This is a genomic window from Actinomadura sp. CNU-125, from assembly GCF_001942465.1.
GTDB lineage: Bacteria > Actinomycetota > Actinomycetes > Streptosporangiales > Streptosporangiaceae > Spirillospora.
In genome coordinates, this window is the sequence record NZ_MKJY01000066.1 from 1 (window position 1) to 56,876 (window position 56,876).

A 56,876-nucleotide genomic window follows, 5' to 3' on the forward strand; every position below is an offset into this window, starting at 1 on the left:
CCGACCGTGCACGGCACGCCGCCGTCGCCGACACCGCCCAAGCGCAAGGACGCCTCACCGAACTGCAGGCCCGCGTCGGCCGCGCCGAGCAGGCCGCCGACCAGGCCACCGACCGCGCCGACCGTGCCACCGCGCGAGCCGACAGTGCAACAGACACCGCCTCCCAGCTGCGCGCCGCCCTCGTCTTGCCGGTGGTCACCGACATCGGCGACTCGACCGGGGTGCCGCTCACCGACGGCGCAGGCGCGGTCCTTGCCGACGACGGGATGCTCATCCTGCAACGCGTCGGCGACCGCCACAGCCCCGAGGCCGGCCTCGAACTGGCCCGCGCGATCACCGCCGTCGCACACACCCTGCGGTAGCCGTCCGAGCGGGAAGGACTCCGCCGAGGAGGGCATCCTTCGCGGTGACGATCCGCTCTCGGCGCTGTGTGCGGGCGCTGCTTGACCTTGTCGCGACGTCAGCGTTTCTACCGGTCCCGACGTCGCCAGACGAGAAGGTTTGTGATGCTCGCGTTGCCGTTCGACCGGTCCGATCCGCTCATGCCGCCCGCGGCGTACACCGGGCTGCCGCCGGTCGCGGAGGTGTCGGCACCGGACGGACGGCGGGCATGGCTGGTCACGTCGTTCGACGCGGTCACCCGGGTGCTGACGGACGCGCGGTTCGGAATCACGCCGCCGGGCGCCCAGGCGGCGCGGCGCACGCGCGGCTGCGGCCGCGGATCGAGCGGATCGCCGACGAGCGGGCAGCGGCGTTCGCCGAGAGGCCCGCGCCAGCCGGGTGCCCTTGGTGGCGCCGCGCAGTACCTTGCCGAAGTATCTGTCGGCACCGGCGGGCGGAGCCGGTCGGGCGCGCATAGTCGGGGATACCTGTTGGGCGGCCGGTTCGAGTCCTGGAACACCGTGGCCGACCGTCCAGGTCGTGAACTCGGGGGCGGTGCCCCGACTGCCGGGGGTGCTGGGTGACTCTCGGCAGTCGGGGTGAGGCGTACGACGGAGCCCGGTTCAGGAGGCGGTGGGAGGGGGCGGCTCTTCCTTGGGAGCGTCGGCGTTGGTGTAGACGAGGTGCACGACGCCGGTGGCCTCGAAGGTCGTTGAGGACAGCAGCTTCAGGGGCACGGTCTGGCCGTCGGTGAACAGTTTCGCCCCGTGTCCGACGACGATCGGGTGCACCAGCAGGTGCAGCTCGTCGATCATGCCCTGCTCCAGCATCCAGCGCACCAGCGTGGCGCTACCGGTGGTGCCGAGCCGGGTGTCCGCCTTGAGCGAGGTCAGCTTCGCCGCGACGTCGCCGGTGATGAGCGAGGAGTTCTGCCATGTCGCTTCGGTCAGGGTGTCGGACACCACGAACTTGCGCGCGCTGTTCATGGCCTCGGTCATCGGGTCAGCGGGGTCGGCGTCCGGCCAGTAGGAGGCGAACCCCTCGTAGGTGTGCCGACCGAGGAGGGTGGCCTCGGCCTCGTTCATCAGCCCGCCGACGACGGCGCCCATCTGGTCGTCGAAGTAGGGGAAGTGCCAGGTCTCCGGCGATTCGATCACGCCGTCGAGCGAGATGAAGAGGCTGGACTTGATGAACCCCATGGCGATGCTCCTTCTGATGGCGCGTCCGCGGCAGGCGCCCTGGACGGGTATGTCGGCCAAAGGTCGAACGGGGGCTCGACGGATCGACACACCCACGACGTTTTTCCTAACCGGCTACGGGTCTCCGGACGATCGCCGCGGCGAGCCGCGTTCGAGGTGCGCGATGGCGACGGGGAGGCCGGGATCGGCGCCCCGACGGCTGAAGGATTCGAGGGTCGCGCGAATTCCGGAGACTTCCCCGGAAACTCAAGCATCGCCCGCTGCCGCAGCGACAGCACTGCGTACAGGCTCTGGTGCAGCCGATCGATCGCCTGATTACGGGGTTGATGAGGTGTCGCTCGCCGACTTGGCGGGCGAGTACGGCGTCGGCCGCTCCACCGTCCACCGCATCATCCACGGACCAGACGCCTGACTGCGGCTCAGCGTTTAGCGCTGATACTCGGCCGGATCATCCCGCTACCCAAAGTAGGGCAGTCGACTTTGAAACAGGCCTTAGGCGACCTTCTCGTCGGCGGTGGGCAGGTCGCGGACGAAGGCGCCCATCTCCTCGATGGAGCGCAGGCCCTCGCGGCAGAAGTCGGCGAAGATCTGGAAGACATGGGGCTGGCGGTCCCAGACGACGAGGTTGACGGGCACCCCGGCGTCCGACAGGCGCCGGGCCATCAACTCGGCGTCCACCAGCAGCACCTCGGTCGACCCCACGTGGATCAGGGTCGGCGGCATCGCGGCGAGGGCCCCGTTGACGGGCGAGTGCAGCGGTTCCAGCACGAGGCCGCCGAGCAGCATCGGGGTGAGCTCCGGCAGCAGTGCGCCTGGGATGTAAGGGTCCAGCAGCAGGTTGGCGTGCGCGAGCTTGTCGGTGTGGTCGAGGTTGGTCACCGGCGACATCGCCACCAGGCCGCCGGGCGCGGGCAGCCCGTCCAGGACGGCCTGGAGCGCGGTCGCGAACGTCAGAAACCCGCCCGCCGAGTCCCCGGCGATCACGATCTCCTCCGCCCGGTACCCCTCGTCCAACAGGAACTCGTACGCCGCCGCGCAGTCGGCGATCGACTCGAGCAGCGTCGTGCCGGGCAGCTGCCGGTAGGCCACCGACAACGCGGGTGCCCCCGACGCCGCCGACAACCGCGCCACCATCCGCCGGTGCGTCCGCAGACCGCCGACCACGAACCCGCCCCCGTGCAGATAGAGGATCACCCGCCCCTGCCCGTGGGCCGCGCTCACCCCGGGCCCCAGCACCCACTCCGCGCCGAACCCGTCGAATCGCACCGCAGCCCGCCGTGTCCCCGGCGGCGTCACCATCACCGCGCACAGCGGGTCGAGCGCCTTCCACAACCGCATCCCGAACGGAGTGAACAGCACATACCGCATCAGCGGCCGCAACCAGAACCGCAAGAAGAAGGTGAACACCCGGGTGGGCACCCCCACCCCGAGCCGCTCCTCCACGACCTGTCCCATGTCCACCTCCCGAGCAAGCGTTAGGCCGCTACGCTACCGGAGCCCCCGTCCGAAGCTCGAGCCGCCCAGGCCCTATCTGGTAAGAGGCGCCTAAGGTCTGTTCGCAGTTCGGATCATGGGAGAGGCACCGCCAAGCCGAGACCGACCAGACCGCAGAGGCTGCGGAAGGCATGGCGGCCGACTGCCGCCTGAGCTGCCCGGGCCTACCTCCCCTCCTCACTCGCTCGGTCGCTGGAATCGGGGAAGCGGAGATGTCGCCAAGCTCGCGCAGGAGCTGCGGTTATTTCGGTTCTCTGGGCGGTTGTGGATTTTCAGCAGGCCGCCCTGCTGGCCAGCGGATCGCTCGACGGTTCGCTGCAGCCCTCCGGCACGGCTGGCTGGGTGCGGCGCGCGTAGGCGAGAGCGGCGGCGGCCAGTCCCGCCCCCCAGTAGGCGGGGACGGCCACCCAGAAGAACGTCTCCGGCAGCGCCATGTCGCCGTCGGGTGGGAAGGGGTTGCGGCCGTGCAGCGTCTCCCAGAACATCTGGAGCAGCATCAACCCGAAGTAGACGGTGATCCCCGCCGCGACGCACGCGGCGGCATAAGCCCACAAGGACGGCCGCGTGTAGACGACCGGCGCGCGCGGCCCTGCCGCCGCTGGTAGGCCAGCGTCAACAAGCCGAGGAGCACTCCGCCGCCCGCGCACGCCGCGCGGCTCAGCGCGCCCAGCGGATAGAACTCGATCCCGAGTCCCGGGAACACCGCGCCGATCACGTCGAGCAGCAGCAGCGCCGACGAAGCGACCAGCGCGAGGCTCGCCGCCCAGGCCGTGCCGAGCAGCAGCCGCCGCGGCACTCCGTCCAGGTCGGTGCGGAGCAGAACGAACCCGGCGTCGGCCGCGACGGCGCAGAGCACGGCCGCACCCCAGCCGGTGAAGGCCACCAGGTCGCTTTCCACGGGAGACAGCCCGCCGGGCGTCCCGGCCGCGGCCCAGTACACGCGCAGCACCAAGTAGGCCGAGATCCACAAGGGCGCCACCAACGGCATCCGTCTCGTGAGCGTCATGCCACGAGCTTCACCCCACGGACGTTCCCCGCGCCTCCCCCGGTCGGTTCACCCGCTTCCCTCTCAGGAATGAGTAGCGTCGGCTCCGAGGCCGTCGCCATACGTGTTCGGAACCGACAACGCTCGGGTACAGCGGGGCACCTCATATGTCCGGGTGTGGGCGGTCGGCTGAGGACGAAGCGGAGCGGGCGTCCGGTGCGTAGCTTTCCTCTCCGGTCTCGGCAACCGCACGCTGTCGCCTGCGCCCGCCTGTGGAGTGGCCGGCCCACAGCGGGCGGGCGCCTCTGCGGACCAGGGCGAGAGCCCCCAGGGTGAGGAGCGCGGTGAGGATCCACTCGCGGCTGCCCACCATGAGGTAGACGTGACCGGCGCGGCCGACGTCCCTGGCCTCTGCCCGCATGCCCGTCCGCAGTCCGGGGCCGCTTCCGTAAAGGTAGACGTCCTGCCGGTCGATCGTTCCGTCCGCGGACTGGAAGCGGCCCTGCCAGGTGCAGGCGGTGTGCCCGGGGTGGCTGATGCAGTTCCGGCTTTGGGGGCGGAACGTTCCGTGGACGCCCGCGTCCGCTCGCGCTGCACGGATTACCTGGGGAACGCCCGGAAGCACAAGTGCCAGGAGCAGGCGCCCGCGATGATCAGCATGATGTCGAAGGCGGACGGGCGCGCCCTCATGCGCGGACCGGCTGCTGTCTCGGCTTGTCCGCGACGGCGCAGGCGCAGGCCATGTCGGCGCGTTCGTCCGGGCGTGGCGCCGGTGGAGCAGCATGGCAACGACCATCGGCACCGTGACGATCGCGTTGTAGAAGAGATGGAGTTCGACCCGGGGGATGAGCAGCTGGATGATGCTGGTCGGGACCGGACGCCCGCCCAGGTAGGAGTCGGTCGTGGCCTGGATCAGCAAGATCAGGTGTTCGATGTGGTGCCAGGCCTGGATGAGCAACGCGAGCGTCCACCAGGTTCGAGATCGGCCGGTGAAACCCGGCGTCAAAATGATCAGGCCGATCAGCATCACCAAGGCGTATCCGTAATGGAGCCATTCCGACTCGATCAGCCAGGGGAACGGAATTCCCAGGATCCCTCGTGCTTCGGGCGTCGGCCAGCCCATCACCCAGATCTGGACCGCTTGGACCACATGCTCGCCCCAATGCGCCACCACAATCACCATGAAGGTCGCGACGGCGACTTTATGGCCCCGGGTGTTGAGCGGAGTGAGCAGTCCGGCTTTCCCGCTGCCACCTTCCATGACGAGCCCCTCTCAGGCTGTGGCGGTGGCCCGTCGGCGATGATCTTGGACACACCGGGACTCCTCAACTTAAGCCGGGTCGTCCTGAAGAGGCTTCTTCGAACGTGCGGAAGTCCACCTCTTGCAGAGTGTTGAAAAGCGTGCTTATCCGCTGTTCCTCGACTTCATGGCGGGGAACTCCTGTAGCCACCGCTCCCCCAAGCCTGGGCGAGTAGCCGCACACGGTGCCGGGAGACATCAGCATGAGTGCAGTGCGCACGTGTTGTCCGTGATCAGATGTCGGCTGCGCCCCTGCGGCTGCCGTATTTCGGCCGCGCGCATCGATGGGAATAGGGCTTTCCGACCGAACGGCGATGGTGCTCTGATGCGCCGTTCGGCGGCGCTGACACGCCCCCGGTTTCCTGTCCGGCGAAGGAATGAACCTCACCGTGCCGTGGCCTGCAACCCGACTCGCGTCGGTGGCAGTGGAGGGCTCGGGCGCTGTCCCGCGCTCGGCGCCCGGAATTTTTTCGTTCCGCTGCTCGTGAGGGCCCTGCGGTGTGGGAGTGCCGCGGTCATCGTGGTCGGCCCGTTGGGGGCGGGAGTGTTTTGCGTCGTCCGAAAAATTTCCGGGCGCCGAGACGTCGGGTTGCAGGCCCCGTCCCGGCGAGGTGTGGGGGATTCGCCGGACAGGAACCGGGGGCGCTGCCCCCAGAGATTTTTGGAGGCGCTCACGATATGAGCACCACAGCATCGGAACGTGCCCGCGTCGTGATCGCGGTCGAACGGTTGAAGCCGCATCCCGAGCATGTTCGGGCGGAGGTGGACCTGAACCGCCAGTTCCTGGCGTCGATCGCGGCTACCGGGGTCATCGAGGCCCTGCACGTTACGCCGGATCCCGAAGGGCGCGGCGGCTTCCTCATTCTGGAGGGGCACCGTCGTTGGGCGGCTGCGTGCAAGGTCGGGGTCGGTGAGGTTCCGTGTGATGTGGACGCCGGGCCCAGCGGTGATGCGGGGCGCCAGCATCTGGTGCAGTACATCGCCAACGACCCGGCGCTGCGCACCAACCACAGCCCGTACGAGCAGACGCAGGCTCTGACGCTGGCCGCCGAGGCCGGTGCGAGCCGGACCGAGATCCGCAAGGCGACCGGGCTCACCGCCGTGGAGGTCAAGCAGGTGCTCAAGGCCGGACGGCTCGGTCCGGACGGGTGGAAGCGGGTTCGGGAGACGGTCGCGGAGGACTACGAGCTGACGGTCCCCGAGCTGGCGATCCTGGCCGAGTTCCAGGACGACGAGGAGGCGACGGGACGGCTGCTGGCGGCCGCGCGGTACGGCGAGCCGCTCGAAGCGGTCGCCGGGCTCGTCCGCCGCACCCGCGCCGAGGAAGCCGAGCACCGGCGGCTGGTGGAACAGCTCACCGGTGACGGCGTGGCCGTGAGCGAGGAGCTCCCCGACGGCGCGGTCGAGCTGGGCGCGCTGCGCGCGGGTGAGGACGTCCTGGAGGCCGGGGCGCACGGGGGCTGCCCCGGGCGCGGGGCGTGGTTCCCCGCATCGCTGACCGAGCCGGTGCACTACTGCACCGACCCGATCCGGTACGGGCACGCGTTCGCCGACCCGGCGTTGGGTGAGCGGGTTCGCGTCCGCGGCGAGCTGGCGGCGGCGGGCGAGAACGTCACCGAGGGGCTCCCGATGGGTGCGTGGCGGCTGGACTCGCTGCGGCACGACGGGCGGGAGCTGACCGGCGAGGAGCATCGCGGGTGTCCGGGCGCCGGGGTGTACGTGCGGCGGGGCGAAGTGCCCGAGCCGGTGTACTACTGCCGGTCCGCGGCGGCGCACGGGCACACCGTCCGCAGCAACGGGGTCGCCGCGGCCGCGCCGGGCGTGAAGAAGCCGGAGGAGACGCCGCGCCGGGACGTCGTGCGGTTCAACCGGGAGTGGGCGACCGCCGCCGAACACCGCCGCAAGTTCCTGTCGCAGCTGCTGCGGCGCCGGTCCGCGCCCAAAGGCACGGCGGCCTTCGTGACCGGGCGGCTGCTGGAGATGCCCACCCCCGTGCCGGGCGGGCTGGGGTCCTGGCGCAACGAGTTCCTGTTCACCGAGTTCACCGGCAAATCGTTCGACGAGGCGCGCCGGGAGGCCGAACGGGCGGCGACGGGACGGCTGCACACGCTGCTGCTCGCCCAGCTCGCCGCGGCGTTCGAGTACGACATCGCCGACGTCGGCGGCAAGGTCAAGACCGACCGCAGCAACACCTGGCGCACCGACGACCGGACGAACCCGTACTGCAGCCGCACCGAGGCCGCCGTCTACCTGGAGTTCCTGGTCGCGTGCGGGTACGAGGCGACCGCGATCGAGAAGGCCGTCATCGCCGGGGCCCGCTACACCGGCATCGACCCGGCCCAGACCGACGTGGAGAAGACCGCGCAGGAAGCCGCCTGACCCCGACAACACCACGGCGCCGCCGCGTCCGCGAGAACGGACGCGGCGGCGCCGTTTCGCGTTCATCGAAAGGAGGAAGACGATGGCTCTCGCTCTGGCCACCACATCGGTGACTCCGGCCGCCGAGCCGGTACTGCCCGCGGACGCGCCGCGCCGGCGGTGGCTGCAGGCACGACGGTCCGGCATCGGCGGTTCGGACGTGCTCGCGGTCCTCGGTCTCGATCCGTGGTCGTCGCGTCTGGCGGTCTACCTCGCCAAGACCGGCGCCGAGGTCGAACGTCCCGAGACCGACGACATGGTCTGGGGACGGTTCGTCGAGCCCGCGATCGCCGAGTACTTCACCCACCGGACCGGGATCGGCGCCGTCCGGTGCGGCCTGCTGCGCAACGTCGAGCGTCCGTGGCAGCTCGCGTCGGTCGACCGGCTCACCGCCGACGGGGGCCTGCTGGAGATCAAGAACACCGGGCACTGGCGCCGCGCGGAGTGGGACGGCGGGCAGATCGCCGACGGCGCCGAGGCGCAGACCCAGCACTACCTGGACGTGACCGGGCTGCCGCACGCGTGGGTGGCCGCGCAGGTCGGCGGCGCGCCGCCGCTGATCCGGCGGGTCGAGCGCGACGAGCGGCTGATCGCCGACATGCGCGAGATCGAGCGGGAGTTCTGGGCGCTGGTCCAAGCCCGCACTCCCCCGCCGCTGGAAGGTGGCAAGGCCGAGGAACAGCTGGTCAACCGCATGTTTCCGCGCGCGCAGCCCGGCCGGACGGTCGAGGTCGGCGAGCGCGGCCTGCGGCTGGCGCGCGACTACGACCGGGCCCACCAAGAGGAGGGCATCGCCACGGCCGCCAAGAAGCGCGCCAAGACCGGCCTGACCCACCTGATGGGCGACGCCGAGGTCGCGACCTACCGCGGACGGACGATCGCGGCGTGGGCGAACGCGTCCAAGACCGGCTACGACGGCGACGTCCTCGAGGCGAGGTTCCCCGCCGCGGCGGACGCCGCCCGCCGCACCACCGAGTACCGCAAGTTCTCCAACAAGCTGCCGAAGGAGCTGACGTAGATGGGACGCGACCTGGGCAAACGCGTCGCCGACCGGCGCGCGGCGCATTCTCCCGACGGCACCGCGTTCGGCGAGAACGCCAAGGCGGCGACGCTGGACGAGCAGATCCAGGCGATGCACGACGCCTTCCAGGCGGCCATGCCCCGCGGCGGTGAGGCCCGTCGGCTCGTCCGGGACGCACTGACGTGCCTGCGCATCACGCCCCGCCTCGCACAGTGCGAGCCCGACAGCGTGCTGGGCGCGCTTATGACCTGCGCGCAGCTGGGGCTGCGGCCCGCCGTCCTCGGGCACGCGTGGCCGCTGCCGTGCTGGGACCCAGACGCGGACGGCTACCGTGCCCGGCTCGTCATCGGCTACCAGGGGTACCTCGACCTGGCCTACCGCTCCGGTCACATCGCCTCGATCTGCGCGCGGACCCGGTTCTCCGGCGACGGTTGGCTGCTGGAGTTCCGCGAGAACGGCGACCGGCTGCGGCACGTCCCCACCGGCGACGGCGCGCGGGGCGAACCGGTGTCCTACTACGCCCGCGCGCTGCTGCGAGGCGGCGGGTACGCGCTCACCGACCCGATGAGCCACGCCGACATGCGGGCCCACCGCGACCGGTACGGCGCCGCCGGGACGCGCGAGCCCGCCGCCTTCGACGCCTGGGAGGACGCCTTCGAGGCGATGGCCCACAAGACGATGATCCGGCGGCTGGCCAAGGTCCTGCCCAAGGCGTCCGGGCTGGCGACGGCGCTGGCCGCCGACGAGGGGGTCCGCGTCGACCTGGACCCGGGCTCCGACCCGGCCGCGGTCACCGGCCGCCTCTCCAAGGCGAGCAGGACGACCGAGTCCGCTGCTGTCGACGCCCAGAGGGCGGCCCCCTCCCGGCCAGCACGCGGGCACCCGACTGACCGACACGTTCCGACCGCATCGCGAAGGCCCGGCTCCGGCCGGGCCTTCGGCGTTCCCGCATCAACTTCGGAGGTTCGCATGCACGACGCCCGTCCCGAACTCGGCGGCGAGTTCGACGATCAGGGGCCGCTGAAGGTCACCGACTTCGGCGAGCTCCTCGGCCTGGTCCCGTACATGATCGGGTTCCCGCCGGAGCACAGCCTGGTCGTCCTGGGGCTCAGCCCCACAGAAGGCGTCGAGGGCGTGAGGCCCAATCCCATGATCCGGATCGACCTGGCCCCGGACGAGGACCCCGTGCACGAGCGCGACGCCCGGGCGTCCGGGATCGGGAAGCAGATCGCGTCCGTGCTCGGCCGCAACGGGATCCCCGCCGTGGTGCTGGCGGGGTACGGGACGTCCGAGGCGGTCGCCCCGTTCGGCACCATCGTCGAGACCCGGCTCAAGACGGCCGGTGTGCAGGTCCTCGACTTCGTCCGGGTGCAGGACGACCGCTACTGGTCTTACATCTGCACCGACTCCGAATGCTGCCCGCCCGAGGGCAAGGCCGTACGCACGGACTCCAGCGCCGCCGCCCTGGCCGTCTTCCGCGGGCAAGCCATCGCCAGCAGCCGTGAACAACTGCGGGCCAGGCTGACCCCGCCGGACGGCCGGGCCGGCGAGCGGATCGCGGCGGCGCTCGCCGAGGCCGCCGCCCTGCTCGCCAAGGAGACCGAGCGACTCGGCCACGCGGCCAGTCGGCTGCACGCGTTCGAGGAAGCGGAGCGGCTGATCCCCGACGTCCTGAGCAGGGTGAGCGACGGCGCGCCCGCCGACTCCTTCGACGACGCGGAACTCGCACGGTTCCTGGTCCTGATCGGCACTCATAACTACGCCCGCGACCTGGCATGGGGCCACGCCGAAGACGCCGACAAGCAACGGTCCATGGAGTTCTGGTCCGAGATGGTGCGCCGCGCCGGTGCCGGGGACGACAAGGACCTCGTGCCCGCACCGGCGTGCATCCTCGCCCACATCGCGATTCGGCAGGGCGACGGCGCCATGGTGAACCTGGCGCTCGACCGCGCCGACGAAGCCGACCCGCGCTACGTGGCGGCGAGCCTCCTGCGGAACGTCTCCATGAGCGGAATCCACCCCGCCGACATCCCCGACTTCCACCCCGGCGACGTCACCGCCGCCTACCGCAAGGAGAAGGACGAACTGCGCCGGGAAGCCGCCGTGGCGGAACCGCCCACGGACTGAGCCGCCGTCCCGGCCATCGGCCCGGCCCCACCTGCGCATGCCGCAGCGGGGGCCGGGCCCTTCATTTGGAGCCGTCCCATGTCCACCGGTTCCGAGCCCGCGGACGCGGCGGCGGTCCGGCTGTCGAACCGGCGGCTGGACCGCCTCCCCGGCCGCCCGGGCAAGATCGCCCGCCTCCTGCGCGCGCCGGGTCCGCGGCGTCCGCGACGACGCCGACGACTGCCCGCTCGCCCGCTACCTGTCCGCCGGCCTGCCGCCCGGCTACCGGGTGCAGGTCGGACGGCGCCGGGTGCGGCTGCGGCGCCCCGGCCGCGGCACCCCGGTGCTCGACCGCCGGCTCCCGTCCGCCGCGGCGGAGTTCGTCATGGCGTTCGACGCCGGTCACCACCCCGCGCTGGAACGCGCGGCCGCACGCCCGATCGATCCATCGACCCAAAAGGAGCACGAATTGAGCACGGTCACCGTCATGGCCGGCCTCGCCGTCGGCATCGAAGGTTTCCCGGTCACCGTCGAGGCGAACATCGTTCCCGGCACGCCCGGTTTGCACCTGATCGGCCTGCAGGGCCGCGAGCGTGAAGTCCGCGACCGCGTCCGGGCCGCCGTTATCAACAGCGGGTTCGACTGGCCGCGGCGGCGCATCACCGTCACCCTGTATCCGGCCTCGCTCACCAAGAGTTGGCAGGGCTTGGACCTCGCCATCGCAGCGAGCATCCTGACGGCCGCCGGGGCCCTCCCGCCGGACGGCATGGACGGCACCGTGTTCGCGGCCGGGCTCGGTCTCGACCGGCTCCCTGCACCCGGCGCGGGCGCCTGCCCGTGGCGCTGGCCGCCGCCGAACGGGGAGCGTCCACGCTCGTCGTCGCGCCGGGCAACGCCGCCGAAGCCGCCGCCGTCCCAGGTCTTCGGATCCTCGCGCCCCGGACGCTGGACGAGCTGGGCGAACGCCAGCGCACGTCCCTCTGGCTGCGGTCGCCCGACGGCCGCCCGGACATCACGCCGGAGGACGGCGGGACGTCGCAGCCGATGCCCGGCATCCGGCCCCGGGTCCGGGCGGCGGATCTCGCCGACATGCCGCTGCCCGCCGAGATCAGGCGCGCGATGGAGGTCGCCGCCGTCGGCGGACACCACATGCTGATCGCCGCCACGCGCGGTGCGCCCACGCGTGCGTCCCTGGTCGCCGAGGCGCTCGCCGCCGTCCTGCCGAAGCTGGACGAGACCGAAGCGCTGACGAACGCCAGGATCCGCTCGGTCGCCGAGACCCTCGACCCTGCCGCGCCGCTGAGCCACGAACCCCCGTTCGAGGACGTCCACCACACCGCGGCCGTCCCGACGAGGCTGACCGGAACGTTCACCGAGTCGGGAGCCTGCGGCCGGGATACATGCCGCTGGCCCACCGGGGCGTGCTGCTCGTCGACGACGCACCCGAAATGCCCCAGTCCGCCGTCCGCACCCTGCACCGCGCCCTGGAGGACGGCGAGGCCCGGCTCACCACCCGGACCGGCGGGTTCGTCAAGCTCCCGGCCCGGTTCCAGCTGCTGCTGGGCGCGGCCACCTGCGGCTGCAGAGCCGCCTACGACGACCACAAGTGCGTGTGCCCGGCGGCCGTCCGCCGCCAGTACCCGCTGGGCTACCTCGCCGCCTCATCCGGCACATCACCGTACGGACGCTGATCCGCCCGCAACCGCATCAGGGCGGCGACGACGCCGGGGAGAGCACCGCGACGGTGGCCGAACGGGTCGCGGCCGCCCGCGCGCGGACCCGTGACCGCCTCGCGGGCACCCCGTGGAAGACCAACGAGGACGTGCCCCGCGCCGTGCTGCTGCGCCGGTTCCTCCCCGGGAAGCCGGCCACGCGTGCCCTGGTCCAACACGGAGAGCACCTCGCTCCCCTCCGCGACCACGTCCACGTGCTGCGGCTGTCGTGGACCCTGGCCGACCTCGCCGGCCTCCCCGAACCCGGACCGGCCCAGGTCAAGGAGGCGATCGAGCTTTACCGCATGCCCGACGAACTCACCTGCCGCGAAGACAGCTGACCCGCTCGTCCCGAAGAAAGGAAACGGCCGTGACCGCACTGCTCACCACCGCCCGCAACGCCGGCTTGGAAGATTTGACCGCGCTGCTGGAACGGCAGCAGGCCCACAAGGTCGACGTCGTCGTCGGCCCCCGCAACCTCGCCTTCGAACAGGGCCGCCTCCTCGTGGACGGCATCGAACCCATGCTGACCACTGAGGGCGTTACCGTCGCCAACGGCTCCTACCTGCCGACCGCGACCTGCGACGAGGGCCTGGCCGCCAAGCTGGACGTCCCCCGCGGCTACCTCGGCAAGATGCGCGCCGAGGCCGTCGACCTGTACGACACCAACCTCAACGGCTGGCTGCACCGCGCGCCGTCCGACAAGCGCTACCTGGTACGGGCGCTGCGCGGCGACGGCGGCGGAGGCGTCGCCCGCGCGTTCCTGTCCGACGGCTACAAGCGCGTCGACAACCTCGACGTGCTGATGGCCACCCTGGACGGCGTCCGCCGCGCGGGCGTCCCGGTCGTCATCGACGGCTGCGACCTGAGCGAACGCCGCATGTACGTGCGGATCGTGTCCGAGCACGTCCGGGTCATGGCCCCGCGGCTGCTGCACGACTACCGCTCCCCCTTCACCGGGGAATCGGGCGCCGAGAACCCGACCGTCTTCGCCGGGTTCGTCATCAGCAACAGCGAGGTCGGCGGCGGCGCGTTCACCCTCACCCCGCGCCTGGTCGTCCAGGTCTGCCGCAACGGCATGACCATCACCCGCGACGCGATGCGCTGCGTCCACCTCGGCAGCCGCCTGGAGGAAGGGGTGGTGACCTGGAGCGCCGAGACCCAGCAGCGGAACCTCGACCTGATCGTCTCCAAGACCCGCGACGCCGTCGCCGAGTTCCTCCGCGCCGAGTACGTCGAGGCCAAGGTCGACGAGATCGAGCGGGCGGCGCGCACGGCCGTCCGCGACCCGCAGGAGACGATCACGCGCTCGGCGAACGGCTCGCCTTCACGCCCGAGCAGCGCACCGAGATCCTCAACCACTTCATCAAGGGCGGCGATCCCACGGCGGGCGGCGTCATGCACGCCGTCACCAGCGTCGCCCGCACCACCGACGACGCCGACACGGCCCACGAGATGGAGACCAAGGCCATGCGCGCGCTGACGCTGGCCGCCGCCCGCACCTGACCCCGAACACCGGACGCCCGGGCCGCCGCGTCGAACGCTCGCCCGACGAGCACCGACGCGGCGGCCCCGGCGGCCCCGTCCCGTACCCGGAGAGGAACATGAACGACGCCTTGCAGCAGCCGGACGACATCCGGCTCTGGCCACCGGGAGAGGCTCCCACCACGTTCTCGTTCGGCGGCGGCTGGCAGTCGACGGCCGCGCTCGTGCTCGCCGCCCGCGGCGAACTGCCGATCGACACCTTCGTCTTCGCCAACGTCGGCGACGACTCGGAGAACCCGGCCACCCTCGCCTACCTGCGAGAACACGCCGCACCGTTCGCCCGGCGCAACGGGCTGCGGCTGATCGAGCTGCACCGCACCCGCCGCGACGGCACCATCGAGACCCTCTACGGCCGCCTCACACGCGAGGGATCGCGCTCCATCCCCATCCCGGTCCGGATGTCGTCAGGAGCCCCAGGCACTCGTAGCTGTACAGCCGATTTCAAAATCCGCGTCATCGGCCGCTGGCTCAAACGGCAGGGCGCAGGGCCGGGCAACCCGGCCACCGTCGCGATCGGCATCACCGTCGACGAGATCCACCGCGCGAACAACCGCCGCGGCGACCCGCACGAACGGCTCGTCTATCCGCTGCTCGACATGGGGCTCCGCCGCGCGGACTGCCCGCGCATCATCACGTCCGCGGGCCTGCCGGTTCCGCCCCGTTCGGCGTGCTGGTTCTGCCCGTTCCGCAGCGTCTCCGCCTGGCAGAACACGCGCCGGGACGACCCGGAACTGTTCGAGCGGGCGTGCCGGCTGGAGGAGACCCTCAACCACCGGCGGCGGCTGCTCGACCGCGACCCGGTCTGGTTCACCCGGTTCAACGCGCCACTGAGCGAGGTCATCCCCACCGACGCACCCCTGCCGCTGGACGGCGGTGACGGCTCATGCGACGGCGGATGGTGCTTCACCTAGTCGAAGTACTCGCGCTCGCACAACCGAAACGCACAAACCGAGCCCGCGTTCGTCCGGACGCGGGCCTCACCGATTCAGGAGGAAACCCATGATCAACGAAACCAAGATCACCATCGTCGGGAACCTTGTCGAGGACCCCAAGATGCGGTTCACCGCCACCGGCCAGCCCGTCGTCAACCTCCGGATCGCCTCCAACGCCCGCAAGTACAACGCCGACTCCGGCCGCTGGGAGGACGCCGACGTGCTGTTCCTCAGCTGCAGCGCCTGGCGGCAGCTCGCCGAGAACATCGCCGAGAGCCTCGAGCGCGGCATGAAGGTCATCGTCACCGGCCGGCTCAAGCAGAGCTCCTACGACACCGCCGAGGGCGAGAAGCGCACCGTCTACGAGATCGACGCCGAAGAGGTCGGCCCGTCGCTGCGCACCGCCACCGCCAAGGTCGTCCGGGCCGCCCGGCAGACCGGTGGAGCCGAACGGAGCGGCGGGTTCGGCCGGGCCGCCGAGCCCGCCCCGACCGGCGGCGGCGGCTTCGCCGCCGACCAGAACTGGGGCGCCGGGACCGCCGCCGCAGACCCCGCCGACGCGCCTCCCTTCTGACCCGCTGCCCTCGTCTCCCAGCACCTGTAAGGAGGTCATCGAGATGGTCGACCTGACCGAGCTCGCCCAGAACATCGCAGAGCACCTCGGCGAGGACTGGACCGCGCTCGCCCCCGACCCCGCGGAGAGCGGACGCGTCCTGCTGCACGTCGACGGGGCGTGGCTGCGCATCCGGTTCATCGACCACCGGAGCACGGCCGGGATGCGGATCCTCGGGGGCTTTCCCGGGGCGTCCGCGACCACGGCCACGAGCCCCGCCGCTGGATCACCGCGGCGACCGCCCGGGGATCCCGGGCCATCGCCGCCGCCATCCGCCGCCGCCTGCTTCCCGAGTACCTGCCCGCGTGGGAGCGCGTGCAGCGGTTCCAGGCAGGGCAGGCGGCGGCGGCTTCGGCGCGCCGCGCCCTGGCCGACCGCGTACAGCGGTTCCTCCCCACGGCCCGGGTGAACTTCTCGCCCCCCGACTCCCATATCCGGGCCGACACCGTGGAGTGGAGCCGCATGGGAGGTCCACGGCTGACGATCCACATGCGCGACGTCCCCGACACGGTCGATGTCCGCATCGATGAGCTCGACGCCGACATCGCAACGAACATCTGCGGGCTGCTGCCCCGCGCCGACGCGCCGGTGAGGCCCGCCGAAGAGCAGTCGGGCGAGCCCCGTCCGCTCGCTCTTGACGAAGTCCGCGTCCACCTGGGGCGGCGCGTCCTGGCCGTGACGAAGGACGGAGACCGATCCCGCGGCGTCCTCGCACGCGCGACAGCGGAACGTCTCGTCCTCGATCCGCCCGAGGACGGCGCCGACGTCATCCCTTTCCCGCGGCTGGCCAAGGTCGTGCCGCTCGGTCCACGTGCCGACGGGGGCATCTGGACGCTCACCGCGAACGGCCTGCGCCCGGTCTACCCCGCCCTCGGGAGAAAGGAGGAAGACCGTGGCTGACCCGCGCATCGCGGCGTCCGGCGGCCACGACGCGGACGAGACGCGACTGCGGCGCCTGGTCGAGCGGGCCGAGCGGCTCGCCGCCGACATCGTCGGCCGAGCGGAACTCGAAGGACGCATCGACCGCTGCGCGTTCGCCGAGGGCTACCGGCTCGGATTCCTGAGCGGACGCGACGTCGGCTACCAGCAAGCCGAGGAGGAAGCGGCACGCGACTGGGCTCGCATCGCGTTGCGCGTCCGCAACATGGCGCGCGTCCCGACGTTCGCCGAACTGCAGGCCCGCAGGAACGCTCCGCCCAGCACGGAGCCGAACTCGCCAAAACGTCCGTTTAAGCACCCGGCGTCTGAGGAGGCGAAGAGATGAGCAGCCCGATCCTGGACTGGCCCCGGCTGGGCCGGATGGTCGCCGACCACCTGCCAGGTCCCTGGGACGCCGCCCCCGGGACGTTCGACGAGACCGTCGCGCTCGTGCACCCCGATGGCCGCCGCATCCTGCTGCAGACCGACCGGACCGGCCACCGGATCGTCGCCACGGGCACGCTCCCGCCCGAAGCCGAACGCGGCGTCAGACTCCAGCGTCACGAGATCAGCGTCAGCACCGATCGTGGCCCGGCGGTGTTCGCCAGAGAGATCGCCCGCCGCCTCCTGCCCGCCTACACCACCGACCTGACGACCGCTCAGAACCACCTCCGAGAAAGGAACCGCCGAGCCGAACAGCGCGCCGACCGAGTGGAGCTTCTGCTCGCCGCGTTGCCCGGCGACCCGGTCGTCCCCGGCCACGAGAACAACGACGACCGCACCGGCGTGAGCTGGTACGGGGAACGAGGACGATCCTCAAGGATCGTCCTGTACGGCGACGGATCCACCGGCGACCTTGAGCTGGGCGGGCTTGCCTTCCGGACCGTCCAGGAGATCTGCGCGCTGCTCGTGCGGTACGAGGGGCTCGCCGCCCCTTCGTCGTCCGAGAAGCCAGCATGAGCCGGACGGCGCCCCCACCGGTCTGCGACATCGACGAGCTGCGAGGCCAGCGGGTGCGGGTCCACTTCAACCTGCACACCCGCCGCTGGTCGGTGACCGCCTTGGCCGGACAGTACAAGGGCAGGGTGATCGTCCAGGTGGACGACATCACGCTGCACGGAGGACCGGACGGCGCCGTCGAGTTCAAGGTGTCCCGCGCCGGATGGGAACGGTGCCGGCGCACCGGCCACCGCAACGTCCACGCCTGGTGCATCGGACTGGTGCACGACGTCGACACCGGACCGGACCTCCACGATCGAATCCGCGTCACCTACAACCCGCAGCGGGCGCCCCGCTTCGAGATCGCGGCCACCGGCGAACCGGTGCGGACGGCCGCCCGCGTCACGTTCGCCAAGACCTCACCGCAGGCGCCGCACGGCTACGCATGGATCTGAGAACACCGGCTCGGCGCGACGGCACCACGGCCCCGAAGTCCTAGCCCAGACACAGGGGAGCAAATAACCCATCGGTAGTTCCTGGAAGTCCGCACCTTCCGCCTGGACATGGACAGCGCCTCGACCTGGCATCCACGGTGCCCCGCCCCGCACCTCGTCGGCCTCGGCCCCATCGGCCACCCTCGCCGATCGCGCCCGCCTGCGGGAGGTCAGGAACCTGGCCGGGATGGAGAAGACCGGGCCGAGAGCACCGACGATGGAGATGTCCGTTAGAGATCGTCAACCCGCTCGGGTGCCCAGACTCCGCGTCAGGGTCGGGATCATCACTGCTGCGGGGACGAGGTGCAGCCCGAGGAGGGCGGTTGTGGTGGCCGTGGTCGCCCCGGAGAGAAGAGGCGGGATCAGCGAGATGGCGGTCAGCGACATGGCCGTCCACACGAATCGCTCGGCGGGGCGAGCGCTCAGGCGCAGCAGGGCGACGGCAATGACGATGCCCACGGCCGAGAAGAAGCCGGTCACGACGGCGATGCCGGACAGCGGAATGGTCTCGCCACCATGGACCTCGAAGTCGGCCCCGGCGGCCCGGGCGAGCGCGGCGGCGCCAGTGGTGGCCGCCGCCGCTGCGAGCGTGGCGATGAAGCCGGTGCGGACGAGGCGGCGGAGTCGGTGGGGGTGGCTGCTGCGGCCGACGCCCGGGTCGGTTACGACGGTGGTTTCCTGCATGCTGTTCGTGTCGTTCCTCTTGTCATTCGGTAGGGCCTGGCTTCCGGGCCGAGTGATGATGCGCACCCTGGCCGTGCGACGGTAGGGGTTGTGCAGGGCGCGGACGCCGGTGCCGCGGAGCCAGAACGCGGCGTCGTGTCCGAGGACCGGCCCCGGCTCGCCGTCACGTAGCTCCAACTGCACCCGGCCACGGGTGACGACGCAGAATGCGTTGTGCCATTCCTCCGCGATCACGGCGATGCGTGCGCCGGCGCGCAGCGCGAGCGTTTGCACCGGGTCACTCGGTGCCGTCGGCCGGCAGGCGTTCCGGCAGTCCGAGCTGCGGGAACCGGTCGTCGTGGAACGTGGTGATCTCGGTGATCGCCCCGCCGGTAATGCGCAGGACGTCGATCGTCAGCGGCAGGTACGCGCCCTCGGACTGCTGCCAGAGGTAGAAGGCCAGGGCGGGCTGCCGGTTCACCGAGGTGGGAACGGCGCGCAGGCCGGTCATGCCCTCGAAGCCGCTCTCGATCCAGAAGTTCACCACTGCGTCGCGGCCGACGTACAGGCCGGGCGTGGGCGGCATCGAGAAGCGGACGTCGTCGCGCAGCATCGAGGCGAGCGCCTTGACGTCCGTTGCCACGCTGGCCTCGGTGTAGCGGTGCACCAGTTCGCGCATGGTGGCGTCCTCCTCTCCGCCGGTCCAGTCCTGCCGCTCCGCGGGCAGGTGCTCCCGCATGCCGCGCGGGCGCGCTGCAGGGCGCTGTTCACGGAGTTGACGGAGTCGCCGAGGAGTTCCGCGACGTCCTTCGCCGGCCAGCCGAGCACGTCCCGCAGGATCAGGACGGCCCGCGGGCGCGGCGCGAGGTGCTGGACCGCGACCAGGTACGCCAGCTCGATCGTCTCCCGCGCGACGGCGACGGTCTCCGGCTCGTCCGCGTCACCCGCGGGCAGTTCGTCGAGCAGTCGGTCCGGGTAGGGCTGCAGCCACCGCGCCTCGCCGCCGGTCGCGGGCTCGGGGCGGCGCTTGGCGAGCAGGTCCAGGCAGGCGTTGGTGGCGATCCGGTACAACCAGGCCCGGAACGTCGACCGCCCCTGGAAGGTCTCCCGCCGCCGCCAGGCACGCAGGAACGTCTCCTGCACGGTGTCCTCGGCGTCCTCGAACGACCCGAGCATCCGGTAGCAGTGCACGTGCAGCTCCCGCCGGTGCCGCTCGGCCAGCCCCGAAAACCGCGACTCGTCAGCCTCACCCAGACCGCGCGTACCCAGCCCGCTCATACCCGACTCCTCCTGCATGGTGTCCGCGCTCATCGCGTCATCCTTCCGTCTCACCCTGTCCGGTCATACATGTGACGGGTGCGGTCGCGAAAACTCATCACCAGGGTCGGTCGGCATGGCTGAGCAGCCGGCATGCCGTGCCATCCAGGCCGACGACGTCTGCCCGCTACCCGACTTCGGAGTGTCGGCGGACGGTCGTCTGTCGACACTCATCGGCGTTGTCGATTTCCGAAGTCGTGTGCACGACGGTAAGGGCGCGGCGATGGACGGTGAGCGGGTGCAGGTCGTTGAACAGGGCGTGCTGACGGCTTCGGACGAGGTTTGGACGGTTTGCGTGCGGCGTGCGGGGGTGATCGGGCCGTCGGCTGCCGGGGCGCCGATGGGGGCGGAGGCCGTGGACATCCGGGCTGGCGTCGACCGCGACAACATTCACAGCCCGAAGGCATCCCGGCCGGAGCTCGATCTCGCCCTACAGTTGCTGCGCGAGAGCGACACGCTGAAAGTCACCCGGCTCGACCGGCTCTCCCGCTCTGTGCTGCACCTGGTGACCCTCGGTGCCGACCTGCGCGGGCGCGGCATCGAGCTGCACGTCATCGAGCAGGGCATCGACACCTCCACGATAGAGGGACGGGCGATGCGGAATGCTGTCCGTACTGCAGCGCGAGGATCGTGGCGAACACCAACGACGGGCTCGCCGCCGCGCGGGCCGCGGCCGGATCGGCGGGCGTCGGCCGAGGCTGACCGCGGACCAGGCTGCGCTCGCCCAGCGGCTCTACGACGAGTGGGAGAAAGACCGTCCAGCAGATCGCCGACATGTTCGGCGTCCCCCGGTCGACGGTGTACGGACACCTCGACCGGGAGAAGAGCCTGCCCGCCAGCCGGAGAAGACCACTGCCACCGAGCCCAGAGAGCTACCAGCGGGTTACTTGTATCCCTGGTGTCTGAGCTAGGACTTCGAGGCCACCACCGGAGAACCGGCGAACGACCGCCGTAACGTCCGACGGCCCCCGTTCCGGCACGCCGACTATGCCGCACGCCGTTCGTGCCGGAAACCGCGCTGAGCGCGAGGCGGCCACGAGCCCCTTCCTGCGGATTCCAAGATCTTTTCGCAAGCGAAAACATCTTGGAATCCGCAGGGACGCGCGGTTGCCGTCCCGCCCGTCGCACGGCCGGGGTCGACTCAGCCGGAACGGGACACCTAGGCCGCCAGCGGAGGCGGCCGCCCTCCGGCCGACTCCAGGAGGTACCGCCATGTTCGAGCTGACGTTCCCCTTCGCCATCCGCGGCCAGGTCGCCGCAGCGCCCAAGTTCCACCCCGTCCCGAACAACCCGTGGCGACGGGCCGGTTTCTCCTTCGCGATCGAGATTCCCCAGGCCACCCTCGGAGTCGCGCTCGTCCCGCAGCGCTCCCGCAGGATCTACCTCAGCACGGAGGGCAAGCTCGCCGAGAGCATCGCCGACTGCGAACTCATGGTGAACGAACGCCTGCTCGCCATCGTCGCCGACATCGACTCACTCGGATACCGGCCGAAGAACTACCGGCCCAACCCGCAGAACGAGGGCAAGGAACCGATCCACTCGATGCCCAAGTTCATCATCATCGCCTTCAAGTCCCTGACCCGGCCAGAACTGTGGGGCGCCGCCCCGGGCAACGAGGACCTGACTCCCTACCTCGTCCCCGACCTGAACCGGGTGGCCGCCGCCTGACCGCCTCGTGGGGGACGGCGCCCGGCCGTCCCCCACCGCTCCGTCCCACCGGCCCACCCATGTCAGGAGCTTCGATGCCGATCTACCAGCAGGACCCGACCTGCCTTCCCAGCACGATGGGCGACATCCGCCCCGCCCAGATCTTCTGGTCCGGCCAGAGCTGGGACTACGCGGTGGCCGTGGACGCCGACGACGCGGCCCCCGACATCGTGAACATCCGGCGCCGCACGCCCGTCGGCCTGCAGTTCACTACGTCCTACCTGCGAGGCAGGACCACCGCGGTGAAGACCACGGCCGCCTGAACCAGCCGTCCGTCCAGCCCGCCGGGAACCGGCCCGGCGGGCTTCCGTCTGCCCAGAAAGGTTGCCGATGCTTCCGCCTTCATCTCCGCCACCCTCGGCCGACGGGTTCTCGTCGGTCGAACAGGTTGCGCGCGCCGTCCTGTCTCGGGCGAAAGGCGGGGCACATCGGGAGCCTCCACCGAACCCGGTGCGGTTCATTCTCCACCGGGCGGGCCGGTGCGGCACCTAGAACGAGACTGGCGCCCCGTTCCATGAGGAGCGGGGCGCCGGTGCATCGCGGTCTCACCGTATCGTGGCGCCTCGACTCACACCCCGGAATCCATACATTCACCACCGCTGGTCGGCCTACGCTCCGAGCGTGACGATTCTGGTGCTCTGGGACATCGACCACACTCTCTTGTCGATCGGTCCCCTCAGCGGCGAGTTGTACCGCGACACGTTCATGAAGGTGACCACCCGGCCGTTCGAGCGGCTCGCGGACATGACCGGCCGCACCGACCTGGCCATCACCAGCGAAACCCTTCGCCTGCACGACATCATCCCCACCGAACCACTGCTCGCCTCGTTCGCCGCCGCGCTCGCCGCCGCCTTCGACACCAGCCGGGACCGCCTGGCCACCGAAGGCCACGCTCTGCTCGGTGCCCGCGACGCCCTCCAAGCTCTGGCCGGACGAGACGACGTCATCCAGTCCGTGCTGACCGGCAACGCCGAACCGATCGCCCGCTGCAAACTAACCGCCTTCGACCTCGACCGGTTCGTCGACCTCGACATCGGCGCCTACGGGATGGACGGTGCCGAACGGCCCCCGCTGGTCGCGCTCGCGCGGCGCCGTGCACAACGCAAACACGGGCTGACGTTCGACGCGACCACCACCGTGCTGATCGGAGACACTCCCAAGGACGTCGAGGCCGGCCACCAGGGCGGCGCGCGCGTCGTTGCCGTCGCCACCGGGTCCAGCAGCATCGAGGACCTGAAGGCCGCCGGTGCCGAACTCGTCCTGCCCGACCTGAGCGACACCAAGGCCGTGGTGACCGCGGTCCTGGACGTCACCGGCCCTTGACCAGCTCCACCAGGTCACGCACCTGCGGGACGTCGAACGGCTCCAACTCGGTGACGAGGTCGTCGAACCGCTCGTTCACCCGTGCGGAGCCGATCTGCAGGGCCAGCCCGTGTGCCTGCCCGGCAACTTCCGCCGCCTGCCCGGGTTCACCTTGCCGCAGGTGCGCGGACGCGAGCCGCGTCTTGTAGTGCGCCAGGTCGCGGAGGTGATCGGGGGCCGCCGTCTCCAGTAGCGCGATGGTGCGCTGGATCTCTTCCACCGCCTCCTCGTACAGCCCGAGGTCCAGCAGGCACGCTCCTCGCTGGGCCGCGATCTCGACCTCGGTCACGTACGCGGTCCACGGCGGTTCAGGATCGGCGGCGCCCGCGGCGTAGGCGCCCCGGGCCCGGTCGAGGCTTCGGCGGCAGGCGTCTGCCTCTCCGAGGGCGGCGTGTGCACGGGCGACCCGTTGGTGCAGGATCGCCCGCGTCCGATGACTGCCCTCTGCCTGGGCGAGCGCGCTCGCCGTGCCGGCCATGGCCAATGCCTTGCGAGGGTTGTCCTGGTAGAGGTGGTGCAGGCTCATATAGCCCATCGCGTGCGCGGCCAACCCGAGATCGCTGATCTCATGAGCGGCGTACACCGCCGCGGACAGATGCCGGGTGGCGACACCTGGCCGGGCGGCGTCGATCGCCAGCCACCCGGCGATCTGGGTCAGTCCGGCCAGCGCCAGGTAGAGGCGCCGCTCGCCGCGCAAGTCCAGCATCGAGGTCGAGAAGACGCGCGAGGCGACCGTGACCTGCTCGGCGACCACGGCGACCAGCTCGTCACCGCCGAACTCCGCCTCCAGCCGGTATAGGCGCCGCAGCATCCCCTCGACCCTCTCCACCGCCGGGAGCCGCACCGGTCCGCTCCCCACGTCGGGCTCGGCCAGCAGCATGGCGAGCGGATCCGACGGGCCCGGGTCCGCTTCGTCCTGGAACAGCTCTTCCTCGGACTTGCCGGTCACCTTCGCGTACAGCGGCCGATAGTGCTTCCTGGGGGCGTGCTTGCCGTTTTCCCAGTGCTTGATCATCTCTGCAAGGGATTTGACGTGCGGCATCCCTGCCCGGTCCCGCGGGTCGGCCGCTGCGCGCAGCAGCCGCGCCAGGTCCGGGCGGGACCATCGGGGCGGCGCCTCCCTCACCTGCCGGAGTCGCGCCCCAATTGCCTTATTCGTGGCGATCTTCTCTTCGGAAGACATTGCGATGCACCTTCCGACGGGGAGGGGATAAGGCTCCCTCGTCCCCGGTCATCCCCTGTCATCCCCCATCATCCCCCTCCCCGTGTGGCGCCCGCCACAGAAACATGGGCATTGACCACAGCACACCCGTGCATCGCAGCAGGAGGCGGTTTTGCCTTCCTCAAACGTTGGCGCACCCGTCCGTTTCTTCGCGGACCTGTTCGCGCCGTCCATTCCCCCCGCCGACGGGGACAGCGCTCACCTGTTCCAGGTGCGGCGCTTGCCCGGCGACCGCTGGGAAGCCCACGCGGCCTACCCGATCACGCCGTTCATGGCGGAGATGGGGTGCAGCCAGGTGCTGTGCGCGGCGTCCCTCGCCGATCTGACGTTGTGGGCCACGGCCGAGCAGGTCCGAATCGGCTTGGTCCGCGCTGCGGAAAATCCGCCCACCGGCCGAACCCGCGCCCGGCGAGACGGCGGCACACCGTGACAGCCGCGCCGTCGCAGCCCGACGTACCTGTCGTCTCGGGATCGGTCGCCCCGAAGTCGGGCGAGGTGGAACCGGCGTTGGTCGAGGCGGCCCTGTCCGGCCTGGTGGACGTCCTCGAGCCGTGCGCCCCCCAAACGCCGGAGCCCCCCGACGCCGAACACCCCGTTCCGCCCGAACGGTGGTCCGGCCCCACACAGCAATGAGACCCGACGCGACGGCGTGGGACATCCCGCCGGTCACCACCGGCACCCGGCCCCGAAGTCGCTTCACCACCGTGAAGACCTGGTACGGCCACGCGACCCGCAGCTACTGGGCAATGGTCCCCTGGCCCGCCGGCGAACACGGCGCCGTCCTGCTGGAAGCCGCCACCGAGAAAGCCCTCGCCGCCCAGATCATCCGCATCAGAAAGCAGACCCGATGACCGACACCGACAAGCCCATGCGTCCCCGCGCCGACGCTCGGCTGCGCGCCCTGGCCGCTCAGCTCGCCGCCCGCCGCTTCGAGGCGCACGAGCGCGACGACACCACGCTCATCGTCCTGGAACCGGACGAGGGCGACGGGCCCCGGCGCGGCAACACGATCACCTGCCGAGCCCGTCCCGACCACGACCACCGGCTCTGGTACTTCACCAACCGAGACGAGCCGATCGCCGAGGTCGACGACGTCGACGCCGTCCTGCGGGTCGCCGCGCACATCACCACCGGGACCGGCGTCCCCCGTGGGTAGGGCCCTGCCCGTCGTGGACGGCTTAGGCGGCGTCTACTTCCTCACCACTCCCGACCCCGTGCTGCGCGCCGTCCGCGCCGCCACCGGCGGCCGGATCGTCCGCCCGTAGACCCCGTGGCCTCGGGGGATGCATCCCCCGGCGCATCCGCCCCGAGGCCACGGCTTCCCCGTCCCCTCCCCGCCTCGGCAACGAAAGCGAATCATGCTGGACAAGGTCAGCGGTTTCTCCCCCACGGACCCGGCATTCGAGGTGCCGCACGCGGCACGCCTGTGGAACTACTGGCTGGGCGGCAAGGACAACTACCAGGCCGACTGGCACGCCGGTGCACTGGTCACCCAGCTCATCCCCGAGATCATCGACGCCGCACGCCACTCCCGCGCGTTCCTCGACCGCGCCGTCCACCACCTCGCCGCTCGGGAGGGGATCGGGCAGTTCCTCGACATCGGCGTCGGCCTGCCGACCGTCGACAACACCCACGAGGTCGCCCAGCGCATCACCCCGGATGCGCGCGTGGTGTACGTCGACAACGACCCGCTCGTCCTGGCCCACGCCCGCGCCATGCTCACCGGCAGGAGCTGCGGCGCCGTCGACGTCGTGGCCGCCGACGCCCGCGACACCGGCACCGTCCTCGCCGAGGCGGCCCGCACCCTGGACCTCACCAAGCCGGTCGGGTTGCTGATGCTGGGGGTGCTGAGCCACCTCGTCCACGACGGCCGGGTACGCGCCACCGTCGCCGGTCTGGTCGCCGGGCTCGCACCCGGCAGCCACCTGGTCATCGCCCATCCCACGGCCGAACTGCACGGCGAGTTGCTGCGCGACGCGATGCGGCTGCTGACCGAGCTGGGCAGCACCCCTACCGTCACCCGGACTTCTGCGCAGATCGCCGGATTCTTCACCGGCCTGCACTTGCTACATCCCGGTGTCGTGCCCTGCTCGCAGTGCGCCCCGGCCCGTCACCGTGGGAAGCGCCGCCGGTGCTTCAGTACTGCGGCGTCGCCCGTATCCCCGGCCCCTCCGGCCAGGACGACACCGGGCCCCGCTCCCGTGTCATCTACCAGCCCGCCCACCGTTGAGGACACCAATGCCAGCCGACCACAACCTGACGTTCCGGGCCGCCGCCCACGGGGGATCCCTCACCCACGCCTTCGTGGACTACGGACGTACGCTCACCGACCCGGCCGACCCGGTCGATCTCGACCTGTGCATGCGGCCGGTAACCCCCGCCGCCCGCACCAGCATGCGAGCGGCCGCCGACGCGGGCGTGACCCTGGCCCTGCTGTCCAACACCGGCCCCGGTCAGGACCGCCGCCGAGCACTCCAAGCCGCTGGCATCGCGGACCTGTTCGGCGACCGGGTCTATCTCAGCCACGAGCTAGGTATCTCCAAGCCGGACCGTGTCGTCTTCGAGTACGTCCTCACCGATCTGGGCGTCGACCCGGAGCAGGCCCTGTCGGTCGGCAACAACATCGACAACGACATCAGCCCCGCGGTGCAGCTCGGTATGCGCGCGGTGTTCATCAGCCGCTGGCAGCTCGGGAAGTGTTTTCCCGGCATGACCTGGATCAGCAGCATCGCCGCCCTCCCGGTCCTGCTCACGGGCAAGCCCGCCGAGCCCCCGTCCACGCCGCACCCGGGAGGAGGCGCCGCATGAACACCCCGGTCACCCTGCGGGGCTGCACGTACAACCTCCGCAACGGCGGACTGGACGGCCACTTCGGAGACGACACACGCCTGCTGCTTCAGGTCGAACTGCTGCGGAGCCTGCACCTGGACCTGATCGGGCTGCAGGAGGCCAAATGGGGTGAGCACGGCCGGTCCCGGCTGGAGGACGTCGCCGATCGTCTCGGCATGACGTGGGCGGACCTGGTCCCCTCGAATTTCCACGGCTGCGACATCGCCGTCCTCGTCCGCGAAACCGACCGGGTGAAGGTGACGCGCACGCGGCACCTGACCGGGCCGCCGTTCGTCCACGCCCATGCCGACGTTGAGCTCACGGTCGCCGGCCGGGGCCGATCCGCTTCATGGTCGGCCATGCCGCGCCGTCGTCGCCGACCAGTCGCTTGACCGAGGCCGAGCTCGTCGGTGTGTACCGAAACCTGAACGTCATCTACGTCGCCGACTTCAACGCCGCCGCGGCGGGCGAGAAGCCCGACACCAACGGCCTCGACCCGCACCGCGCCGCCCGCAAGAGCGACGACCGTCCCGCCCGGGAACTCGACCTGTCCGGATTCACCGACGTTGGCGCCCACATGACCGACCCCACCCCGACCGTCGGCCACACTCGCGACGACCCGCTCAAGGTCCGCTGCGACCGTCAGCACACCACCCTGCCGCACGAGGCGATCACCGGCTACGGCGTCGTCGTCGCGGCAGACGACCTCTCCGATCACCGCCCCGTCTGGGCCGAATACACCCTCGAATAATCCCTGGCCAGACGAGTAGAGCCGAGCTATGCGGCGCCCTCCCGTCTGCCGCACGGCCCATGAACCCGCGATCCCAGCGCCGACGGCGCGCGTCCTGGGACCGCGGCCCACACCGATGGAGCGCGCCGGAGGTTCACATGACCATCACGACCCACAACCCCCAGACGACGGCCACCCCCCGACTGCTGTGGCTCGACCTCACCCGAAAGTGCCAGCTGAACTGCACCCACTGCTACAACGGCTCCGGCCCCGACGGCGGCCACGGGCCCCTGACCGGCGACGACTGGACCGCCGTCCTCGATCAGGCCGCCGCCAGCGGCTTCCGGCGCGTCCAGCTCATCGGCGGGGAGCCCACCCTGCACCCGTTCGCCGCCGACCTGGTCGAGCACTCTCTCACCCTCGGGTTGCACGTCGAGGTGTACACCAACCTCGTCCACGTCCCCGACCGCTGGTGGAGCCTGTTCCGGCGGGACGGCGTCAGCATCGCCACCTCCTACTATTCCGACCGGGCCGACGAGCACGACGCCGTCACCGGCCGCCGCACCCACGCCCGTACCCGCGCCAACATCGCCAAGGCGGTCCTGCTGGCGTCCCCCTGCGGGCCGGGATCATCACGTTCCCCGGTGAGGCGGGCGGGGCCGCCGCGCGGGCGGCGCGCCGCGACCTGGAGGACCTCGGCGTCACCAGCATCCGGGCCGACGCTGTCCGGCCCTTCGGCCGCGCCGCCGACGCCCCGCCCGACCGGTCCGGGCTGTGCGGCCGATGCGGCGACGGGCGCGCCTCCATCGGCCCGGACGGCACCGTCTCCCCGTGCGTGTTCTCCACCTGGATGGGTGTAGGCGACGTCCACGAGGCGTCCCTGGCCGATATCCTCGGCGGCGCCGCGATGGCCGACGCCGCCGCTTCCATCCGGGCCGTGGCGCAGGACGGAGGCTGCGACCCCGACCAGGAATGCAGCCCGGGAGTACCGGGCAGCGGATGCAACCCGAGGACCTGATCCGATGACCTCTCCCCTTCCCGGGGCCAGCTTCACCGAGCTGATCCGCCCGCACACCGGTGCCATCACCGCCGTCCGGGCCACCGGGGCCGGGCACACCTCCGACGTCACCGCCGTGGTCGACGGCACGGCCGGGCGGTTCTTCGTCAAGGCGGTCCGCCACCGGCCGGGCGGACGCTTGGAGTCGCTGACCCGGGAAGGGATGATCAACCCGTTCGTCCAGCCGATCTCACCCCGCGTGCTGTGGCGCGCCGACAACGACGACTGGGCCGTGCTGGGATTCGAGTACGTGCAAGGCCGTCACGCCGACATCGCGCCCGGCTCCCGCGACCTGCCGCACTTGGTCGACGTCCTGAACCGGATCGCCGTGCTGGCGCTCCCCGAGATCGCCGCCGACTGGCCGGAAACACGGTGGGACCGCTACACCGACGGGCCTGGCCTGCTGCGCGGCGACGCGCTGCTGTACACCGACGTCCACCCCGGCAACATCCTCATCGGCGATCACGCCACCTGGGCGGTCGACTGGGCATGGCCTACCCGCGGCGCGGCCTGGATCGACCCGGCCCTGCTCGTCCTGCAGCTCGTCGCCGCCGGCCACACCGCCGCCGCAGCGGAGAGCCTGGCGGCGGGCTGCACCGCCTGGCGCGACGCCGACCCCGAAGCGGTGGACGCGTTCGCGGTCGCCACCATACGGATGTACGCGGGGGCCGCCGGGCGCAACCCGGACGCTTCATGGCTCGCCGCGATGGCGTCCGCAGCCCGCGTATGGGGTGACCACCGAAACGCCACTCGGCGCCCTCGCCGTTGAGCCGCGCCCGGCGCCCGCCGGGCCTCACCGAGGTCGGAAGGGTGAGCGTTAGACCGCTGGTGAAGTGGCCCCGGCGAGAATCCGGTCCGCTTTTCCGATGAGCGGGTCGGATCGATGCGGGGCCCACCCACTGCGGATCTGGGTCAGGGTTCGCCTGGCCCGCTGAGACGACACCCCCGCGAGGTCGTCCGAGATATCGAGTACCGTCCGGGCGGCGTCGTCGGGTCGACGTTGACGGAGCTGGACGTGGGCGAGACGTGCGCCGATCAGCACCCGGGCGCGCCGCTCGACGGGACGGCGCGTCCTCACCGAGTCGGCGTAGTGAGTCTCGGCGCCGGACAGGTCCCCGAGTTGAGTCAGCGTGAGCCCGACCTGGTGGGCGAACGACTCGCGGCGGTAATTGCCGACCCATTCGCATTGGGGGCGTGAGTCGGCGTGTTCGAGTTCGGTTTCGGCAGTGCGCAGGAGTGCGTGGGCCCGGTGGCGGTCCTGGTCGGCCGCGGCGAGCGTTTCGGCGCACATCCCGGTGATCCAGGCACGGGTCCTCGCGGGCGACCCGTTCTTCACCCCCGCCGCGGCGGCGTCGGCGAGGTCGCGCGCTTGACGGTTGTGGCCCAGTTCCACGGCCTGGACGGCCAGGCTTCGCAGGGCGGTCGCGCGCATCACCTGGTCCCCGGCCTCGTCCGCGAGACGGACGGCCTGGATGTAGTACCGCTGGGCCAGGCCGGTGCGCAGGGTGTCGGCCGCCATCCAGCCCGCCAGATACGACAGTTCGGCCGCGGCGACGAACAGGCCGGGGCGCGCGGTCCCGGTGGTGCCGCGCAGCAGCGGCGCTACGTCTGCGGTCAGGTAGGCGGCTACGACGGTACGGGCGTGGCCTCCGCCGTACAGGTCGTCGAGGTCGCTGAAGGCGCGGGTGGTCTGGCGGATCCGGTCGATGTCGCTGTTTCCGCCACGGCGCGCGCCTGCGGTCCGGGCGTGGGCGTCCCGGGGATGTCCGGGCAGTGCTGCGGCTGCCAGTGAGTACAGGCCGGCCGTGAGAGCGGTGCGGCGGTTGAGCATGTCGTCCCGTCCTAGGTGGGTGATCCAGACGACGGGGTCGCCGCGCCAGGGATCCTCGGAGACCGTGAACGCAGTCTCGGGCCAGCCGAGGTCGGCTGCGGTCACCGGACGGTCCAGCAGCCGTGAGAACGCCTCGCAGGACGCTGCCATCGTCTCCTGTTGCGGTGTCGCCCCATTGAGCCATTTACCCAGCGAGGCGGCGGTGCAGCGCAGTTCGGCGCCGCTCTCTTCCGCCACCCGGTTGATCACGCGGGCGATGGAGGCGTAGGTGTGGCCGGTTCGCCCGATGGCAGTTTCCAGGGCGGTGTTGCGGACAGGGCGTGTGCGTGGCCGTGTCATCACGCGCCTCCTCGCGCACCCGGGAGCTTCCTTCTCAACACCCAGAATCCCCTCTGCCCGAGCGCTGAGCAATACAAAGAAAAATGAGGAAAACGAAGCAAAACCCGTTCCTCTGTCGATCTTGAAGAGCTTGTTCTTTCCTGGTGGGCATCCCGTCGAAAGGCGGGCGCCGATATCCGCCTTCATCTGGAAAGACCGCCATGAAACCCACCTCAATGGACCTGTGTCACCAGATCGCTGTACACCTGTCCCGGACCCGGGCCGCGGCCGACGACGAACTGCTGCCCCCGCTCCTGCTGCTGGGCACCAGCGAACGCGTCGGCTCCAACTGGCTGTCGGACACGCTGCGCCCGCTCATGGATCAGCACAATGAACCGCTCCGCCAGCAGCTCGCCCCCACCAACCCCCTGTCGGCGCTCACCACGCCCCCTGTACCACTCAGCCACGCCACGCGGCGGCTCGCGCCGCTGGGCCGGTACTGGCTGACGGCGTTCACCATCGGCAAGCACACACCGACCCGGCAGGTCATCAAGGAGACCAACCTGCTGTTCGCGCTGCCGAACCTGCTCGGCCTGTTCCCCGACTCCCCCGTGGCGGTCCTGACCCGCAGCCCGCTCGGGGTCGCCGACTCGTTCCACCGCGGCGACCTGTTCCGCCGCTGGAACTACCCGGCCCGTTACCGGCAGATTACCGGCGCCGCCCGCAGCGGCCCCTACCGCGCATTAGTTCCCGACGACGACCCGCCCGACCTGGTGGCCCTGGTGCGGCTGCAGGTCCTCAATACGCTGCTGCTGGCCACCGCACTCGCCGGCGACCGGCACGCGGTCCAGATCAGGTACGAGACGTCGGTGCTCGACCGCACCACCACGTGGAGGACCCTGACGGACCTCGTCCCCGAACTCCCCGCCACGGCGCCGTCCGGCGGCACCGAGCAGACCGACACCGCCGCCGGCGCGCCCGAGCAGGACTTCGCCACCACCGGCACCAAAACCCGGCTGATGGCGCACCTCACCGCCCGCGACGCCAACCTGATCCAGGCCACCACCGCCGACTGCCTGACCGCCGCCCGCAACATCGCCGACGCCTCGATCGTGGCGACGGTGGCGGGCTGGCTCACCGGCGCCCACCTCTACACTCTCGCGGCCCTGCCCCGGGCCACCGCACGCCGCCGCCGTGACCAGGCAGCCCCACGTCCCGACGGGACGGTCCCATTGCGTTTCGTCGAGCGGGCCGGGACCAGGTGGCGCAACCTGCTGGTGGCCAACGCCGAATACGCCGCGTTCCTCAACGAGCTTCACGCCGCCGGACTCCCCAACCTCCACCACGGCGCCTACCTGCTGGCTTGCCCGATGCCGCACGAACGCGGCGGGCGCCTGCACCACGACCCGGCCACGTGCCACTGGACGGTCAGCCCCGGCTATGAGCAGTACCCCGCTTACTGGGTGACCTGGATCGGCGCCGCCGCGTTCGCCGCCCGTCACGGCGCCGCGCTCCCCACCCGCGTCGAGCTGCTCACCGCGGCGGCCCACTGCGGGCGGCTCGACCTGCTCCCCGGCACGACGCAGCCGCGCAACACCGGCTACCGGTGCGGGGACGTCACGCCGGTCGCCGAACCTGGCCGCCGCGCCGACTCCGTCCACCACCTGATCGGCAACCTGCAGGTGTGGTGTGCCGACGGCCCCAACGTCGCGCCCGGCCCTGCCGTGCGGTGGCTGCACGGCGCCGCCTGGAACACCCCTGGCACCCCGCGGGAGGTCCACCGGCCCCGGCACCGGCACCTCACCGGGGCTTCCCGCGGCGTAGGGATCCGGCTGGTCGCCCGCCCCGGCCTGACCGCCGTTCCACCCGAGCGGATCGCCGCGGCACTCTCGGCATGGATCGCCGACCTGGACACCGACGAGCCGTTGCACTTGGCCGACGAGCGGCTCATCGCCGCCCTCACCGGTCTGCCCGCACAACGGCCCGCCCACGTCTCACAGGCCGATGGCCGCCTTGGGGCCCATGTAAGACCCGGCACCGGGCCAACCGTCCCGCGCCAGCTCGACGAACCGGTCACTGAACCCCAGCTCAGCAAGCTTGGCCAACGCGACGAACTCGACGCCGCGGATCGGGCGGGTGTCGGCACCGGCCTCGACGTCCCCGACGACGCCGCCGACCCGGCGCGCCTCGAACGTCATGTGCACGACATGGGTGCCGCCGCCGGGCAGGTGGTCACAGACGTACAGCAGCCGGCCCGGTTCGACGTCCAGGCCAGTCTCCTCCCGCACCTCCCGGACGAGCGCGTCGGCGAGCGGCTCCCCATGCTCGACCTTCCCACCCGGAAGCGACCAGGCCCGCCCGGTGTCGGTGTCCTGATCCAGCAACAGGATCCGGCCGTCCTCGATGACGACGGCAGTAACTCTGACAGCGATGCGTGCGCCCATCCGCGCACCGTATCCCGTAGGAAGGGCCGGTGACCGGGGAACAGCCCGCGCACGTGGTGATCGCTGCGGGCGGCCTGGGCACCCGCGTCGCCCACTGGTCCCGCTACCTGCCCAAGGAGTACCTCCCGGTCGACGGGCGTCCAGGAATCGTCCACGTCCTGGAGGAGGCCGCCGACCTCGGTCCCGCCCACGCGGTGGTCGTCTACCACCCGTACTACGAGAACTTCGCGGCCTGGGCCCGCCAGACCCTCACCGCCGACGGACATGCCCGCTACATGAACGCCGCTCACCGGCCGCCAATGGGCGCCCGTCACCAGCCAGGAGCCGACCGACTCCGCGTCGACCTCGTGCCGCAGCGCGGCCCCTACGGCGACCTCACCTCCGTGTTCAACGCCGCCGACCACCTCGGCGACCCCGACGAGTTGTACGTCGCCTTCAGCGACAATCTCTACCCCGGTGCTCACGCCCTGCGCCAGCTCCGCGACCGGCGCCCGGCCCCCTGCGTCCTGGTGCGTCCCTACCGGCCCGATCTCGCCAAGTCCAGAGGCGTGATCATCACCGACGGCCACCGCATGATCGGCCTCGAGGAGAAACCCGACGCCAAGACCGCCAGTCGCCTGGAACAGCAGTACGGCGCCCGAAATTTGCTGCTGCTCGAAGGGCGGATCCGCATCACCCGTGATTTCGTCCACTACGCACGACACCATCACGCCACCGCGAACTCGGAACCCAAGCTCGCCCTCACCCTCGCCGACTACGCCAAGAGCCATTCAGTCGGCGTGGTCGTCACGAACCATCCCGTGATCGACCTCGGTGCACCTACCGCGCCATCGCTTCTCACCACCCAATGACGGAGCGGTCGCGTCCATCGTCAGCGGTTGGGGTGACCGCCTTCGGTGTGCTCCGGGATGTACCGGATCGTGGTGCGTTTCTCGTCCGCGCATCCAAGACACTGCACAGTGCGGTGACCCTGCAAAACCGCCCACGCCGAGGGACATGCGCAGGGCGACCAGCCGACCAGAACCCTCCCGGGGGCGAGATGATGCCCGAACGGGCAGGTCAGAGCACGGTCCATGCAGCCAGGGTAGAGGCGCGTCCCGCCGCAGGTCAGCAACGGTCCAGCAGCTCGCCCATTCTGGCGGCATCAGTCAACCGGCCTCACATCAACCAGGTATAGTTATAGTGTTCGTCCTAAGCGAGAGGGGTTCCGAGCATGGCATCATCCGCCCGTTCCGGTAACGGAGCCGACCCGGCGCTGCTGAGGACGGAACGCGCGCTGGCCGCGTTCGACCCGGACGACGGAGCAGATCGTCTCCACCGGCTGATGACGGGGCTCCTGAACTACGCGGGTGCCGTCGACCACCCGGCGATGCTGCTCGCCCGAGCCGTCCAGAGCTACGCGTTCGACTCCGCTGACTCGGACCCCGAGATTCCTGCGGAGGCAATGGCCGAGCAGAGGTATACGGAGTTGGCCGGGCAGTTGATCGGAGCCCTGTGGTACCTGGCGACCCACATGCCGGACGGTGATCCAATGGAGCTGCAGGCACAGGCGCACAAGGCCCTGTCCCGCTATCTCGAGGAGGAAAACGGCTGATCGGACGACGGCCGACGGACTCCCCGCAAGCAGGGTCCACAACGTCCGCCGACCGTCTGGGCCCGGTTGGCCCAGGGCACGAAGGGTGACCCGGAACCGGAGCCGTCCCGCACATTCTAAGACCGAGAAGCGGCCCTGCGCTGAACGGATCCACGCAGAGCGAGGACCCATGGCCACACTCAACATCGACGGCCGCCAAGCACTGAACAGGACAGGCATTGGCGAGCGCGCCGGCGTCGCGCTGCCCACGGTCGACCGGTGGAACGCGCGCCGTGCAATCACCGGATTCCCCGCTCCGATCCCCGACGAGGTCACAGGCCAGCCCACCCGTCGTTGGTGGTGGACCGACGAGATCGACGAATTCCTCGCCGCCCGTGCGAAGAGCCGTCGCCGGCGTCTCACCACAGTCGACCGAAGCGGTGATCCCGACGACCTCCTCATCGCCGTGCAGGCAGCACGCGTGCTCGGGTATCGCAGCGGTAACAATCTTCCCGACGACTTCCTCGCGTGCGCCGACGAGGTCGAACTGAAGGGCAACAGCCGTCCTCGCCGCAAGTGGCGACGGGCGACGATCTGGGCCTGGGCCGACAGGCGTGGATCCCGGCACGGCGGCGGCCCGCGCCAAGGCAGCCGTAACCGCCTCAGCAACCGCACCATCGACACCAGCGGCGACCCGGACGAACTGGTGGGCAGCGCCGAGGCCACTCGGGTGCTCGGCTACTCGGCCAACACGAGCCTTCCCGCCGACCTCTACGAACGCGCCGACGAGACCGAAGTAAAGCCCTCCGGCCGCACCTGGCACCGCTGGTCCCGCCGCACACTGTGGGCGTACGCCGCCGAGGACGCCTCGCCCTAACAGGACTCGTCACCAGCACAGGCCCACACACTGGCCAGCGGAAGAAGCCCAGCACAGCTCATCATGCATTTCCGAAGTCCACCCACGTGGACTCGTGGCATTCCGTCGCTTCTGAGCCAAGCAGATCCGGTCCCGGGAAGCGACGCGTCCCAGTGTCCCAACGCCTGACGACCCGTCTGCAAGCTGTCCGTCGCAACCGGGCCGCCAAGATCTTTCCGGCTTCAGTCCCACATGACGTCCGCAACAACCCCGGAAACATCTTGGCGGCCCTCAGGTGAGTCGCCCCCCGTGCCCGGACCCGCTTTCGGCTTTCGCGTCGGAAACACCACGCGAGGCCCACGCGGGCCCGCCACCGGAAGGGCACACGATGAACCTGCAGCTGGACTACATTCCCCAGACCACTGACCTCATCGCCTGCGCCGTCTGCGGGGAGACCTACCCCTTCGGCATCATGGTCAAGATCCCCGGGCTCGGCCACGTCGACGACTTCTGCATCGACCGCGAGATCAAGACCCTGGTGGGCGCCACCTGCCAGCCCAGCACCCCGGGCGCCAAGGCTGCCTAACGCCGAGGCCGGCCGGGCGCCCCGCCCGGCCGGCCCTTTCTTCCGAACTCCCACTGAACAGGTACATAGCCAGGCAAGCAGCCGTCCCTCCAAACGATGAAATCATCCCCGCGTGCGGCGGGAGCACTACGCGGCGGTGATGGCGCGCTTCTACGCGGAGAGACCATCCCCGCATGCGTGGGGAGCGCACTGCCCGGCCTGCGGCTTTGTAGGCGCAGGAGGCCGAAATGCATGACTTCTTGAGAGGCGGACATTTCGGGCGTCTCCTTGATGTCCCTCATCCATCATGGGTTGAGATGGTCAAAGAGGCTGGAGGGGGTAGCTGACCTGGGTATATACGACAGGGGAGAAACGGGCCACAGAAATCTCGATTGCGCATGCTGAATTTTGCCCCTGGTCGCTGGAGCGGCGGTGATTGTCGGATTCTTGGTTGGACAGCGTCCTCCTATGCCTAACCTCCGAGGCCACAATACTTCGAGGCCGATTGATCGGCTCTGTTGCCACGACGGTCACCCTGCGGCGTGCTGACTCTCGCTCTCTGCGAGTTCGACACCGTTCCCGTCGACTGTCCTGGAAACCGGCGGCTCAGATGCTTCCTGGCCCACGACATCGTGGCCAGAAGCTCCCTGCGCCGGTACCAGCGGACGGGAGGAGTCGGCTTCCTCATCGTTCCCCGTCGGCCCAACCGAGGTCCTCAGCGAAGCGCGCGCCGCCTTCACCTGCGTACGGGAGACGTCGCACAGCAACTCCACGTCGCTCGGACGGTGTCCCATGTCCAGCAGAGCGGCAAGGTGCGGCAGGATCTCCTCACGCTTGTTCGCAGCCTGACGCCGGATACGGGCGGCGGCCTCCTCCGCCTGACGGTCGAGCTCGGCGGCCTCCGCCTGCAACTCGGCCACGGTGGTCACATGCCGGTTAAGCAGCCTTGTGTGCTCGGCGACCCGCGCCAACGCCTTCTCACGGGCTTCGCGGCGAGCCAGGTCAACTGGGTTGGTCCGTTTCCGCGCCATGGCTCGGGATCGTAGTGACGCACGGCACGGCATGCCCGTGACCCGCCGAACGCTCCTCCTCCTGCACCTCCAACTCGGCACCCGCCGCGATCGGTGAGTCCGTCCTGGCCGCCCCTCTACCCTCAGCCGGGCGTCCGACCAGGCCTGCTGGAGGGCATGGCTTCGCGCACCGCGCGAAGCCACAACGGGCACCGAGTGAAGGAGACAGCATGGAACTGCGGATCACCGCCGTCCCGCGTCCTGAGGAGACCCTCGTTTACCGAGTCGAATGCGATGGACGGCACGTTCCGAACGGAGAGCAGCCCCACTTCGCGTCGTTGGATCTCCACCCGATGCTCCGCGAGCGGTACCGCGTCCGGTCGGAAATCGTCTTCCACATCCTGAGCCTTGCCCGGGAGGTCGGCGGCGTCCAGATTCCGGTCGGTCCCTCTGTGCACACGGGGTGAGTCCAGCAGCGACCCAAGTCTTCGCCGGGTGCGAGCAGTACCCGGCGGAGACTGCGTGACAGCGGCCGACTTCTCCTCGGCAAGAGGATCGACACCGCCCCCTGGAGACGCCTCTCAGCTGCGCGGCGGACCAGGAAACGCGGACGCGGCAACCGCAAGTAAGAACCTATTCGGGAAGGCTGGGCGCAAGCTGGGTAGCCAAAGCTGGGGCTCCCCCCGACCCCGACCTTTGATTGTCCGCTCCGGCCGGAACCTGTCAAGCTGCGCGCGCAAGATCTTTTGCAAAAGCGGCAAAACATCTTACGTGCTCACTTGACAGAACCCGTCCTCCGCTAGTGCAGGTCTTACGGGGTCGGGGGGAGGAAAGTGGGGGAAGACGGCTTCGCCGTCTCCGCCTAAGGCGGTCACGGGGCGAGGGCGCCTCGCGGCCTCAAGTCGGAGCTCCGGCGCCTAAGCGGTCACGGGGCGAAGGAAGCACGCGGTTGCAGGTCCGTCCGAAGAGTCGACCGGACGTCCCGCAATTGGCGGCCCATGTGGGCTGAGCTGGGAAAACGTAGCGATGAAAGTGTCAGAGGTCGTTGATTTAGACGAAGAACACGGTAGACTTATAGCTATCAGGGAGGGGACCACAACCCCCTCCACCGGCCCGAACGAAGGGACCAGCAACATGAGCACGCGAATCACGATCGAGGGAATTCTGGTCGAGACGCCGGAGCTCCGTTTCACTCCGAGCGGCGTCGCCGTCACCACCCTCCGCATCCTGGACAACCCCGCGCGACGGGTGAACGGGCGATGGGAGAAGATCGCCACGACCGTCTACGAGGTCGAGGTCTGGACCCGTCTCGCGGAGATGGCCGTCCGGGAGTTCGAGAACGGGGACCTTGTCACCGTCCAGGCATACAACGTGATCGCCCGTTCCTGGCAGAGCAAGAAGAACCCCGGCGAGACCGGCGCCGCGATCCGCGCCACCGCCGACAGCGTTGCCAAGCGGTTCCGTCCCCGCCAGGACGCCGCCGAGGAGGTGCCCGCGACGGAGCCGGAGGCCACCGAGCCCGCCAACGAGCCCACCGCGAAGGGCGCGGCCAAGAAGACCGGGACCCGGGGCGGCGCCACCGCCAAGGCCCGAGCGTAAGCCGCGCCGGTGACCGCCCCGCCCGCCGGGGCGGTCACCGCCGGGCGGGATCGGTGGGGCCGGGCATCGAGCCCGGCCCCACCGGCGGCCCCTCCGCCCCCGCGTCCCAACCCGACAGCGGCGCGGCCTGGCGGCCGCCCGTCTTTCCTGGCGCCTTCGGCGCCGGCGCCGCAAGCGGCGCAACACGGAGCCCGGCTGACGCCGGGCACGCCCCTCAAGCCCGGCTTCGCCGGGCGGACCGCTCCCGCACGTTGCAGCGCCGACTTCGGTCCCAGCGCCCGACCGGACCACCGTCCCTCCCGGACCGCCAGTCCTCTCCCCGAAGCCCCCGCCGACTGCACAACACGCCGCTTTAGGTAGTCGAGCAACGTCCCCATCGCCACTTTGGGCTCAGGTATCGTCACTTTGTGTACTCGAACGATGGCGCGAACCGATGAACGGAGGGAGCGGGCTTGGCGCACGTCACGACGATCGGCGCCTCCACCCAACAGGTCGAGTACCGGCTCACGAACCAAGCCGGATGCGCGACGGCGAACGTCACCACGAACGCGTCCCTCGCCGCCCCGGAACGTCCGCTCATCTGGGTAGGCTCCGGACTCCCGGACCTCGGTCTCACCCCGGGCGCGGTACTGGACGAGCCCCAATACCCCGCCGCTCGCGCCCTCATGCAGGGCCGTCACCCGCACTCGCTCGTCCAACTCGTTCCGCTCAAGCAGCAAGTCCCCGACCACGCGAAGGTTCCCGGGCTCCCCCTCGTCACCGCCATCGAACGGACCGCACGCGCACGCGGGATCAACACCGACGACCTGTGGACCAGCACCCGGCAACGCGCCATCTGGGGACGCCTATACCGCCAGGTGCGCGCGAAGCCCGAGCAAGCCCGTATCCCCGCCGACAAGGCCGCCATCCTCCTCAAGCGCGCCGACCTTAACCCCAACGAGGTGTACGGCCCGGCGTTCGTCGAAGCGCTCTCGCACGCCGACGAACGCGTCCCCGTCGGCAACAGCGGCTACGACGTCACCATCACCTTCCCCAAGTCCTTCAGCGCGCTCGCCGCACTCGCCCCCGAAGACATCGCCGACGGCATCGAAGACTGCCTCCGCCAAGCCGCTCTGGACGCCCTCACCCTCCTCGAGCACTACACCGCCTACGCCATGCGCGGACACCACGGCGACGGCAAACAAGCCACCACCATCCCCACCACCGGCTTCGCCGGATGGATGACCACCCACCGCGCCTCCCGCGCCGCAGACCCCCACTGGCACGTCCACTTCACCCTCACCAACATGGCCCGCGGACACGACGGCAAATGGAGCACCATCGCCGCCGGCGGCCGCGACCTGATGAACCACGTCCACCTCGCCGGTGCCTACGCCGAAGCTCGCGCCCGCCACCTGCTCACCCAACGCCATGGACTCCGCTTCACCCGCAGCGACAGAACCGGACGCTGGGAAATCACCGGCGTCCCCGACCGCCTCCTCGCCCTCTGGTCCAAACGCGACACCGAGATCCGCGACCTCCTCAACCACCAAGGCACGACTGGGACGACGCCACCCCCACCGCCAAACGGCGAGCCGCCGATCGCACCCGCGAAAGCAAAGACCCCGAACTCACCGCCGCCACCGACGCCGACCTCCGCCACGCATGGACGACCGAGGCCACCACCGCCGGACTCGACCCCGCAGCCATCGTCCACGACGCCCTCAACCCCCCGCCCGACACCACCACCGACCCCTCCGACGGCCCCCAACCCGGACCCCAACCCCACCCCCAAACCGCGGCCGGCGACCCGGAAACCGCCCCACCCGAAACCGCAGACCTGGCGACCGTCCTCCTCGACCCCGACCAAGGACTGACCGCGCACAGCACCACGTTCCGCAAGCGCGACATGATGGCCCGCATCTGCGAAGAACTCCCCCATGGCCTCGCCGACATCACCGAACTCGAAGCCCTCACCGACCGGCTCCTCGAACGCGACGACGTCGCCGACATGCCCCGCACAGGCCCGGCGCACATGGCCAACAACGACCGTTACACCACCCAAGACGTCCTCGACGCCGAACACGCCATCGTCGCCGCCACCACCACCGGCCTGCACGCCGGACTCGCCACGGTCGCCCCCGCCGTCGCCGCGCTCGCACTCGAGGTCTTCGAGACCAGCGCCGGGTACCCCCTCGACCCCGAACAACGCGACGCCTACACCCGCCTGGTCACCGCCGGACACGCCATCGACACCATCATCGGCGTCCCCGGCTCCGGAAAAACCACCACCATGGCCACCGCCCGCATCGCCTGGGAAGCCGCCGGACTCACCGTCGCCGGCTCCTCCACCGCCGCCTTGGCCGCCCACCACCTCGGCACCGAAGCAGGACTCGACCAATCCCGCTCCGTCGCCTACTGGCTCACCCTCATCGAACACGGCGACGGCCTGCACGGCATCGACGTCCTCATCCTCGACGAAGCCGCCATGACCGACACCCGCGACCTCGCCGCACTCCTGCACCACGCCACCCAAACCGGCACCAAGATCGTCGAGATCGGCGACCCCCACCAACTCGCCTCACCCGGCGTCGGCGGCGCCTTCACCATCCAGCACGACCTCACAGGCGGCCCCAACCTCACCATCAACCGCCGCCAGACCAACCACCTCGAACGCCAAGCCCTCGAACACTTCCGCAACCGCGAACACGAACAAGCTCTCGCCCTCTGGGCCGACAGCGGACGCCTGGTCGTCACCGTCACCCCCCAGGAAGCCAAGCTCGCCACGCTCAACGACTGGTGGACGAACTGGCACGACCACACCGACCCCTACCACCGCCTGACCCGCACCCTCATGCTCGCCCACCACAACAACGACGTCGACGACCTCAACCTCATCGCCCGGGCCCTCGCCCGCCAAGCCGGCCACCTCACCGGCCCCGACACCGCCTTCCCCACCCACCACGGCCACGACATCCCCCTCGCCGCCGGCGACGTCGTCCTCCTACGCACCAACGCCTACCGCCACGGCGACGGACCCGACCTCCTCAACGGCACCCGCGGCATCATCACCCACGTCGACCCCCACGCCCGCCACATCACCCTCACCTGGCACGACGCCCAAAACCAACCCCACACCGGCAACATCGACGCCGACTACATCGCCGCAGGCGGCCTCGAACACGGCTACGCCACCACCGTCCACAAAGCCCAAGGCCAAACCGCCGACCACGTCAGCCTCTACTCCCTCGACGCCAACCGCGCCACCCTCTACACCGGCATGAGCCGCGACCGCATCACCGCCCGCACCTTCCAACCCGCCACCACCCTCACCACCGACATCACCCTCGAACAATGGCAAGCCATGACCCCCGAACACCGCCGCACCAAAGTCATCGAACTCATGCGTAACAAACTCAAACACCAGCAACCCGCCACCATGGCCAGCCACGAACTCGACCGCATCAACACCTACACCCAAACACCACCACCCACGCCGCCCGAACAACCCGCACGCCAACACCGCCAAACCCGCCATCGCACCAAACGCAACAGCACCGCCCGCCGCATCACCCGCACCCACCCCTGGATCAGCCACCTCGGCCCACGCCCCACCACCAACCACGACGAACAAGCCTGGACCGGCCTCGTCGCCTCCATCGCTGCCTACCGCCACGACCACGATGTCCAAACCGCCGACCCACTCGGCCCCCAGCCGACCTCACCGGCCCAACGCACCGATTGGTACGAACTCAACGAGTTCACAACCCGCTATACCCGCTCCCAAACAGAGAAACAGACTGCAACCGCCCTCAACAATCTCCACACCACCCTTCGAAGTCTTATCGTTAGCCGTTCATGCCCGGCCGATACATCAGAAGGACTAAACGGTGCAGATCACTACATGGAGAACAGTAGTGGACCCGCCCCAAGCCCGGGGCAGACACTCTAAGGGTCCTCAGCAACGTCATCCAATAACGATCCCGAGCGGGTCTACCGGCCAGTGATGAGCTTCCGGATCTGTTTAGTCCGTAGACGACACGAGCGTCAGCCGCAGGTATCCCGTCGATGTGTACGCATGCCAGAACTGAAAACCGTTGCCACCCGAAGCGACTTCCAAGTGGATGGTCTGACCCGGTTCCGCGGCGAAGTCGATCGGAGAGCTGCCGCTGTTATCGATGCGAGCGATCGCCTTGTGGCGCCCTGGAATGATGTCGACAGTGATTTGCTGCCCTCGTTTGATCTTGCCGCAGTCGTTTCCGTCAATGAGCACCCGGTAAGCGCGCAGCAAGTCTCGGGCACCCCATCGAGGGCGAGCGATAACGACTCGGGATGTTTCGTTCATTTCGAGATCATCGCGAATCGGCTTGGTATAAGCTGTGTCACAGAGAGATTTCGGAGAGGGTTTCTAGTTCCAGCCAGGTTTTTGAGATTCCGTTTTATTTGGTCATTAAAGTTAATGACAACTCATGCCCGAGCATGCGCAACCAAGCGTAACCGACACCGTCTCGACGGTCTTCCCCATGTCGGTCTCAGCCTGCAAGCCACCTCTTCTCATATCCGACTCTACCGCATCATCGGCTCCGGGGATCCGGGGCTGACCCCCTCATCAATGCTGCATATTAGTCAGTGACTCAATGGCTTCTCGCATTGTGATTTTTAGTGCCATATCCTGATTTTCATACGTTCCCACCTTCCCCCCTGAAGCGCGAAATGCAGTAGCATACTCGAGCCATGATTTGTAAATTTTCTCCACTGTCTCGCTCGCTGAATGTGCGAGCAGCGTCTTCTCCTTGAAGTCTTTGGGTGGATTACTTTGAGTGGCCCACATTGTGACCCTCGAGTATGCGACAATATATTCACCCACCAAGATGGCAGTCTCATTTCCTATGATGCCACTGCCGAGTATGGCTATTGTCAAATTGATGTGCGGGTGCCTGGTAGGGCGACGCATCTCTTCGGGAGGAATCCAAGATGGCGGAACATTGTTCACCCAGCTCCACTCCTCTGGCATACTGGGCATTAGAGCTTCCGTTGCGGGTAGGGCGAGTTCAGCAAGTTTCCAACAATGTTGGGCGATCCCATATTCGGGTCTATGTCAAGCCCGCCAGCTTGTAGAATTCTGGCGCAATAGGTGACGCAATTATTGGCAATGTCGTCATGCATGCCGAGATTGTAATCCTCCATACCTTTTTGTGCAAGTTGCGCGTTCCTTGCATTTGGAAGTTTGATTTTCACCACAGTGGTACCTGGAGAGTGGGGTTTAGTTCGAATGGTGGCGATGGATGCTTCTCCTGTCCTGGAGCCAGCTTCAGTGTGGATTGTCCTGCCACCGTGGGTCACTGCAACAGATACATGCCCTTCGGCATCATCGAAGAACACTTCGGCGAACCCTTCTTTTTCGCCGCAATTGTGAACAAGAACAGGGGCTCCACCAGCCACTGCGTAGTACGTGTGGTCGGTGTTGACAGTGAGGTTGTGGACGCGTTGGTACTTGGTCCAGGTCTTGATTGCGGTGATCTGGACGTGGGTGCCGGCGCTGGTGCGGAGCCACATGCCGGGTTTGAGGTCGCCGGCGTTCTTCCACTGTTTCTGGGTGGGGAGCCAGAAGGGGTGGTTGTCGGTTGCGGTGAGGGTGCCGGTCTTGGTGCCGTGCTTGCCGTCGGTGTCGACGGTGATCTTGACGAGGTTCTTGGTGCCTGCGTTGCTGTGGGTGGTGAGGACGGTCTGAGGGGTGATCTTGCCGGTTTCGGGGTCGGTGGCCAAGACCTTGTCCCCGACTTGGAGCTGGTCGATCGGCTTGTGGGTTCCGTCGGCCATCAGGACGGTAGTGCCTGGAACGAAGCTGCACTTGGCGCCGGACGATGTGGCGGCCTTGCCCCCGCTGTTGGCCTTGGGTTTGGTGAGGGAGACGGGGGGTGTCTTGGCGGCGGCGTTGCCCTTGCCCACGCTGCCTCCCTTGCCGAGACCTCCGGCGGCTCCGCTCATTCTGGCGGCGAGATTGGGAGCGACCCCCTTGAAGGCGAACACGGCGCCCTTGGCGACTCCACCCACTACTCCATGAGTGATTGCGCCGACGGCTGCGCCTGCGGCGCCCGCTTTGAGAAACCCTCCTGCGGACCATTGGTCTCGTGGGGTATTTTGCGCGTAGCTGACGGCGCCGTAGACGGCTCCGGCAGCTGCGGCGCAGGCGACGCCGCCGACGCCGGTCCATCCGATGGCGACTCCACAGCCGACGCCAACCACGGCGGAGGCGATGGTGGCTCGGTGTTTGCTGACGAAGTTGCCGGTTGCGCTGGCGGCCTTGGCCAGTCCTCCCTTTGCTCTGCAAGCCCAGTTGCAGGGCGGAGGTGCGGGCGCGGCGGGCGTAGAAGGGATGTACTGATAGGTCCCGGGTCCGGTGGTTCCGCGGCCATTCCAGCCACTGGCTTGAATCCGGCGGGCATGCCGGAGGGACGATTGGTAATACTCAACCTCCGTCTTGTCTGGCTTGCCCTGGTAGGGGCTTCCGATAGCGCCCCCATAGCATTCTGTACGACCATTGATGTGGTGGCACATGGTGCCGCCAGGGTCACTGTTGGTGACGGGACTGTTGCCCGCGTAGCCGAATCCGTTCCAGGTGAGGGGGTCGCCGCCAGCGAAGATGGGGTCGGCGCTGATGAATCGGCCGATGGTTGGGTCGTATTCGCGGGCGCCGAGGTGGGTGAGGCCGGTGCTGGTGTCCTTGGTGCCGCCGACGAAGCCCTTGTCCATGGCGGAGGGCCAGATGCCGATGGGGCTGGAGCGTTCGTCACCGAACGGTGCGAAGCGGCGCAGGCTCCAGGTGTCTTGGCTGACGGCGTTGACGGTGACGTCGGCGCTGCCCTGGTAGTTGGGCATCAGGAACTGGAGGCTGGAGGTGGAGGTGCCGGTGCGGTAGGCGACGGTTTCGCCGCCGTGGGCGTAGTAGCGGATCGGCTGGACGGCGCCGGTGGGTGTGACCTTCAGTTCCTGGCCGGGCAGGTAGAGGGTGGTTCCGGTGGTGTCTTTGCGGATGAGGCGGTTGCCGCCGGCGTCGTAGATGAAGCTGGCGAGTTCGTTACCGGAGGTGTCAGCGACTTTGGCGAGGTTGCCTTCGGCGTCCCAGGTGAGTTTCTGGCCGGGGCGGGTGGTGGTATTGCCGGTTTCGTCGTAGGCGTACAGGTCGGTGCGGGTGTTGGCGCCTTGGGTTTCGGTGACGCTCTGCAGGCCGTGCGGGGATGTGACGCCGGAGTCGCCGAGGGCGGCGGGGTAGTCGTAGGTGCGGACGGTGTCGGTGGCTGGCCCGCCAGCGAAGGCGTGCTGGATCTCCTTGGTGCGGTTTCCGGTCTTCTCACCCTCGGAGTCGTACTCGTAACTGGTCCAGTACGGGGCGGGGCCGCCGATGGTGGACGTGGACGGGGTACCGCAGGCGTTTTGGTTGGTGGTGTGGGCCTGGGTAAGGCGCTGGGCGTAGTCGTAGGTGAAGCATTGGCGGTCGGTGGGCTTGCCGACCGTGTCGGTGACGATCGAGGTGATCGCGCCGGTGTTGGTGTAGTTGTAAGTGCTTTCGACGTCGTAGGTGGCCGATGAGCTTTGGCGTTTGATGGTGGCGCGGGTCAGTTGCTGGGTGGCGGGGTCGCGGTCGAAGGTCTGCCAGATGAACTTGTCGTTGATGGCGGCCAGGGAGAGCTGGGTGACGTCGCCGAAGCTGTTGTAGGTGGTGTCGGTGACGTAAGTCGATATGCCAGCCGATCGTTTGGGCAGGCCGTCGGCGTTGTAGACAGTGTTGACCTTTTCCTCGGGCAGGCCGCTCCCGGCTTGGCCGATGGCGGGGTAGGTCGTACTGGACGGGCTGCCGTCGAAGTTGTAGATCTGGCTGGTGTTGTAGGTCCCGGCCAGTTGCCCTTGGGAGGCGGGGATGGTGATGGTCGAGCCGCTCGTGCGGTACAGCCAGTCGTAGCCGGTGACGGCGGTGACGTAGTCGTCGTCGCCGATGTGGCGGGTGGCGGTGGCGGGAAGGCCCTTGGCGGAGGCGACGGTGTCGTAGGTGTAGGTGGTCAGCGGTGTGCCGCCGTTGCTGACCTGCAGGAGGCGCCCGAGCGTGTCGTAGCTTCGGGTGAGGATGGTGCCGCGGGCGTCGGTGGTGGTCTTGACCTGGTCGAAGTGGTCGTAGGTGACGGTGGCGGTGCCCTTGTCCGGGTCGGTGCTGTTCTTCGGGCGCCCCTGGACGTCGTAGGTGGTGCGCCAGACGTTGCCGGCGGCGTCGCGTTTCTCGTGGGGGCGGCCGGCGCCGTCGTAGCTGGTGGTGGTGGCGAGGTAGGGGCCGGTCAGGTCGGTGGTCTTGTACTGGCGGGACTCGACCACGCGGCCGCGGGCGTCGGTGATGCTCATGGATGGCATCGCGCCGGATGGCGGGATCGTGATGGCTTGCTCACCGTTGTACTGGTGCTGTGTCGTCCACTTTTTCGTGGAGTAGCTGTACAGGGTGGTGGTGAGCAGGCGGCCGGCTCCGTCGTAGGTGCTGACGGTCTGGGCGGGGACCTGGTTGTCGTCAGCGCTGGTCAGTACCCCGGACGGGTCGCCGTCCATGATGTAGGGGGCGTTGGACTTGAACTGCAGGCCGCGGCTGTCGTATTTGGTGTCGGCGACGATGCGGCCGCCGCCGGGTGCTTCGGTTTGGGTCTGCCGGGGGCGTAGCAGCCCGTCCATCAGTTCGACGGAGGTGTCGTAGGCGGCGGGGCTATAGGTGCGGAGTGTCTTGGTGATGACCGAGGCGGGGTTGCCATCAGCCGGGAAGTTGTACTCGTAGGTCGTCGACGGGTTGTCGGGGTTGTAGCTGCGTGGGTTGTTGGGCAGCCAAGCCTTGACGAGCCGGCCGAGCCCGTCGTAGACGGCTTCAGCGACGCGCTGGTTGGTGTCGGTGACCTTGGTGGGGGTACCGCGGGCGGGGTTGTACTCGGTGGTGGTGGTGAACCCTGCGGGTGTCCCCCCGTTGATGCTGATCGGTGGGGTGGTGACCGTGGAGGACTTGGTCCAGCCTTCGGGGGCCTGGGTGTAGGTAGAGGTGGTGGTGCGATCGTCGCTGGTGGTCGCGGGGTCACCGGCGGCGGTTTGGGTGAGGACGCGGCCGTGGCCGTCGAAGGTCTTGGTGGCCGCCAGCACCGTCGTCGAGGTGCCGTTGGAGACGCCGGTGGTGGTCTCGGTGCGGGTGTCGTTGCCCTTGGTGGGGTGGTCTCCGTACTGTCCTCCGTCGTAGAGGATCTTGGTGTCGGAGATCATGTCGGCGGCCACGAGGTTGGGCTCGTGGCTGTTCTGGTTGTCGCAGTCGACGGCGACGCTCAGCATCCGGATCGGCAGGGACTTGATCACCAGGCCGGCGGCGGCCGTGTCGGCGTACACGGTGCGTGAGCAGGTGTCGTCGGAGGCCGTGGCGGGGTCGCCCTCGTCGTCGACCGCGATTTCCCGCCCGAGGGAGTCGTAGTCGATGTAGGACTCGGTGTACTGGTCCGTACCGTCGGCCTGGCGGGTGCGGGTCTTGGACCAGGCGGGCTGGACCCAGCCGCCGCGCACCGTGATGTCGTCACCGGAGTTGGTGTCGTTGAAGGTGCGGACGGCGGTCTGATGCCAGCGGGGCATGGTGACCGTGGCGCCGATTTCGTCGGCGTCGTCGAAGGACCCGTTGAACGTGCGGGTTTCGATCACCATGCCGGCGAAGGTGTCGCGGTCCTCGATGCCGCCGAGCAGGTTCTTGGAGTCGGTGACGGTGACGTTGGACGGTGTCGCGCCCTTGCCTTGGTAGTTGCCGTCCATGCCGCGGGCGTAGGTCGTTTCCGTCCGCGACTGTTTCTCGCCGTTCTGCCCGTCTCCGGAGATGGTGCGGACCTTGCTGTAGCCGCGCCACTGTGACCATGTGCGCCACTTGTCCTTGGTGAGTCCGTCGTCCTCGCTGTACCGCCACGCGGCCCCGCCCAGGTATTGGTAGGTGGTCAGCTGCGAGCGTGAGCCGCCGGTGGCGTCGGACTCGATGATCGAGGTGGCGACGTACTTGTGGTACCAGTCGTTGATGATGTCGCCGTCGAGGTCCTGCCATTTGACGGGGAAGCATCGTTTGGTGTTCGACTTCGGCGTGGGCATGGCGTCCGGCGCGTACACGCACTCGCCCGCAGGTGTCGGGGTGGCGTACGGGTCGGAGTAGGTGACGGTGGTGGTGGAGCCGGTGCCGTTGCTGACGCCGACCAGGCGGGGCCGGTCGTAGCCGGGCAGAGCGTTGATGCCGGTTCCGCCGCGGGTGCTCACGACCCGGTTGGGCATGAGCTGCCCGGTGAGCGTGATGGTCGGCGCCGCCGCGTCCGTGCCGTCCTTGCCGGTCTGGTCGATGGTGTGCAGCCAGAGCACGCCGTTCTGAGCGGTCTGGCCGAAGTCGTAGACGTCGACCGGGCTGTAGGTACCGGCGGCCTTGTCGGTGAGCAGCTCGGTGGTGACCTTGGTCAGGCGCTTGCGGTCGAAGAAGGTGGGTGAGACCTTCTGCAGCCCGCAGGTCTCACCGTCGTCGCAGATCCGGTCGTCGGGCAGGTCGGTACGGTCGGCGGTGGTGAACCGGACTCGAGCGGTCGCGGGGGCCGCGTGGGTCGAGCCTTGGCGCTGCCCGTAGTCGATGCGGGTGAGACGCCCGCCGGAGACGTACTTGGTGCCGCCCTCGGTCTGCAGGTAGGTGGTGTAGTTGTTGGTCTCTTGGGCGTAGTAGTAGGTGATGGTGTTGCTGCGCGGGTCGATGACGTGGTCGAGATTCCACCGCCACGCCTGCTTGCAATGGGCGTCCTTGAAGGTGGAGTCGTAGCAGGGTTCGCCGGAGTCGTCGCCGAAGACCGGGGCCGTCCAGGTGGAGTTGGTTTCGGTGTCGCCGCTGGACCAGTCGTCGATGCGGTTCTTGCCGAAGATGTACTGGACGCCCTCGAGCGAGGTGACGCGCCACCATTCGCCGTTGTCGTCGCCGTTGGTCGCGCCGGTGAGCCGCTCGATCTTCCAGCCGTTGTCGTTCTTCGGGCGCCAGGTCTGTGAGCCGGAGTCGTACAGCAGTTCGGTGGACTGTCCGTTCAGCGACAGGATGGCGTTGTCGCGTCCCCAGCACAGGTCGCCGGATTGGTGGCCGTCGTCCAAACAGGGCTTGTACTTGCGTGAGATCGAGCCGGGCCAGTAGGAGAACCCGTCGCCGATCCAGGAGGCTTGGGAGTTGTCGGCGGCGGTCTTGCCGTCGACCGCACCGGAGTTGTAGCCGATGGTCAGCGGCGGGATCAGGTCACCGGGGACCGGCGGCACCCGCATCGGGTACTGCCAGGAGAACTCGCCGGTGTTGGTGCCCGCGCTCCACGACGACGACGCCGACAGAGCGGTTGCGCCCCAGTCACCGCCTGGCCCGGACGAGCCAGCCTCCGCGGCCAGAACGGTCGTCGACCCTGCTCCCGCCAGCTCCACGTCGGTGCTCAGGAGGGAGTTGTCGGTGTCGTTGTCGGTGGCCAGCGGCGTCCGCTTCTGGCATTCGGCCTTGGCCGGGGTGGTCAAGGCGCAGGCGGGCAGCTTCACCAGCCGTAGGCGGGACGCCCAGTCGCCGCCGTGCGCGGAGGCGAACCTGGAGTAGTCGATACCGACCCTGGATCGGCCCTGTTCCTTGGCCGACAGGGTGAGCAGGAGTCCGTCTGACCGGATCGCCTTGGCCGCCTTACGGTCGGCGATCTGAACCTGCACCTGCGACGGCACGGCGGTGGCAGCGCGAGCATTCGCGGCCGACGCGGGCGCGCCGAGCAGGACGGGCGAGTCCCCGGCCCGCGCCCACGACGCCGCGCTCCTGGCGTTCGCCTTCGCTTTGGTCAGGTCGGCGGTGGCCCGGCCGGCCTTCGGCCAGATCGGCTCGGGCCTCTTGGCACCGATGGGCGTGCCCGCCTGGCCGGGCAGTTTCTCTTCACGGGCCTTGACCGGCTTCCCATCGACCCGTTTGACCTCCTGCGTGCCGGGGCGACGGTCCCGACCGTCCTCCGACAGCCGGGGCCACTCGGCCGCGACGGCGTCCCCCATCAGGCTGGACGCCAGCACCAGCGACATCGTCATCGCCACCAGCGCGAGCAGACTCCGCTTCCGGCCGATCAGCCGCAGCACACCGGTCACCGATGCCTCACATCCGTTCGGGGGGTGGTCACAGTCGTGATCGAGGGCACCGCTACTGCGGGCATCGCCAGGTCTGGCCGGGCAGGCAGCCGAGCTTCCACACCTGTTGTGCCTCGAGGGGCTCAGCCGGTTTGTTCTGGATGACGTTGGCGCCGTCGTCCAGCGATGCCCCAGCGACCTCGAGAACCAGGCCGCTGTGCTGAGCGATCAGCCGGTACCCCTCCGCACCGTTATCGGAGACGTTGGCGACCTTCCACGCCTGCCGTGGCGCACCCGGATCGCACTGTCCCTGCTGGACGTTGGCCCCGGCCTCGGTCGCGCTGCCGACCACTTCCAGGCACATGGCGTTCTTGGGGTCGCTGAGGGTATTGGAGTTGGTCAGCGTGTAGTAGCCGTTGCCCTGGTGGGTGAACTTCCAGTCCTGCCACAGCCCGCCGTTGCACTCCCATTGGATGACGTTCGCGCCGTCGGTGATGGCGCGCTCGCGGTTTCGAGGCATTTCTCATCAGAGGCTGCCATGGTGGGGGCATTACGCAACCGGTAGGTTACCCCGTGCAGTTCGTGGAGCTTTTGCGCGGTGATATTCCACATCTGGTTGTTGACCAGCGGGTCCTGGCAGGCCCACTGGACAACGTTGGCCTCGGCGGCTTCGGAGGCGCCATCGACGGTCAGGCATTTGCCGCTGCGCTTGGAGGTCAGCCAGTAGCCTCTGGCCTTTTTCTCGGCCGTCCACTTCTGCCCGTCGCTGCCGTTGCAGTCGTACTGCCACACGTTGCGGCCATCCGCGGTTCCAGAGCCGTCGGTCCCGTCCACGTCGAGGCACTTACCGCTGTGGGGGTTGGTGAGGGTGTAGTAGCCGTTTCCGACCTCGGTGAACTGCCAGTCCTGCGCCACTGAGGCGTTGCAGGTCCCCTGGATGACGTTGGCTTGGTTCTCCAGCCCGCTGTTCGCGACGTCCAGGCAGTGCCCGGAATTGACGTTGACCAGCCGCAGCGTGCGGCCCGCGAATTCCCGGTCCTGAACCGATTCGTTGTAGATGACGAACAGTACTGAGTCGTCCGGGGCGGCCAGTGGCCACAACTGGGAGTCGTCGATCCACCCGTTCCAATACGAGGTTTTGGCTCCGGACGCTGTGACGCTCGCGCCGTACAGCAGCGATCCCTTGCCGGTCATCGGCGTCCACGAGGGCGACGAAGCCTCGTCGATCTTCTCTGGCATGACGTCTTGCGGCCAGCAGTTCGGGGTGCCCGGCGGCACGCACACCATGGTGTGCCCCGGCGTTTGTGTGCGGAGCCAGATCTTTTTGTTGATGTGGTCGTAGCCGCCCATGAGCGAGACCCAGTAGTTGGACCAGCCTTCGCTGGGCTGCGCTATGTCCCGGGACGCCGCCGCGATGACGGTTCCGTCGGCCTTGCGGTGCCGGAAGGTCCACTTGCCGCCGATCCAGCCCAGTTCGAACACGCTGTCGTCGGCCGCCTGCTGGCTGATGGCGATCTGGTCGCCGGTGGTTGAGGCGAGTTTGACCCAGGTGGAGAACATGAACCGCTGGCTCGTGTTCACCAGCGAGACCGGCTCCCCAGCGGGGTCGGAGTCCAAGACAGGGACGACCTCGCCGTACTGGCTCGATCCGTTCAGCTGAAACGCCAGGTCGGAGGGTACAGCCGTGCCCTGGTTTCCCGACTGCCCCATCGTCACTCCAGCGGGGAAGGCGATATCGGCATTGGGACGAGCCTGGCCGCTGTCCCCCACCGCATGCGCCACTGTCCCGCCGGCCTCTTCGTCCATCGACCAGGCTGCGTCACGCGGGGGCTGCTCGACGCCGAACTCGTACTTGACGGTCGGGCTCGTGTTCCCTGCCCGGTCGAACGAGGTCACCTCGACCCACTGCCACCCGAACTGCTGCGGCGTCCAGCCGAAACTCGCCTGTGCGCCAGCTGCCACCGTCTTGGTGCCTTCGGCGCCGTCCTTGAACCGGTAGTGGAATTTCACCACGTCGTTTGAGGAGCCCGGAGCGAGGGTGAACGTTCCCGTCTCGTACTTGCGATTCGCGGCGTCGTACCCTGACGTCTGCCCGGACGGGTACTGCGGCGAGGACACCATGGGCTGGACCGGCCGTTTGCCGTCGACGGTGAACTCGCACCAGGCCGACCACGGGCCCGATAGTCCGGTGTCGTCTTGGCCACGGACCCGCCACATCACATTCGTGCCGCCGTCCGGGCCCGATGCATTGTCGACATGCAGAGTGGTGAAGGATGCGTGCAGGTAACCGTCTGGCTCGGATTGCTGGTAGCCGCCGTTACTCGGGGAGTACTGGTACCAGCTCGCCCCCGGCTGCCCCAGCGGCGCGAGTTCGTACTGCGCCCGCAGCGGCTGACCGTCGTAACCACCGGAGGCGTCACCGTCGTAGTCGGTGATCTTCGCACGCAAAGTCCGGTCCTTCGCCGGCGAGGTCCCGACCCAGGGGCGTCCCTCGCCCTGTGTGCAGGCGTACTTGGTCGTGCCGCCGTTGCGCATGTGGACGTCCTTGACCGGCATCGGCACGCGCGAGAACTTCACGACCATGCGCGGGTCGACATCCATCACCTTCCAGGTGTGGGTGTCGTCGTAGTCCTTGTCCGGGAACAAGCCGAGGGTGAAGAAGTCCCACCGGTTGTCGGTGGCCCACTGCATCAGCCGCGTCAGGTGACCATCGACGAACCGCACGTCATTGGAGGAGCCGCCATCGCCGCATTCGGGTCGGCCGACGTTCACCGGCGCGGTGCTGAGCCAGTTGTTGGCCCAGCCCGACCCGGCCGGGATGTACGCGCCAGGGCGCGTGTTCCAGGTCGTGGAGGAGTAGATGTGGTCGACGTTGAACAGCCGCACGTCCCGCTTGGTGCACGACCAGGCGTGCAAGGTGTCGAACGTGATCGACACCGAATCCACCTTGACCTTCACGTTCCCGGACCACTGGTGCAGCGGGGAGGTGTCCATCCGGATATAGGAGCGCTTGTCGGTGTAGTCCTCGACCTCTCGCCCAGTAGGGAGACGGTCGGGCTTCCAGTAGTTGGAATCCGGCCACGTCCGGTCCACATACGCCCAGCCGGGACCCCAGCCGGTGTGCCCGTCGTCGCCTTCACGGCCGCCGTTCCACGTCTGCCAGGACGGGTCGATCACGATCGGGAAGCGGGTGTCGGGGGCGGTGAGCAAGTTCTGATCGGGAATCAACGCAAGAGAACCCGAGGTGACCTCGGCCTCCATCGGCTGGGACGCCGACTGGGGAGCCGGCCCGGCGGCGATCTCCTCAGGCGACGTCTGTGTCACCGCCTCGGTTTCGGTGCCCTCCCACATCAGCGGCTCCGGTGCGGTGAACACCTCGGTGCCTTCGGAGTCCACGGCGACCACGCGGTCATCGGACCGTTCCTGCAGAGTGAGGCCGTTGCCTCGAACCCCGAACACGATCCTTGCGAGCCCGGGATCTTGTGCAGCCTCTGGGGTTCGGACCACTACGTAGTGACTCCACCCCGTCGGAGTCGACCTCACTACTACGTCGATACCGGTCCCGCCGGCGTCCACGTAGGTGGCACTCGACCCATCGATGACCGGTTCGGGGAGGCTGCCGCGGCCCCACGTCAACGTCAGCGATTTGCCGTCCCGCGTCATCGTCGCCAGCACGTCGCTACCGTCGGCACCGAAGGTCACGCCGTTGACCGACATGCGCGACGCGATCGAACCGCCGGAGTTCTCCAGCGTCAGGTCCGCGTCGTGGAATGCGCCGTCCCGCTTCACTCGCACCGGGACCGGAGATGTCTCATACTCGAACGTCCCATCAGGCATAGCGGTGAGCTTGATGGTCTCCGACGTCCGCTCGGTCACCTCGACCAGGCTGCCGCTCTCCTCGGCCTCCTGTGACGCCAGTTCCTCGGCCGTCGGCTCAGGTGGTGTCTCCGTCGGGCTTGCCGATGCCGACGATGCGGACGCAAGCAGGAGGATCTGCAACAACCCGGCGCACAACGTCAGCACCAAGCCGATGGCGAACCAGTGGCGGCCCCGTTCGAACGACCAGCAGGAGAAGAACGGACGGCGTCTGTGTTCGCCGGCCCAGCGCAGCGGCATGAGGACCTCGACGGGTAAAGAAACAGTAAGAGCGGCGTAAAGCTAGCTCGAACCGCCGTGAAAGCGGAAGATGCCGTAACGATCTTCAGTGAGTGAATTGGATCACATAGTTGCAGATGGGGAACAAATGTTGACTCGAGTTGAGGCTTGAAGTAATGGGTGTCGAAGGTGTTGAATGTGGTGAAATGATTTCGGTGGGTAGCGTGAAGACATAAAAGGCATGAATTTCTCCCCAAGGGGCGGATCGGGTAAACGCGGCGAGGTTCGGTGTTACCGGATCGTGAGATTCTCAGCCGCCGGGAACAGCCAGTGATGGCCGGTTGGTGGGCAGCGACCAAAATGCGAGGGGCGGGTCGGCATCGAGCCGACCCGCCCCTCACCTGAGTGACTATTGAGGTTGAGGGACCTCGGTCCGTGGAGCCGGTGGGACGGTGTGCTGCGGCGGGCCTGGGTTCTGACCTGCGGCTCGAGGACGGGCGGTGGGCGGGATGGTGCCGGGGACTTGGGCGGCGACGGTGAGTGGTGTGCCTGCGCGGACCTTCACGATGACGGGGGCGGGGTCGGCGATGAGGTGGTAGATCGGTTCGCCGTCGATGGTGAGGATCTCGTAGCGGGCCAGGCGGACGCCGACGCGGTGGCCGTTGGTGTCGGTGGTCTCGAGGCGGTAGCCGATGAGTTCGGGTCCGAGGTCTTCGACGGGGATTTGCAGCCTGCTCATGGTGGTTGTCTCCTGGTCGTCGTGGTTGGTGGGTGCGGTGTCGTTCAGGGGGAGGTGGTGGGCTGCGGCATCTGGTGGAGTTCGTCTTGGTAGGTGGTGTCGGTTGCCCAGGGCGGCCGGGTTTGGTGGTGTGGACGCCGGTGGTGCAGTCGCCCAGCCAGGTGCGGCGGATGCGTTCGAGGGCGCGGCCGAGGCCATCGCCCCACTGGTAGGGGGCGGAGCCGGTGCCGCCCTTGGCGGGGTGGTGGGCGGACAGGTAGCCGGTCCATAGGTCGGTGAGTTCGGTGATGACGCCGCCGTGGTGGTGCCAGCAGCGGGGCAGCCGGTCGGGTGTGAGTTCGTAGGTGTCGGCGAGCCAGGTGACCCAGTCGACGAACTGCGGCCACAGCTCGTCGTATTCGGTGGCGTCGAGGCGGTCCCAGACGACGGGTGTGCCGGGGACGCGGTCGGGGCCGGGGACGGCGAGGTGCTGTTCGACGGTGGTGATGCGGCCGTCCAGCGCGGTCAGGTCTTCGCGCATGCCTTTCAGGACGGCGGCGATCTGTTCCTGGATCTGCTGCAGCCGTGCGCCGACATCGCCCGCAGGTGTGGTCATGGCTTCGTCCAGGTTGTGGTGGTGGTTTTGTGCAGGGCGCGGCGGGTGGCTTCGGCGATGTCGGCGGCGCGGGGGCCGCGGTGGGCCGGGACGAACCGGACGCGGGTGGCCGGGGTGGTGCGGTGGATGAGCACGCCGGTGCCGTCGGGTGCCGTGCGCAGTGCCGCAGCGTCGAGGATGGGGCTGCGGC

55 protein-coding genes and 4 pseudogenes (1 of these 59 running past the window's edge) are annotated in these 56,876 nt (G+C 69.1%); 40 read left to right on the forward strand and 19 right to left on the reverse strand.

The features are described 5' to 3' along the window. Together BJF79_RS55250 and BJF79_RS53025 are read left to right on the forward strand one after the other, a co-directional pair. Positions 1–362, forward strand: a 362-nt coding sequence (locus BJF79_RS55250; protein WP_262401751.1) for a hypothetical protein, incomplete at its 5' end; no start/stop codon positions are given. Between the two features lie 144 nt (positions 363–506). Next, entirely contained in the window at positions 507–965 is a 459-nt protein-coding gene (locus BJF79_RS53025) for a hypothetical protein (RefSeq protein ID WP_143219798.1), read from the forward strand. A gap of 39 nt (positions 966–1,004) precedes the next feature. Here BJF79_RS53025 and BJF79_RS09220 read toward each other — a convergent pair whose 3' ends face one another. The 5 genes from BJF79_RS09220 to BJF79_RS59075 all read right to left on the reverse strand — a co-directional run bounded on the left by BJF79_RS09220 (position 1,005) and on the right by BJF79_RS59075 (position 5,320). Further along, complete coding sequence (locus tag BJF79_RS09220) at positions 1,005–1,580, reverse strand: dihydrofolate reductase family protein (RefSeq protein ID WP_075896269.1); 576 nt, start codon at positions 1,578–1,580, stop codon at positions 1,005–1,007. Positions 1,581–2,072: 492 nt separating this feature from the next. Then, on the reverse strand, positions 2,073–3,035 hold the full coding sequence (locus tag BJF79_RS09230) for an alpha/beta hydrolase (RefSeq protein WP_075896273.1): 963 nt from the start codon (positions 3,033–3,035) through the stop codon (positions 2,073–2,075). A gap of 311 nt (positions 3,036–3,346) precedes the next feature. Further along, entirely contained in the window at positions 3,347–3,571 is a 225-nt protein-coding gene (locus tag BJF79_RS09235) for a hypothetical protein (protein WP_075896275.1), read from the reverse strand. Then, on the reverse strand, positions 3,571–4,053 hold the full coding sequence (locus BJF79_RS09240) for a hypothetical protein (RefSeq protein ID WP_158079131.1): 483 nt from the start codon (positions 4,051–4,053) through the stop codon (positions 3,571–3,573). Before BJF79_RS09240 ends, BJF79_RS09235 begins: the two co-directional genes overlap by 1 nt. 169 nt (positions 4,054–4,222) lie before the next feature. Next, positions 4,223–5,320 (reverse strand): hypothetical protein, encoded by a 1,098-nt coding sequence (locus BJF79_RS59075; protein ID WP_262401752.1) that lies wholly within the window; start codon positions 5,318–5,320, stop codon positions 4,223–4,225. Positions 5,321–6,037: 717 nt separating this feature from the next. On the opposite strand from BJF79_RS59075, the gene BJF79_RS09255 reads away from it, so the two are divergent. The 15 genes and pseudogenes from BJF79_RS09255 (at position 6,038) to BJF79_RS09310 (ending at position 18,018) form a co-directional block, all read left to right on the forward strand. Further along, a complete protein-coding gene (locus BJF79_RS09255) occupies positions 6,038–7,738 on the forward strand; it encodes a ParB/RepB/Spo0J family partition protein (RefSeq protein ID WP_083733287.1) in 1,701 nt (566 codons plus the stop codon). 82 nt (positions 7,739–7,820) lie between these two features. Then, positions 7,821–8,795, forward strand: coding sequence for a YqaJ viral recombinase family protein (locus BJF79_RS09260; protein WP_083733288.1), 975 nt, complete (start codon positions 7,821–7,823; stop codon positions 8,793–8,795). Then, positions 8,796–10,925: a DUF4192 family protein gene (locus tag BJF79_RS09265; RefSeq protein WP_075896285.1), complete on the forward strand. Its 2,130-nt coding sequence runs from the start codon at positions 8,796–8,798 to the stop codon at positions 10,923–10,925. Positions 10,926–10,962: 37 nt separating this feature from the next. Then, entirely contained in the window at positions 10,963–12,060 is a 1,098-nt protein-coding gene (locus tag BJF79_RS50710) for a magnesium chelatase domain-containing protein (protein WP_143219800.1), read from the forward strand. Beyond that, positions 12,024–12,194 (forward strand): annotated as a pseudogene (locus BJF79_RS66655) (ATP-binding protein); the annotation flags it as partial. The gene BJF79_RS50710 and the pseudogene BJF79_RS66655, both read left to right, overlap by 37 nt. Positions 12,195–12,289: 95 nt before the next feature. Then, positions 12,290–12,595, forward strand: coding sequence for an ATP-binding protein (locus BJF79_RS50720; RefSeq protein ID WP_262401764.1), 306 nt, complete (start codon positions 12,290–12,292; stop codon positions 12,593–12,595). Then, entirely contained in the window at positions 12,517–12,957 is a 441-nt protein-coding gene (locus tag BJF79_RS55255; protein WP_262401765.1) for a hypothetical protein, read from the forward strand. The genes BJF79_RS50720 and BJF79_RS55255 overlap by 79 nt, the downstream gene beginning before the upstream one ends. A gap of 29 nt (positions 12,958–12,986) precedes the next feature. Continuing rightward, positions 12,987–14,099: a DUF932 domain-containing protein gene (locus BJF79_RS09275; protein ID WP_262401753.1), complete on the forward strand. Its 1,113-nt coding sequence runs from the start codon at positions 12,987–12,989 to the stop codon at positions 14,097–14,099. Positions 14,100–14,220: 121 nt separating this feature from the next. After that, entirely contained in the window at positions 14,221–15,072 is an 852-nt protein-coding gene (locus tag BJF79_RS09280; RefSeq protein WP_262401754.1) for a phosphoadenosine phosphosulfate reductase, read from the forward strand. 88 nt (positions 15,073–15,160) lie between these two features. Further along, positions 15,161–15,667, forward strand: coding sequence for a single-stranded DNA-binding protein (locus BJF79_RS09285; protein WP_075896286.1), 507 nt, complete (start codon positions 15,161–15,163; stop codon positions 15,665–15,667). A 43-nt stretch (positions 15,668–15,710) separates the two neighbouring features. Continuing rightward, positions 15,711–16,115: a hypothetical protein gene (locus BJF79_RS09290; protein WP_075896288.1), complete on the forward strand. Its 405-nt coding sequence runs from the start codon at positions 15,711–15,713 to the stop codon at positions 16,113–16,115. Between the two features lie 53 nt (positions 16,116–16,168). Next, positions 16,169–16,606 (forward strand): hypothetical protein, encoded by a 438-nt coding sequence (locus tag BJF79_RS09295; protein ID WP_143219801.1) that lies wholly within the window; start codon positions 16,169–16,171, stop codon positions 16,604–16,606. Further along, positions 16,599–16,970 carry a hypothetical protein gene (locus tag BJF79_RS09300; RefSeq protein WP_075896292.1) on the forward strand — a complete coding sequence of 124 codons (372 nt, stop codon included), beginning with the start codon at positions 16,599–16,601 and terminating at the stop codon, positions 16,968–16,970. Before BJF79_RS09295 ends, BJF79_RS09300 begins: the two co-directional genes overlap by 8 nt. Then, on the forward strand, positions 16,967–17,584 hold the full coding sequence (locus tag BJF79_RS09305) for a hypothetical protein (protein WP_075896294.1): 618 nt from the start codon (positions 16,967–16,969) through the stop codon (positions 17,582–17,584). Before BJF79_RS09300 ends, BJF79_RS09305 begins: the two co-directional genes overlap by 4 nt. Continuing rightward, the gene (locus BJF79_RS09310) at positions 17,581–18,018 is read left to right on the forward strand and encodes a hypothetical protein (protein ID WP_075896296.1); all 438 of its coding nucleotides are present in this window, start codon (positions 17,581–17,583) and stop codon (positions 18,016–18,018) included. Before BJF79_RS09305 ends, BJF79_RS09310 begins: the two co-directional genes overlap by 4 nt. A 279-nt stretch (positions 18,019–18,297) precedes the next feature. Here the strand turns inward: BJF79_RS09310 and BJF79_RS59080 are convergent, their stop codons facing one another. Genes BJF79_RS59080 through BJF79_RS09320 form a run of 3 tightly spaced genes read right to left on the reverse strand, consistent with a single transcriptional unit; the run spans position 18,298 to position 20,031 of the window. After that, positions 18,298–19,014 carry a DUF6069 family protein gene (locus BJF79_RS59080; protein WP_075896298.1) on the reverse strand — a complete coding sequence of 239 codons (717 nt, stop codon included), beginning with the start codon at positions 19,012–19,014 and terminating at the stop codon, positions 18,298–18,300. 4 nt (positions 19,015–19,018) lie between these two features. After that, on the reverse strand, positions 19,019–19,333 hold the full coding sequence (locus BJF79_RS59085; RefSeq protein WP_262401755.1) for a hypothetical protein: 315 nt from the start codon (positions 19,331–19,333) through the stop codon (positions 19,019–19,021). Further along, the gene (locus tag BJF79_RS09320) at positions 19,261–20,031 is read right to left on the reverse strand and encodes an RNA polymerase subunit sigma-70 (RefSeq protein ID WP_262401756.1); all 771 of its coding nucleotides are present in this window, start codon (positions 20,029–20,031) and stop codon (positions 19,261–19,263) included. The genes BJF79_RS59085 and BJF79_RS09320 overlap by 73 nt, the downstream gene beginning before the upstream one ends. A 346-nt stretch (positions 20,032–20,377) precedes the next feature. On the opposite strand from BJF79_RS09320, the gene BJF79_RS66660 reads away from it, so the two are divergent. From BJF79_RS66660 to BJF79_RS09340, 4 genes are all read left to right on the forward strand, one after another. After that, positions 20,378–20,992, forward strand: a complete 615-nt coding sequence (locus BJF79_RS66660) for a recombinase family protein (RefSeq protein WP_410050063.1) — start codon at positions 20,378–20,380, stop codon at positions 20,990–20,992. Between the two features lie 257 nt (positions 20,993–21,249). Further along, complete coding sequence (locus BJF79_RS09330; protein WP_075896300.1) at positions 21,250–21,705, forward strand: hypothetical protein; 456 nt, start codon at positions 21,250–21,252, stop codon at positions 21,703–21,705. A 74-nt stretch (positions 21,706–21,779) separates the two neighbouring features. Continuing rightward, entirely contained in the window at positions 21,780–22,007 is a 228-nt protein-coding gene (locus BJF79_RS09335; RefSeq protein ID WP_075896302.1) for a hypothetical protein, read from the forward strand. A 358-nt stretch (positions 22,008–22,365) separates the two neighbouring features. After that, entirely contained in the window at positions 22,366–23,067 is a 702-nt protein-coding gene (locus tag BJF79_RS09340; protein WP_143219802.1) for an HAD hydrolase-like protein, read from the forward strand. Here BJF79_RS09340 and BJF79_RS55260 read toward each other — a convergent pair. Further along, positions 23,054–24,289, reverse strand: a complete 1,236-nt coding sequence (locus tag BJF79_RS55260; protein ID WP_262401757.1) for a hypothetical protein — start codon at positions 24,287–24,289, stop codon at positions 23,054–23,056. The two genes, BJF79_RS09340 and BJF79_RS55260, sit on opposite strands and share 14 nt — an antisense overlap. Positions 24,290–24,548: 259 nt before the next feature. On the opposite strand from BJF79_RS55260, the gene BJF79_RS09350 reads away from it, so the two are divergent. The 10 genes and pseudogenes from BJF79_RS09350 to BJF79_RS09385 all read left to right on the forward strand — a co-directional run bounded on the left by BJF79_RS09350 (position 24,549) and on the right by BJF79_RS09385 (position 29,713). Further along, positions 24,549–24,758 (forward strand): hypothetical protein, encoded by a 210-nt coding sequence (locus BJF79_RS09350; protein WP_143219803.1) that lies wholly within the window; start codon positions 24,549–24,551, stop codon positions 24,756–24,758. Between the two features lie 199 nt (positions 24,759–24,957). Next, the gene (locus BJF79_RS09355; protein WP_075896308.1) at positions 24,958–25,179 is read left to right on the forward strand and encodes a hypothetical protein; all 222 of its coding nucleotides are present in this window, start codon (positions 24,958–24,960) and stop codon (positions 25,177–25,179) included. Then, positions 25,176–25,484, forward strand: a complete 309-nt coding sequence (locus tag BJF79_RS09360) for a hypothetical protein (protein WP_075896310.1) — start codon at positions 25,176–25,178, stop codon at positions 25,482–25,484. Before BJF79_RS09355 ends, BJF79_RS09360 begins: the two co-directional genes overlap by 4 nt. 202 nt (positions 25,485–25,686) lie before the next feature. Next, a pseudogene (locus BJF79_RS09365) lies at positions 25,687–26,388 on the forward strand (SAM-dependent methyltransferase); the annotation flags it as partial. 178 nt (positions 26,389–26,566) lie between these two features. After that, entirely contained in the window at positions 26,567–27,136 is a 570-nt protein-coding gene (locus tag BJF79_RS09370; protein ID WP_075896312.1) for an HAD family hydrolase, read from the forward strand. Beyond that, on the forward strand, positions 27,133–27,549 hold the full coding sequence (locus tag BJF79_RS50730; RefSeq protein ID WP_083733293.1) for an endonuclease/exonuclease/phosphatase family protein: 417 nt from the start codon (positions 27,133–27,135) through the stop codon (positions 27,547–27,549). Before BJF79_RS09370 ends, BJF79_RS50730 begins: the two co-directional genes overlap by 4 nt. Further along, positions 27,546–27,908, forward strand: coding sequence for a hypothetical protein (locus BJF79_RS09375; RefSeq protein ID WP_075896314.1), 363 nt, complete (start codon positions 27,546–27,548; stop codon positions 27,906–27,908). Before BJF79_RS50730 ends, BJF79_RS09375 begins: the two co-directional genes overlap by 4 nt. A gap of 137 nt (positions 27,909–28,045) precedes the next feature. After that, positions 28,046–28,747 carry a radical SAM protein gene (locus tag BJF79_RS09380; protein ID WP_262401758.1) on the forward strand — a complete coding sequence of 234 codons (702 nt, stop codon included), beginning with the start codon at positions 28,046–28,048 and terminating at the stop codon, positions 28,745–28,747. Beyond that, complete coding sequence (locus BJF79_RS59090) at positions 28,723–28,905, forward strand: hypothetical protein (protein ID WP_262401759.1); 183 nt, start codon at positions 28,723–28,725, stop codon at positions 28,903–28,905. Before BJF79_RS09380 ends, BJF79_RS59090 begins: the two co-directional genes overlap by 25 nt. A 4-nt stretch (positions 28,906–28,909) precedes the next feature. Next, on the forward strand, positions 28,910–29,713 hold the full coding sequence (locus BJF79_RS09385; protein WP_075896316.1) for a hypothetical protein: 804 nt from the start codon (positions 28,910–28,912) through the stop codon (positions 29,711–29,713). Between the two features lie 48 nt (positions 29,714–29,761). On the opposite strand, the gene BJF79_RS09390 is transcribed toward BJF79_RS09385, so the two are convergent. Beyond that, positions 29,762–31,300 carry a hypothetical protein gene (locus BJF79_RS09390; RefSeq protein ID WP_262401760.1) on the reverse strand — a complete coding sequence of 513 codons (1,539 nt, stop codon included), beginning with the start codon at positions 31,298–31,300 and terminating at the stop codon, positions 29,762–29,764. An 812-nt stretch (positions 31,301–32,112) separates the two neighbouring features. Between BJF79_RS09390 and BJF79_RS66665 the strand changes: the two are divergent. Further along, positions 32,113–32,919 (forward strand): annotated as a pseudogene (locus BJF79_RS66665) (SUMF1/EgtB/PvdO family nonheme iron enzyme); the annotation flags it as partial. A 168-nt stretch (positions 32,920–33,087) separates the two neighbouring features. Here the strand turns inward: BJF79_RS66665 and BJF79_RS09395 are convergent. After that, positions 33,088–33,537, reverse strand: coding sequence for an NUDIX domain-containing protein (locus BJF79_RS09395; protein ID WP_075896364.1), 450 nt, complete (start codon positions 33,535–33,537; stop codon positions 33,088–33,090). A 29-nt stretch (positions 33,538–33,566) separates the two neighbouring features. On the opposite strand from BJF79_RS09395, the gene BJF79_RS09400 reads away from it, so the two are divergent. The 4 genes from BJF79_RS09400 to BJF79_RS09415 all read left to right on the forward strand — a co-directional run bounded on the left by BJF79_RS09400 (position 33,567) and on the right by BJF79_RS09415 (position 36,552). Beyond that, positions 33,567–34,388 carry a sugar phosphate nucleotidyltransferase gene (locus tag BJF79_RS09400; RefSeq protein WP_083733294.1) on the forward strand — a complete coding sequence of 274 codons (822 nt, stop codon included), beginning with the start codon at positions 33,567–33,569 and terminating at the stop codon, positions 34,386–34,388. 362 nt (positions 34,389–34,750) lie between these two features. After that, on the forward strand, positions 34,751–35,131 hold the full coding sequence (locus BJF79_RS09405) for a hypothetical protein (RefSeq protein WP_143219804.1): 381 nt from the start codon (positions 34,751–34,753) through the stop codon (positions 35,129–35,131). Between the two features lie 169 nt (positions 35,132–35,300). After that, positions 35,301–35,987: a hypothetical protein gene (locus BJF79_RS09410; protein WP_075896320.1), complete on the forward strand. Its 687-nt coding sequence runs from the start codon at positions 35,301–35,303 to the stop codon at positions 35,985–35,987. Between the two features lie 367 nt (positions 35,988–36,354). Next, complete coding sequence (locus BJF79_RS09415) at positions 36,355–36,552, forward strand: hypothetical protein (protein WP_075896322.1); 198 nt, start codon at positions 36,355–36,357, stop codon at positions 36,550–36,552. 509 nt (positions 36,553–37,061) lie between these two features. Here the strand turns inward: BJF79_RS09415 and BJF79_RS09420 are convergent. After that, on the reverse strand, positions 37,062–37,562 hold the full coding sequence (locus BJF79_RS09420) for a hypothetical protein (RefSeq protein WP_158079133.1): 501 nt from the start codon (positions 37,560–37,562) through the stop codon (positions 37,062–37,064). Between the two features lie 209 nt (positions 37,563–37,771). On the opposite strand from BJF79_RS09420, the gene BJF79_RS09425 reads away from it, so the two are divergent. The 4 genes from BJF79_RS09425 (at position 37,772) to BJF79_RS09440 (ending at position 43,071) form a co-directional block, all read left to right on the forward strand. Further along, the gene (locus BJF79_RS09425; protein WP_075896326.1) at positions 37,772–38,008 is read left to right on the forward strand and encodes a hypothetical protein; all 237 of its coding nucleotides are present in this window, start codon (positions 37,772–37,774) and stop codon (positions 38,006–38,008) included. Between the two features lie 667 nt (positions 38,009–38,675). After that, entirely contained in the window at positions 38,676–39,140 is a 465-nt protein-coding gene (locus BJF79_RS09430) for a single-stranded DNA-binding protein (protein ID WP_075896328.1), read from the forward strand. Positions 39,141–39,592: 452 nt separating this feature from the next. Next, positions 39,593–40,996 (forward strand): MobF family relaxase, encoded by a 1,404-nt coding sequence (gene mobF, locus BJF79_RS09435; protein ID WP_075896330.1) that lies wholly within the window; start codon positions 39,593–39,595, stop codon positions 40,994–40,996. Between the two features lie 32 nt (positions 40,997–41,028). Further along, complete coding sequence (locus BJF79_RS09440) at positions 41,029–43,071, forward strand: ATP-dependent RecD-like DNA helicase (protein WP_075896332.1); 2,043 nt, start codon at positions 41,029–41,031, stop codon at positions 43,069–43,071. Between the two features lie 72 nt (positions 43,072–43,143). Here BJF79_RS09440 and BJF79_RS09445 read toward each other — a convergent pair whose 3' ends face one another. The 7 genes and pseudogenes from BJF79_RS09445 to BJF79_RS09470 all read right to left on the reverse strand — a co-directional run. Continuing rightward, on the reverse strand, positions 43,144–43,410 hold the full coding sequence (locus tag BJF79_RS09445; RefSeq protein WP_143219807.1) for a hypothetical protein: 267 nt from the start codon (positions 43,408–43,410) through the stop codon (positions 43,144–43,146). Between the two features lie 318 nt (positions 43,411–43,728). Beyond that, positions 43,729–44,112 (reverse strand): hypothetical protein, encoded by a 384-nt coding sequence (locus tag BJF79_RS53040; RefSeq protein WP_143219808.1) that lies wholly within the window; start codon positions 44,110–44,112, stop codon positions 43,729–43,731. A 29-nt stretch (positions 44,113–44,141) separates the two neighbouring features. Beyond that, positions 44,142–51,278 carry an RHS repeat-associated core domain-containing protein gene (locus tag BJF79_RS09450; protein WP_075896336.1) on the reverse strand — a complete coding sequence of 2,379 codons (7,137 nt, stop codon included), beginning with the start codon at positions 51,276–51,278 and terminating at the stop codon, positions 44,142–44,144. 52 nt (positions 51,279–51,330) lie between these two features. Next, complete coding sequence (locus BJF79_RS59095; protein WP_075896338.1) at positions 51,331–51,777, reverse strand: RICIN domain-containing protein; 447 nt, start codon at positions 51,775–51,777, stop codon at positions 51,331–51,333. Between the two features lie 98 nt (positions 51,778–51,875). Then, a pseudogene (locus tag BJF79_RS09460) lies at positions 51,876–55,373 on the reverse strand (RICIN domain-containing protein); the annotation flags it as partial. 388 nt (positions 55,374–55,761) lie between these two features. Continuing rightward, positions 55,762–56,091: a hypothetical protein gene (locus BJF79_RS09465; RefSeq protein WP_075896342.1), complete on the reverse strand. Its 330-nt coding sequence runs from the start codon at positions 56,089–56,091 to the stop codon at positions 55,762–55,764. A gap of 591 nt (positions 56,092–56,682) precedes the next feature. Then, positions 56,683–56,876 carry the final stretch of a type IV secretory system conjugative DNA transfer family protein gene (locus tag BJF79_RS09470; RefSeq protein ID WP_262401761.1) on the reverse strand. The gene runs 1,603 nt beyond the window's last position, so 194 of the gene's 1,797 nt are visible here — the last part of the coding sequence; its start codon lies beyond the right edge, outside the window; its stop codon occupies positions 56,683–56,685.

Excerpts from the sequence above, each read along its gene's own strand:
- BJF79_RS09370 (WP_075896312.1), top strand. The coding sequence starts at position 26,567 with ATGCCAGCCGACCACAACCTGACGTTCCGGGCCGCCGCCCACGGGGGA.
- BJF79_RS09265 (WP_075896285.1), top strand. The coding sequence starts at position 8,796 with ATGGGACGCGACCTGGGCAAACGCGTCGCCGACCGGCGCGCGGCGCAT.
- BJF79_RS09235 (WP_075896275.1), bottom strand. The coding sequence starts at position 3,571 with ATGCTGCTCCAGATGTTCTGGGAGACGCTGCACGGCCGCAACCCCTTC.
- BJF79_RS09395 (WP_075896364.1), bottom strand. The coding sequence starts at position 33,537 with ATGGGCGCACGCATCGCTGTCAGAGTTACTGCCGTCGTCATCGAGGAC.
- BJF79_RS59075 (WP_262401752.1), bottom strand. The coding sequence starts at position 5,320 with ATGGAAGGTGGCAGCGGGAAAGCCGGACTGCTCACTCCGCTCAACACC.
- BJF79_RS09380 (WP_262401758.1), top strand. The coding sequence starts at position 28,046 with ATGACCATCACGACCCACAACCCCCAGACGACGGCCACCCCCCGACTG.
- BJF79_RS09305 (WP_075896294.1), top strand. The coding sequence starts at position 16,967 with ATGAGCAGCCCGATCCTGGACTGGCCCCGGCTGGGCCGGATGGTCGCC.
- BJF79_RS09385 (WP_075896316.1), top strand. The coding sequence starts at position 28,910 with ATGACCTCTCCCCTTCCCGGGGCCAGCTTCACCGAGCTGATCCGCCCG.
- BJF79_RS66660 (WP_410050063.1), top strand. The coding sequence starts at position 20,378 with ATGGGGGCGGAGGCCGTGGACATCCGGGCTGGCGTCGACCGCGACAAC.
- BJF79_RS09220 (WP_075896269.1), bottom strand. The coding sequence starts at position 1,580 with ATGGGGTTCATCAAGTCCAGCCTCTTCATCTCGCTCGACGGCGTGATC.
- BJF79_RS09255 (WP_083733287.1), top strand. The coding sequence starts at position 6,038 with ATGAGCACCACAGCATCGGAACGTGCCCGCGTCGTGATCGCGGTCGAA.
- BJF79_RS09285 (WP_075896286.1), top strand. The coding sequence starts at position 15,161 with ATGATCAACGAAACCAAGATCACCATCGTCGGGAACCTTGTCGAGGAC.
- BJF79_RS55260 (WP_262401757.1), bottom strand. The coding sequence starts at position 24,289 with ATGTCTTCCGAAGAGAAGATCGCCACGAATAAGGCAATTGGGGCGCGA.
- BJF79_RS09280 (WP_262401754.1), top strand. The coding sequence starts at position 14,221 with ATGAACGACGCCTTGCAGCAGCCGGACGACATCCGGCTCTGGCCACCG.
- BJF79_RS09330 (WP_075896300.1), top strand. The coding sequence starts at position 21,250 with ATGTTCGAGCTGACGTTCCCCTTCGCCATCCGCGGCCAGGTCGCCGCA.
- BJF79_RS50710 (WP_143219800.1), top strand. The coding sequence starts at position 10,963 with ATGCCGCAGCGGGGGCCGGGCCCTTCATTTGGAGCCGTCCCATGTCCA.
- BJF79_RS09260 (WP_083733288.1), top strand. The coding sequence starts at position 7,821 with ATGGCTCTCGCTCTGGCCACCACATCGGTGACTCCGGCCGCCGAGCCG.
- BJF79_RS09440 (WP_075896332.1), top strand. The coding sequence starts at position 41,029 with ATGATGGCCCGCATCTGCGAAGAACTCCCCCATGGCCTCGCCGACATC.
- BJF79_RS09410 (WP_075896320.1), top strand. The coding sequence starts at position 35,301 with ATGGCCACACTCAACATCGACGGCCGCCAAGCACTGAACAGGACAGGC.
- BJF79_RS09290 (WP_075896288.1), top strand. The coding sequence starts at position 15,711 with ATGGTCGACCTGACCGAGCTCGCCCAGAACATCGCAGAGCACCTCGGC.
- BJF79_RS09360 (WP_075896310.1), top strand. The coding sequence starts at position 25,176 with ATGACCGACACCGACAAGCCCATGCGTCCCCGCGCCGACGCTCGGCTG.
- BJF79_RS09230 (WP_075896273.1), bottom strand. The coding sequence starts at position 3,035 with ATGGGACAGGTCGTGGAGGAGCGGCTCGGGGTGGGGGTGCCCACCCGG.
- BJF79_RS53025 (WP_143219798.1), top strand. The coding sequence starts at position 507 with ATGCTCGCGTTGCCGTTCGACCGGTCCGATCCGCTCATGCCGCCCGCG.
- BJF79_RS09335 (WP_075896302.1), top strand. The coding sequence starts at position 21,780 with ATGCCGATCTACCAGCAGGACCCGACCTGCCTTCCCAGCACGATGGGC.
- BJF79_RS09320 (WP_262401756.1), bottom strand. The coding sequence starts at position 20,031 with ATGAGCGCGGACACCATGCAGGAGGAGTCGGGTATGAGCGGGCTGGGT.
- BJF79_RS09405 (WP_143219804.1), top strand. The coding sequence starts at position 34,751 with ATGGCATCATCCGCCCGTTCCGGTAACGGAGCCGACCCGGCGCTGCTG.
- BJF79_RS09425 (WP_075896326.1), top strand. The coding sequence starts at position 37,772 with ATGGAACTGCGGATCACCGCCGTCCCGCGTCCTGAGGAGACCCTCGTT.
- BJF79_RS50730 (WP_083733293.1), top strand. The coding sequence starts at position 27,133 with ATGAACACCCCGGTCACCCTGCGGGGCTGCACGTACAACCTCCGCAAC.
- BJF79_RS59085 (WP_262401755.1), bottom strand. The coding sequence starts at position 19,333 with ATGCTGCGCGACGACGTCCGCTTCTCGATGCCGCCCACGCCCGGCCTG.
- BJF79_RS59095 (WP_075896338.1), bottom strand. The coding sequence starts at position 51,777 with ATGCCTCGAAACCGCGAGCGCGCCATCACCGACGGCGCGAACGTCATC.
- BJF79_RS09420 (WP_158079133.1), bottom strand. The coding sequence starts at position 37,562 with ATGGCGCGGAAACGGACCAACCCAGTTGACCTGGCTCGCCGCGAAGCC.
- BJF79_RS09355 (WP_075896308.1), top strand. The coding sequence starts at position 24,958 with ATGAGACCCGACGCGACGGCGTGGGACATCCCGCCGGTCACCACCGGC.
- BJF79_RS09295 (WP_143219801.1), top strand. The coding sequence starts at position 16,169 with ATGGGAGGTCCACGGCTGACGATCCACATGCGCGACGTCCCCGACACG.
- BJF79_RS09310 (WP_075896296.1), top strand. The coding sequence starts at position 17,581 with ATGAGCCGGACGGCGCCCCCACCGGTCTGCGACATCGACGAGCTGCGA.
- BJF79_RS09465 (WP_075896342.1), bottom strand. The coding sequence starts at position 56,091 with ATGAGCAGGCTGCAAATCCCCGTCGAAGACCTCGGACCCGAACTCATC.
- BJF79_RS09390 (WP_262401760.1), bottom strand. The coding sequence starts at position 31,300 with ATGAAGGCGGATATCGGCGCCCGCCTTTCGACGGGATGCCCACCAGGA.
- BJF79_RS09415 (WP_075896322.1), top strand. The coding sequence starts at position 36,355 with ATGAACCTGCAGCTGGACTACATTCCCCAGACCACTGACCTCATCGCC.
- BJF79_RS09430 (WP_075896328.1), top strand. The coding sequence starts at position 38,676 with ATGAGCACGCGAATCACGATCGAGGGAATTCTGGTCGAGACGCCGGAG.